Genomic DNA, 57,671 nt, shown 5'->3' on the forward strand with positions numbered 1-57,671 from the left:
CAACGCCTCGGCCAGCTCGATCTCCACCGATACTCGCGGGCCGCCGCCATCGTCGGGCTGCCACCACTGGCCGGCAACCAGCTTGTTGTCGTCCTGCAGAGTCTCCACCCAGGTGAGATTGGCTTCACGGTCCAGGAAATCGCGGCCGCGATCGCTCTTGATGTCGAGCTCGCCGGCGGCCGTGCCGCTGATCTTGATCAGGCGCGCGCGGATCATGGGCACCAGCTGCGGCGGCGTCACCGAATGTTCGGCGAAGAACTGGCGGATCTGTTCGGTCTGATCCGGACGAATGTTGATCATGAAGTAGTTCGGTGCATTCTCCGGCAGGCTGGCCCGCCACTCCTGCATGAGATCATTGCGAACCACCGCGAGCAGCAACAACACCATCAGGCCCAAGCCGAACGCCACGATCTGAATGACGCTGTCTCGGCCCCGACGCGCGATATTCGCCATGCCATAGCGCCAGGAAACGCCGACGCTGCCGCGCAGGCCGCTCAAAGCGCGCACCAATATCCATCCCGCGAGCATAAGCACTGCGAAAGTGGCAAACGTGCCGCCGAACACATACAGCAGCAGGTCCGCATCACGCACCAGCCAGCCAAGCAGCGCAATCAACGCGGCGAGGGCGGTTCCATAGACCGTGACATACCGCAGCGGTGGCGGTTCGAGATTCCGACGCAATACTCGCGCCGGAGGCACATAGCGCAGTTGTAACAGGGGAGGCAGTGCAAAGCCGATGAGAATGAGCACAGACGTGACGATGCCCAATCCGCCCGAGCTCAGCGATGGCCGTGGCAACTCGCCGCGCACCAGGTCCTTCAGCAGATAAGCAATGCCTTCCTGAGCCGCGTAGCCAATCATCGCGCCGATCACACCGGCCAGCAGACCGATCATCAGCAGCTCGAGCACGCTGATCGACAGCACCAATCGCTGTGGCGCGCCCATGCTCTTCATCAGCGCCACCGTGTCGAGATGCCGGGACACATAGCGGCGCGCCGAAATGGCTACCGCAATCGCGGCGAGCAGAATGGTCACCAGCGCCGCTAGATTCAGGAAGCGGCTGGCGCGATCGATGGCAGAGCGAATCTGCGGACTGGCATCGGCCAGATCCACGATGCGCTGTCCGGGCTTCTTGATTTCGGTGAGGCGCTGCTTGAATGCCGTGATGGCTTGCTGCTCGCCTGCGAACAGCGCGAAGTGAGAAATGCGGCTGCCTTGCTGAGCCAGACCGGTGGCGGCCACCTCATCGAGCCGCATCAACAAGGTCGGCGCGAGATCGACGAACTGCGAGCCCTGGTCGGGGCGATAGTCGAGCACGCGCGTCGCAATCAGTTCGGTCGATCCCACGCGAATCTTGTCGCCCACCTGGACGCCCAACTGCGCGAACAAGCGAGCTTCCAACCACGCTTCGCCGGGCCCGGGAATATCCTGTGTTTCCTGCGCTGGACCGAAAGGCACTTCGGCTACTTTGACGCGACCGCGCAGCGGATATCCTTCCGACACGGCGCGAATCGCGGTGAGCGCGCTGTCTTCACCGTTGAATACCACGCTTGGGAAGTTGGACAGCTCGGCGGTACGCAGGCCGGCAGCCTGGGCCATTTGGAAATATTCGCGATCCAACGGCGATCGCGATTGCAAGCGCAGATCGGCGGCCAGCACTTCACCCGCCTGTTGATCGACCGCAAGGCTGACGCGACTGGTGAAGAAGCCGACCGCAGTCAATGCGGACACGGCCACCAGCAGCGCGAGCATCAATACCCGCAACTCGCCGGATTTGCCGTCCCGTGCGAGCGCGAGCAGCGCGAGTCTCAACGCCTTCATGCAGCGATCCTGCCTGCGTCGATGCGAATGGTGCGTCCACATCGTTGCGCAATCGCATTGTCGTGCGTGACGACAACCAATGTGGTCTGAGCGGCGCCATTCAGCTCGAACAGCAATTCGATGATGCGCTCGCCGGTCACGGAATCGAGATTGCCGGTGGGTTCGTCCGCAAACAGCAGTGCCGGCCGTGTAACAAATGCGCGAGCTATTGCAACGCGCTGCTGCTCGCCGCCAGAAAGTTGTCGCGGGTAATGCTCGCGGCGCGACGTTAGCCCAACTCTCGCCAGCACTTCGGCCGCGGCTTCGCGCGCGCCGGATTTTCCCGCCAGCTCCAGCGGCAACATCACATTCTCGATGGCGGTGAGCGAAGGCACGAGATGAAAGCTCTGAAACACGAAGCCCACATGCTGGGCGCGCACCGCGGCGCGTCCGTCTTCATCCAGCGCGGTGAGCTCCGAGCCGTTCAGCCAGATGCGGCCATCGCTGGGTTCGTCCAATCCGGCCAGCAACGCCAGCAAGGTCGATTTGCCCGCGCCGGACGCACCGACGATGGCCACGGTTTCGCCGGCCTGAATACTCAGATCGACGGCGGCGAGGATGGTCAGCGTTCCCTCCGGGCTGCTAACCTGCTTGCTGATTCTTTCCGCTCTGAGGACCGGTTGCGCAATGCTCATGTCGAGGTCTGGATATGGATCGTTGGATAAGTCTGTGCGGACGTCGACGCTGTCAAAACTCGCGGCTGTGATACAGCGTGCAGTGCTGGCCGCCGCAGTTTGCCCCCGGACACTTACCGGAAACTTAGGCAGGACCGTAGTCCGCGGCCAGACATCTGCCCGAACACCTGACTTTCGCTCAAGCGTCCGCCGGGGTTTCAAGGTGGCGCGCGCCGGCCTGCTGGGGCTCGGACTGGCGCTGTCCGGTTTGGTTCACGCCGCGACCGCGCCCAACACCATATTGGTGCTCGGCGACAGCTTGAGCGCCGGCTTTGGCGTCAAAGTGGATGCGACCTGGGTGACCTTGCTGGAACAGCGGCTGGCCCGGCAAGGGTACGGTTACCGTGTAGTGAATGCCAGCATCAGCGGGGAAACTACCGGCGGCGCCCGCGGCAGGCTGCCTCGCGCACTGGAGTTACACAAGCCGGCTGTGGTGATACTCGAGCTCGGCGGCAACGATGGCTTGCGCGGCCTGCCCCTCAAGCAGGTGCGGAGCAATTTCGAGTACATGATCGAGACGGCGCGTGCAGCCAAGGCAGATGTGGTGCTGGTGGGCATGCGCATGCCGCCGAATTACGGCCCCGAATATGCCGACTCGTTCCACGCACTGTATGGCGAGCTGGCGGAAAAATACGATGTGCCATTGGTGGATTTCTTTCTGGACGGCGTGGCGCTCGACGACAATCTGATGCAGGCCGATGGCATTCACCCGAACGCCGCCGCGCAACCGAAGCTGCTGGACAATCTGTGGCCGGCTCTGAGCAAGGTACTGAAGAAATGAACGCTAGACCGCAGGGGGAGCCGATGACGGCCGAATCGATGAATCACGCCGGGGCGCCTGCCGCCAAACCGTGGTTGAAAAGCTATCCGGCCGGTGTGCCGGAGCTGATCAACCCCGACCGGTACCGCTCTGCCGTCGAGCTGCTCGATGGCGCGTGTCAAAAGTTCGCCGAGAATGCGGCGTTCACCAGCATGGGCCGCACCATCACTTACGCCGAGTACGAGCAACTGGCGCGAGACTTCGCCGCCTATCTGCAATGCATTGCGCATCTGAAGAAGGGCGATCGCATCGCCATCATGATGCCCAACGTGCTGCAGTATCCGATCACGCTGTACGCGGCCCTGCGCGCCGGCCTCACCGTCGTCAACACCAATCCGCTGTACACGGCGCGCGAGCTGGAACATCAGCTCACCGATTCGGGCGCCAAAGCCATCATCATTCTGGAGAACTTCGCGCACACGCTCGAGCAGGTCATTGACAAGACCCAGATCGAGCATGTGATCGTCACGGGCGTGGGCGATCAGTTGCACTGGCCGAAATCCGTGCTCGCCAACCTGGTGCTGCGTCATGTGCGCAAGCAGGTACCGCACTTCGACCTGCCGAACGCGGTGCGTTTCAACAAGGCATTGCAGCGCGGCCATTTCGAAACATTCACGCCAGTGCAGGTCGATCATCAGGACATCGCGTTCCTGCAATACACCGGCGGCACCACGGGTGTCGCCAAGGGCGCGATGCTCACGCATCGGAATATCATCGCCAACGTGTTGCAAGCCGAGTCGTGGATGGGTACGACGGCGCGCGTCGGGCAGGACACCATCATCACCGCCTTGCCGCTGTATCACATCTTCGCGCTCACCGGAAATTGGGTGGTGTTCGTCAAGCTCGGTGCGCACAACGTGCTCATCGTCAATCCGCGCGACTTCCCGGCGTTCGTCGCCGAGCTGAAGAAACATCGCTTCACTTACATCAGCGGCGTGAACACGCTGTTCAATGCGCTGCTGAACACACCAGGCTTTGCCGAGATCGATTTCAGCGCGCTGCGGATCACGCTTGGCGGCGGCATGGCGGTACAGCGTTCGGTGGCCGAACATTGGAAGAAGGTGACCGGCAACGTGCTGACCCAGGCGTGGGGGTTGACGGAAACCTCGCCGGCGGCTTGCATCAACCCCTTCGGCGAGGATTTCAACAATTCCATCGGGCTGCCGATTCCTTCGACCGAGATCAGCATCCGCGACGACGACGGCAACGATCTCGGCATCGACCAGGTGGGCGAGATCTGTGTGCGCGGCCCGCAGGTGATGGCCGGCTATTGGAATCGCCCGGAAGAAACCGCCAAAGTCATGTTGGGCGACTGGCTGCGCACCGGCGATATCGGCCGGATGGATGCCAAGGGCTATGTCTTCATCGAGGACCGCAAGAAGGACATGATCCTCGTGTCCGGCTTCAACGTGTATCCGAACGAGATCGAGAGCGTCGTGGCTGCGCACCCAGGCGTGCTCGAAGTGGCTGCCGTAGCGCAGCCGGACGAGCATTCCGGCGAGGTGGTGGCGCTATTCGTCGTGAAGAAAGATCCGGCGCTCACCGAACGGGCGCTGATCGACTTCGCGCGTCAGCAGCTCACGGGGTACAAAGTGCCGCGGCATGTGCACTTCAGGAACGAGCTGCCGAAGACCAACGTGGGCAAGATCCTGCGTCGCGCGTTGCGCGATGAGTTGAGGAAGGCCCGTTAGTCACTGCTTGTCAGTGATACTGCGGGCTCAGCTCGTGCACGGCGGCGATCATCGCGCCGGCGTGCTCGGGCGGAATGGCCGGGTGAATGCCGTGCCCCAGGTTGAATACGTGGCCATGCCCGGGGCCATAGCTCGCCAGCACTCGCGCCACTTCCTCTCGAATGCGCTCGGGTGCGGCGTACAGACAGTTCGGATCCAAGTTGCCTTGCAGGGCAACCTGATCATTCACCAGCCGGCGCGCATCGGCGAGATCAGTCGTCCAATCGACCCCCAGTGCGTCGCAGCCGGTCTGCGCCATGACCGCTAGCTGATTGCCAGCACCCTTTGTGAAGAGAATCACCGGCACGCGGCGGCCTTCCAACTCGCGGGTCAAGCCACCCACGATGGACTGCATGTAGTGCAGCGAGAACTCGCGATACTGCGCCGGCGTCAACACGCCGCCCCACGTATCGAAAATCATGACGGCTTGCGCTCCAGCCGCAATCTGCGCATTCAGATACACGCGAGTGGAATCGGCCAGCAGCTGTAACAACGCTCGCAATGTGGCGGGCTCGTTGTACATCATTGTTTTGATGCGCGAGAACTCTCGCGAGCTGCCGCCTTCAACCACGTAAGTTCCGACGGTCCAGGGACTTCCCGCGAAACCGATCAGCGGCACGCGCCCTTGCAACTCTCGACGAATCAAGCTCACCGCGTCGATCACATAGCGCAGCTCGACGTTCGGATCCGGAACACCCAGCTTCTCCACGTCCGCTCGCGACCTCACCGGCCGCTCGATGCGTGGCCCCTCACCTGTCTCGAACTGCAACCCGAGCCCCAGCGCATGCGGAATGGTCAGGATGTCCGAGAACAGGATCGCCGCATCGAGCGGATATCGTTGCAGCGGCTGCAAGGTCACTTCACACGCCAGCTCCGGCGTCATGCACAGCTTCAGAAAACTCCCTGCACGCTCTCGGGTCGCCCGGTACTCCGGCAGATACCGCCCCGCCTGCCGCATCATCCACACAGGCGTCCGCTCTACCGGCTGCCGCAGCAGCGCACGAAGGAGCAGGTCGTTGGTCAAGGTCGGTCGTGTCGAGGTCATGAGGGTGACTTTACCAGCTGTGCGTCGCGCTTTCGCGGGCCGTCCATCGCGGCAACGCTTCAGTCAGCTGCGCTTCGCGGGATCGAAGATGCGTTCGTGTTCGACGATGGCGTAGCGGTCGGTCATGCCGGCGATGTAGTCGGCGACGGCGCGGGCGCGGCCGGACTCGCCGGACTTGGCTTCCATCTGGGCGGCGATTTGCTGATGCTCGGGAGGCAGCAGCTCGGGGCGGGCGAAAAAGGCCTTGAACAGGCTGCTGATGACCGCATCCGCCTTGTTGGTCATGCGCAGCACGCGATAGTGGCGATAAACGTGCTCGAGCAGGTAACGCTTGAGTTCCTTGTGTTCGGCGAGGACGGGCTCGCTGAACTTCACCAAAGGCGCGGGCGCGCTGCGCACGGCTTCAACGTCCGCTGGAGCGGCTGCACGCAGTTGGGCGGCGCTGGTTTCGATGAGATCGGTGACGACATACGCAATCATGCGCCGGGCGATCTCGTGCACCAGTCGCCGGCCGCTCAGGGAGGGGTGGGCGGCAACCACGATGTCGTATTGCCGCTTGAACAATGGCACCTGTTTCAATTCATCCAGCGTGATCAGTCCGGCTCGGATGCCATCGTCGAGGTCATGGTTGTTGTAGGCGATCTCGTCGGCGAGATTGGCGATCTGAGCCTCGAGCGTGGGCTGGCGTCGACGGATGAAACGCTCGCCCAACTCGCCCAGCCTGCGCGCATTGTTCAAGGAGCAGTGCTTGAGAATGCCTTCGCGCGTCTCGAATGTGAGATTCAAACCCGAGAACGCCGCGTAATGTTCTTCCAGCTCGTCCACGACGCGCAGCGACTGCAAGTTGTGCTCGAATCCGCCATGGTCGCGCATGCATTCATTGAGCGCATCCTGACCGGCGTGGCCGAACGGGGTGTGCCCGAGATCATGCGCGAGGCAGATGGCCTCGCAGAGCGTCTCGTTGAGTTGCAGCGCCCGGGCGATGGTACGGGCGATCTGCGCGACTTCGATGGAATGGGTCAGTCGCGTGCGAAACAGATCCCCTTCGTGATTGACGAACACCTGCGTCTTGTAGACCAGGCGCCGGAACGCGGTCGAATGCACGATCCGATCGCGGTCCCGCTGATACTCGCTGCGATAGCGCGGCGCTTCTTCCGGATACTGACGTCCCTTCGAGCGCGTGTCGCAGGCAGCGTAGGGAGCGAGTATCGAATTCGCGGCGTTCATGCGGCTGCGTCGAAATGGGTACGCATCGTGGCAGCGAACGCGTCGCCCGAGTAGTCGCTCACTACGTCCGCCTTGCCCAAGCTGCGCAACAGCACCAGGCGCAACTTGCCATCGAGCACCTTCTTGTCGAGCCCCATCAGCTCGCGCGCGCGCTCGGCGCCAATGCGAGGCGGCTCGACGGGCAATTTGAACCGTTTGAGCAACGCGATCGCGCGCTCCTTGTCAGCCCGTGGCAACCAGCCCAGCCGCTCGGACAGATCCGCTGCCATCACCATGCCGGCCGCGACCGCCTCGCCATGCAGCCAATTGCCATACCCCGAAGCGGTTTCGATGGCATGACCAAACGTGTGACCGAGGTTGAGGATGGCGCGCAATCCTTGTTCGCGCTCATCTACCCCGACCACCTCGGCTTTGATTTCGCACGAACGGCGGACGGCGTGAATCACGGCGCTATCGACTCGTCCGAGCAACGCCTCCGCGTTCTCTTCCAGCCAGCTGAAGAACGCGGAGTCATAGATCAGACCGTATTTCACGATCTCCGCGATGCCTGCGCGATACTCGCGCTCGGGCAGGGTCTGCAGCGTGGCGGTATCGGCAATCACTGCGCGGGGCTGATGAAACGCGCCGATCATGTTCTTGGCCCGCGGATGATTGACGGCCGTCTTGCCGCCGACCGATGAATCCACTTGCGCCAGCAACGTCGTCGGCACCTGGATGTAATCGATGCCTCGCTGATAACAAGCGGCGGCGAAGCCCGCCATGTCGCCGATGACGCCCCCGCCCAGCGCGACGACGGCAGCGTCACGATTCATGCGCTCGGTCACCAGCGCGTCGATGATGCGCGACATGGTTTCCAGCGTTTTGTATTGCTCGCCGTCGGGCAACACGACCGCAGCGGTGCGATGCTGCTTCAACGCTGTCTGCAACGGCCGCAGATACAACGGCGCGACGGTCTCGTTGGTGACGATCAGCAGATTGCGGGCGGCGATGAATTCGCCGAGCAGCGCATCGTCCTCCAGCAGGTGCGGACCGATCAGGATGGGATAACTGCGCTCCGCCAGGGCGATGTCGACCCGTTGATGCGGTTGATGATGGCTCATGAAGCAGACAGCTCCTGCAAACGCTGCACGATCTCCTCCGCGACAGCGCGCACCTGCCGGCCATCGGTGCTCACCACCACGGCCGCGATGGATTCATAGAGCGGCGCACGGACGTTCATCAGCTCGCGCAGTTTGCGTTCGGGATCGTCGGTGTAGAGCAGAGGGCGCTGCCGGCCATGACGGGTGCGTTCCAACTGCTGCTCGATGCTGGTCTGCAGGTAGACGACGCGGCCGCGGCTACCCAGGTTCTCGCGGTTCTCGGGCAACAGGACCGCGCCGCCGCCGGTCGCGACGATCACATCCTTCATCCGCGTGAGGGAATCGATCACTTCGCGCTCGCGCTCGCGAAAGCCCGCCTCGCCTTCCTTCTCGAAAATATAGGGAATGTCCACGCCGGTGCGGTGCTCGATCTCGGCGTCGCTGTCGTAGAACTGCAAATGCAGCAGGCGCGCCAGCTGCTTGCCGACGGCGGTCTTGCCCGAGCCCATCGGGCCGATCAGGTACACATTGGGGCCGCGTGTCGGGCTGCTCGGTTCGGAGGTCATGCGACCACGGACTATAAACGAAAGCAGCCGCTCAGAGGGTGAGCGCGGATGCCTCCGAGGCGACTTAACGTCGCCTCGAACCGCGCGAACGGCAGCACACGGAGGTGCCGGCTGGCCGACGCTCCAGGGATGGCTGCTGGAGGCGAGGCTCCGGGACCGGGCCAGGAAAGGCCCGATCCCCGATTCCATTAGTACAAGCTCGAACCTTCGCGCAGGATGCGCGGGGTTACGAAGATCAGCAGCTCATCCTTGTTATCCGTGGTCGTGGTCTGCTTGAACAGGCGGCCGACCACCGGGATGTCGCCCAGGTACGGCACCTTGTTCTCGGCGTCGCGACGCTCGGTCTCCAGGATGCCGCCGAGCACGACGGTCTGGCCGTCGTTGACCAGCACCTGGGTCACGATCTCGCGGGTGTCGATCGAGGGCACGAAGCCGCCCGTGGCGCTCGCCACCAGCTGGCCGACGCTGTCCTTGGAGACGGTGAGGTCGAGGATCACGCGGTTGTCCGGAGTGATCTGCGGAGTCACCTTCAGGCTCAGCACCGCCTTCTTGAACTGCGTGGTGGTGGCGCCGCTGGACGAAGATTCCTGGTAGGGAATTTCCACGCCCTGCTCGATGGTCGCCTCGCGCTGGTTGGCGGTGATCAGGCGGGGCGAGGAGATGATCTCGCCTCGGCCTTCAGCCTGCGCGGCCGACAGCTCGAGGTCGACCAGGTAGTCGGAGTCGAGCAGGGCCAGCGCCAGTCGACCGGCCGGGTTGGCGGCCGGCAGGTTCACCAGGTAACGGTCGGCGGCATTTTCCGGAAGGATGAAGCCGCCGAGCTGACCGTCGGTGCCGGTGGTCGGCGTGCCGATCGGGCCATTGTCACCGGCCAGCACCGGGAACGGGCTGATGCCCACGCCGTCGTCGCCGTTGAGCGGGCCGCCGAGCAGGCCGAGGCCGTCACTGCCGCCCTGGCTGAACGCGGCGTTGGCGCCGAAGCGCACGCCGAGGTCGCGGCGGTAATCGTCGCTCACGATCACGATGCGCGCTTCGATCATGACCTGCTTGACCGGAATATCGAGCGTCGACACCAGTCGACGAATGTCGGCCAGGCGCTCGGAAGTATCCTGCAGCAGCAAGGTGTTGGTGCGCTCGTCGATGGCGACGCTGCCGCGGTCGGAAATCAGCGAGCCGGCTCCGGACTTGATCAGCGTGGCCAGGTCGGCGGCCTTCGCATAGTTCACCTGCAGATATTCGGTGCGCAGCGGCGCCAGTTCCTGGGCTTCCTTGCGGGCGCTCAGCAGTTCCTTCTCGCGTGCAGCGATTTCATTCGCCGGGGCGATGAAGATGACATTGCCTTCCTGACGCGAGTCTAGGCCCTTGGTGCGCATCACCACATCGAGCGCCTGATCCCAGGGAACGCTCTGCAGGCGCAGGGTCACGTTGCCGGCCACGGAGTCGCTGATGACCATGTTCTGGCCGCTGGTGTCCGCCAGCAGCTGCAACACGGCGCGCGTTTCGATGTCCTGGAAGTTCAGGGTCAGGCGCTCGCCGACGTATTCCTTCTTGTCGCGCAGCTCGGGCGGCAGCTTCACCACCGGCTTCACTTCGATGGTGTAGACGTTATCGGACTGATACGCGAGCTGCTCGTAATCGCCGGAGGCGGCGATCACCAGGCGCGCGCCGTCACCGACGCGCAGCGCGTCGATGCTGCTCACGGGCGTGGCGAAGTCGACCACGTCCAGACGCTGCAGCAGGTTTTCGGGAATCGCGGTCTTGGCGAAGTTCACTACGATCTTGCCGCCTTCCTGGCGCAGGTCGGCCGGCACCTTGGAGTCGGTCAGCTCGACGATGATGCGGGCCGAGCCGTCCCCGCCGCGGCGGAAGTCGATGTTGTTGACGCTGCGAACGCCGGAAATGCCCGGAGCCGCCGGACGCTGAGCGGCAGCGGCAAAGCCACCGGGCGCAGCGCTGGACTGCAGGGCGCGTCCCGTGCCCGGGGAGGCCAGCGACACGATGATGGTGTTGCCCTGGACGCGCGTTTCATACGGCACCAGGCTGTCGACGTTGAGCACGACGCGAGTGCGGCCATTCGCTTCGGCGACGTTGACGGTGTCGAGCACGCCCTGTTTCACGTCCACGCGGCGCGATGGCATCGCGACCGACGTGTCGGGCAGGTCGAGCGCGATACGCGCCGGATTGTCGACGGTAAAGGTCAGCGGCGTGGGCGCGGTGTCGCTCAGGCGCAAGGTCAATTCCACCTTGTCGCCTGCCGTGGCCTGCGCCTGGATGCTTTCCAGCCGGTTGGTGGACTGCGCCAATGCAACCTGGCCACCGAGCCCGGCCCATGCGGCCAGCGTCAGGAGTAGGCCTAAGGCACGAGACGATCGTGCGGGCGTGGCGGAGCTTGAGAACGACATTCTGTGTGTCTCCCTGAGAATCATTCAGTCAGCGCCAGCGCGGCTGGCCGCTCGATGTAGCCGCCGAGACCATCCGGAACGATCTCGATGATGGAAATGCGCGTGGGCGTGACGCTCACGACGCGGCCGTCGTTTTGTCCCATGAAATTGCCCGGCAACACGCGATGGACCAGGCCGTCCTTGCCCTGCACCAGGCCGTAGTTCCGGCCCTGCAGCTGCAAGGTGCCCACCATCTGCATGGTGTCGAGTGGGAATTGTTCTAGAAACTCTCGCGTGCGCTTCGAATCGGGGCGAACCGAGCTCGCCACTTCATTGCGCGCCGGCGCACCCGGCACGAAAGGCGAACGCAGGTTGGCTGCGTTGTACGCAAAACTCTGGTAAGCCTTGATCTGCGGCAGCGGCTCGATGCGCTCGCCGGGACGGGCTTTGATCTCGGCGACCTGCGCCTCCAGCTTGTCCATATCCGTGGAGCAGCCGCTCAGCCACACGAGGGCGAGCGCGCTGGTCGCGAGGGTTCGGAGATGAATGCTAGGTACCTTCATGGGTGACTGCTCGTGTTATCCGTGAGGCGCACGCGTTACCGGGCGCCTGGCGGCCGGCGGCCCGGCTGTTGCGGCTTCGGTTGCTGGGCAGCCTGCTCGTCGTCGTCCAGATAGCGATAGGTCTTGGCGGTGACGTTCAATTGCAGCTGATCGCCGCTACCCTCCTTGCCAGCGGGCACGATCTCCACGTCGTGCAGCGTCACGATGCGCGGCAGGGCCGCGATGCCGCTGACGAACGCGCCGATCGCATGGTAGCTGCCGGTGAGCCGCATCTTGATCGGCAGCTCGGCATAGAAATCCTTGTTGACCTGGGCTTCGGGCTGGAACAGCTTCTGGTCGAGCCCGGCGCCCGCGCCCTGCTGCGAAATGTCGGTCAGCAGGTTGGGCACTTCGGTCTTGTTGGGCAGCTTGCGCAACATGGCGCCGAACGACTGCTCCATTTCCGCCAGCTGCGCCTTGTAGGCGTCCAGGTTCGCCGCCTTGCGCGCCTTCTGTTCCAGCGTCTGCAACAGCTGGACTTCCTGGTCGCGCGCCGAGTCCAGCTCGGGCTTCTTGTCCTTCCATGCCAGCATGTACGACAGGAAACCCGCGGCTACTACGAAAATGAGCGCGATCGCGCCGAGGCGAAAGCCCAGCGGCCAGCGGCTCGGGTCGTTCGGGTCGAGGTCGCGAACTTGTTCGATGAAGCTCATGGCGCACCCCCAGCGGCGCCGCCCTTGTTCTGTTCGGCGGCGGCCAGTTGCGGATTCTCCTGGGACGCGGTCAGCGTGAACTGCGAACCTGCGTCAGTCGCGCCCTTGGTCTCGAGAATCTGCAGCGCGGGGTCGCGCAGCCATTCGGAGCTGTCGATATTGCGCATGTACGAGGCGACGCGCGTGCTTGATTGCGCGACGCCCTTCAATTCGATTCTGCGGCCGGTCTGTTTCACGGACGTGAGATAGATGCCATCGGGCGTCGTGCGCACCAGCTGATCGAACACATGCACGATCTCCGGCCGGCTCAGCTCGAGCTGCTCGATCACGGTGATGCGTGCCTGCAAACGTTTCTTCTGCTCTTCCAGGTCGAGAATCTCGGCGATCTGCTTGTCCAGCTCGCTGATCTGCTGCTTCAAATAATTGTTGCGCTCCTGCTGGGCCTCGATGGCCGACTGCATGCGCCAGTTGACCCCGAAGTACACCAAAAACGCCAACGCCAGCGCGCCAACCGCGCCGACCCCGAATTCTTGGCGCTTGCGTTTGCGTTCCGCCTCGCGCCAGGGGAGTAGGTTGATTCTTGGCATGTCAGTCGAAGCTCCGTAACGCGAGGCCGCATGCTGTCAATAATGCGGTCGCATCCTTCTTTACCGCCCTGGCCTTCTGACTTACCTTCATCTGACCCAGAGGGTCGCCTCGCTGTGATTCGATGCCGACGCGACTTTGGATCATTTCCGCCGCTCCGGCGATGTTGGCGCAGCCGCCACAGATCAAGATCTGTTCAGGCTGCTCGCGGCCGGCGCCGGAGGCGAGGAAGAACTGCAGCGAGCGGCTCACCTGCTGGCACATATCGTCGATGAAGGGACCGAGCACTTCCGTTTCATAATTGCCCGGCAGGCCACCTTCTTTCTTGGCACGCCCGGCCTCTTCCATGCTCAGCCCGTACGTGCGCATCACTTCTTCTGTCAGCTGCTGGCCACCGAACGCGAAGTCGCGGGTGTAGATGACCTTGAGATCGCGCAGCACGCTGAAGGTGGTGCTGCTGGCGCCGAAGTCGACCACCGCGATGACCCGGCCCAGGCCACCGTCGGGCATCTGGTGAGTCAACAGGCGGCAGGCATTCTCGAGCGCAAACGCTTCCACATCGACGATGCGTGCGGTGAGACCAGCGGCGGCGCACGCGGCGACCCGCTGTTCGACATTCTCGGAGCGAGTCGCGACGAGCAGCACATCGAGCATGTCCGGATCCTTCTCCGACGGCCCGATCACTTCGAAGTCGAAGCTCACTTCTTCCATGGGGAAGGGGATGTACTGGTCGGCCTGCATCTCCACCTGGCCTTCCAGCTCGTTCTCTCCCAGCGTGCGCGGCATCTGGATTACCTTGGTGATCGCGGCATCGCCACTGATCGCCACGGCTGCTTCCTTGGCGCGCGCACCGGAGCGCTTCACGGCACGTTTGATGGCTTCGCCGACGGCGTTGGCATCGACGATCGCTTTTTCATTGATCGAGTTCGGCGGAGTCGCTTCCGCTGCATAGGACTCCACGCGGTATTGACCGCCGCTCATGCTCAATTCGATGAGCTTGACCGAGGAGGTAGTGATGTCCAGGCCCAGCAGAGGTCTGGATTTGGCGGTTAAAAGCACGCTGGTTCCCTTTCTTGATCAGACACTTAGTGACGATCGGAGAGCGGACGCGAAGTACGGGCGGCAACTATATACAGCCGTGACTTAAGTTGAATGTGAGGAGCCTCACGAAATACCATCGCGGTATTCCCGCAGCAAAAGTGCTTCTTTTACAGTGGCAAGCACGTCACGGCGCGTTCATCCGCAGGAGCCAAGCAGATCAGAGCCTTATTGCCTGAACGCCGCGGCGGTCATGAGCCTCGTGTCGCCGCCGTGCCGTCATCGCTGAATCATCTTTACCCTGAATCGTCTTTATGTGATGCGAATCGACGCCTCGGTGTGAAACCTGAGCGGCGTGTGCAACGATCTTCCAGGTCTGACCTCAAAGCCTGTTCAGGGGCCGGTGATTACCATCGGCCGCCTCCCCGAAGCCCGCGCGACTTGTTGCATGCGGGCCCCGCGCACAGCCTGGAAGGCTTCGCCCGGGATTATGTATTACAGCTATATTGCCTAGCGGTATTTGATATAGCAACTGGCAAAGCAAGGACTTAGGATTTTTAGTTGCCATGCGACGTTACCTACAATCCCCCCTTCGACTGGCGCTCGCAGGCCTGGTCGGCGTGGCGGGCGCGGCAGTCCTCGGGCTGCTCGGCGCCTACCAATACCTCCGCCCCGGCCTGCCCGATGTCAGCGCCATCAAGGACATCCGGCTGCAGGTGCCGTTGCGGGTGTTCAGCCGCGATGGCCGGTTGATCGCCCAGTTTGGCGAGCAGCGGCGCATTCCGCTGTCGTTCGAAGCCATTCCCGGGCAGATGATCAATGCCGTGCTCGCGGCCGAGGACGACCGCTTCTTCCAGCACAATGGCGTGGACTATCCGGGCCTCGCACGCGCCGTGGTCCGGCATCTGCTCTCGGGCAACAAGGCCGAAGGCGGCAGCACGATCACCATGCAGCTGGCACGCGGCGTATTCCTCAGCCCGGAGAAGAGCTATCGCCGCAAGATGGTGGAGATCTTCACCACGCTGCGCATCGAGCAGGAGCTCACCAAGCAGGAGATCCTGGCGCTGTATCTGAACAAGATGTTCCTGGGTCAGCGCGCGTACGGCATCGGTGCCGCGGCGGAAGTCTATTTCGGCAAGACCGTCGATCAGCTGACGCTGCCAGAGATCGCATTGATTGCCGGCACGTTCCGTTTGCCGTCGCGTGACAATCCCGTTGCGAACGCGGAGCTCGCACGTCAGCGTCGTGCGTACGTCTTGCGCCGCATGCGCGAGAAGGAATACATCACGCAGGAAGAGTACGACGCTGCGTTGAACGCACCGGTGCAATCGAAGCTGCACGGTCCAGCGGTTGAAGTCGAAGCGCCGTATGTCGCCGAGATGGTGCGCGCCGAGATGTTCAATCGCCTCGGAGCCGAGGCTTATACAGCCGGCTATGAAGTCGTCACGACGGTGGACAGCCGCTTGCAACACGCCGCCGTGAAAGCATTGCGAGGCGCGTTGCTCGATTACGATCAACGTCACGGCTATCGCGGTCCGGCCGGCCGTGTCACATTGCCTTCCGGTGCGCGCGAGAAGGAATGGTCGCAAGCACTCGAGGACTACGCTCCGCGCGGCAACCTTGAACCCGCGGTGGTCATCGCGACGGAAGAAAAAAGTGCGATCGCCTACTCGCGCAATGTCGGCCGCATCAACCTGGGCTGGAGTGGCATCAGCTGGGCGCGCAGTCCGCTGCCGGATGGCAGCGTCGGACCGCAGCTGCAACGCGCGAGCGACGTGCTGGCAGTAGGCGACATCATCTACATCGCCCAGGAGGTTTCCGGAAACTGGCGCATGGTGCAGATACCGGAAGCTCAAGGAGCGTTCGTGGCACTCGACCCGCAAGATGGCGGCATCTCCGCGCTCATCGGCGGATTCGATTATTTCGCCAGCAACTACAATCGCGCCGTGCAAGCCAAGCGTCAGCCCGGCTCGTCTTTCAAACCGTTCTTGTACTCCGCCGCGCTGGATCAGGGATTCACGCCCGCGAGCATCGTGAACGACGCGCCGCTGGTGATCGAGGATGCAGCGCTCGAAGGTAGCTGGCGTCCGCAAAACAACAGCCGCGAATTCCGCGGTCCGATGCGGCTGCGAGAAGCACTGGTGCGCTCACGCAATCTCGTGTCGATCCGTGTGATGAACTCGTTGGGTCCGGCGTATGCCACGCAGTTCATCGAGCGCTTTGGCTTTCCGGGTAGCAGCCTGCCTCGCAATCTTTCTCTGGCACTCGGCACCGCGCAGGTGTCGCCGCTCGAGATGGCGAGCGCATACGCCGTGTTCGCCAACGGCGGTTTCCGTGTCGAGCCTTACTTCATCGAGCGCATCATCGCTGCCGACGGCACGGTCGAGTTCGAGGCGCAACCGAAGTTCGCCTGCGCCGATTGCGTCCAGCCGAGCAGCACTGAAACCGAAGGCGGCATCACCAATCTGCTCGACGCGCCGATCCGCACCGATGCCAGCGACGAGACGCGCTGGGGTGGCCGCACCTACCTGCAGCCGAAAAACCTGGCGCCCCAGGTGATCTCGCCGCAGAACGACTATTTGATGACCGACATGATGATGGACGTCGTCAAGCGCGGTACCGCGGTGCGCGCCCTACAGCTGAAGCGTGGCGATCTCGCCGGCAAGACCGGCACCACCAACGACCGCCGCGACGCGTGGTTCTGCGGTTACAACAGCTCGCTGGTCGGCACCGCCTGGGTGGGCTTCGACCAGGAACGTTCGCTTGGTCCGGGCGAGGAAGGCAGCCGCACGGCGCTGCCCATGTGGATCTACTTCATGGCCGAAGCGTTGAAAGGAGTGCCGGAGCAGCGGCGCACGCCGCCGCCGGGACTGGTGTCCATGCGCATCTCGGCGGATACCGGCCTGGCCGCGCGCCCGGGCGACCCCGACGCCATCTTCGAAACATTCATGGCGGGCCACCTGCCGCCGCAAGCTGAAATCGACACCGCGCTGCCGAGCGGCGAGGAGGAGCAAGAGAACAGGAGCGACGATTCTCTCTTCTGATGCTGGCGGTCTGATTACGGGAACGAAGATGAGTAAACGAAGCAATCCGCGCGCGGAACAACTCCGCATGGCACTGGCGCAGGAAGCGGCACGCATCATGTCCGAGCAAGGCATCGATGATTACGGGCTGGCAAAACGCAAGGCTGCCGAGCGGCTCGGCGCGACGGACATCGCCGTGTTGCCCAAGAACACCGAGATTGAAGCGGCACTGGCCGCGCATCATCGGTTGTTCGAAGGTCAGAAACATTCGACGGCGTTGAGCGCACTCCGGCGCACGGCGCTGCAGGCGATGAAGCTGCTGGATAGCTTTCAGCCGCGGCTGGTCGGTCCCGTGTTGAGCGGCACGGCCTCGGCGCATTCGGAAGTGAATCTGCACTTGTTCGCCGAAGGGCCCGAACCGGTCGCGTTGCATCTGATGGAGCGAGGCATTCCGCATCACATCGCCGAGCGGCGGCTGCGTTACGAGCCGAACCGGTTGGTCGCGTATCCGGTGGTGCAGTTCGTGGCGGGCGATCGCGAGATCGATGCCGTGGTGTTTCCCATCGACGGCATCCGGCAATCGCCGGCCAGTCCGGTGGATGGCAGGCCGATGCGCCGGGCGGACACGGCGGAGCTGGAATCGTTGCTTGAAGAGAGTGGTTAGCGGTTGGCGGTTAGGGGTTAGTCAAAGCAAAGGCCGATGCTCTTGCCAACTAACCACCCACCGCTATCCGCTAACCGCTTCTCTTAACGCTTTTCGATCTCGACGTATGCGCGCGTCGCCGGACCGGTGTACAACTGACGCGGCCGGCTGATCTTCATGGTCGGATCGGCGATCATTTCCTGCCAGTGCGCCACCCAACCCACGGTGCGCGCAATCGCGAACATCACCGTGAACATCGACTGCGGAATGCCGATCGCGCTGTAGATGATGCCGGAATAGAAATCCACGTTCGGATACAGCTTGCGCTCGACGAAGTACTCGTCCTTCAACGCGATCTCTTCCAGCTTCAGCGCCAGCTCGAACAGCGGATTGTCGGATTTGCCGAGCTTCGCCAGCACCTTGTGGCACATGGCGCGGATGATGGTGGCGCGCGGGTCGAAGTTCTTGTAGACGCGATGGCCGAAGCCCATCAGGCGGAAGTTGTCGTTCTTGTCCTTGGCCTTGGCCAGGAACTTCGGCACGTTGTCGACGCTGCCGATCTGCTCGAGCATCGCAAGCACCGCTTCGTTGGCGCCGCCGTGAGCCGGACCCCACAGCGCCGAAATACCCGAAGAAATGGCGGCGTAGGGATTCGTGCCGGTGCTGCCGGCGAGGCGCACGGTCGACGTGCTCGCGTTCTGCTCGTGATCCGCGTGCAGGATGAACAGCAGATCCAACGCCTGTGCCTGCACCGGGTCGACGGTGTACGACTCGCACGGCACGGCGAAGAACATGTGCAGCAGGTTGGAGCAGTAATCGAGGTCGTTGCGCGGGTACATGAAAGGCTGGCCCAGCGCGTGCTTGTAGGCGGCCGCCGCGATCGTCGGAATCTTGGCGATGATGCGGTGAGCGAAAATCTCGCGATGGCGCGGGTTATGGATGTCCATCGAGTCGTGATAGAACGCCGCCATCGACGCCACCACGCCCGAGAGCATCGCCATCGGATGCGCGTTGTACTGGAAGCCGTTGAAGAATCGCAGCAGCGATTCGTTGATCATCGTGTGGTACTGGATGGCCTGCGTGAACTCGGCCTGCTGCTCGCTGGTCGGCAGCTCGCCATTGATCAGCAGATAGGCCACTTCGAGGAAATTGCTCTTCTCGGCCAATTGCTCGATCGGGATGCCCCGGTGCAGCAGCACGCCGGCGTCGCCGTCGATGAATGTTATTTTACTTTCGCAGGACGCCGTGGCCATGAAGCCCGGGTCGAAAGTAAACATGCCGTGATCCTTGGCAAGGCTGCCGATGTTGAGCACATCGGGCCCGAGCGTGCCGCTCTTCACTTCGGCGAGCGACTTCTTGCCGGTCGCCAGATTGGTCAGTTCAAACTTCTTCTCGGCCATGGAACTAGTTTCCGCAGACAGATGCCACAGGGGAGCCTGACCGGGCGCATCGTAGGGAGCATCTGGCCAAGCCGTGGAATACGATCGTGCCTGTCCGTAGGCGACGTTCGCGGCGGTTTTTTGCAAGCGCAAAAATCGGAGGCGCAGACTTACACGTCATCGCCAGCGAATCAAGCATGCAAGGCGGCGCCAAGCCTCGGTTTATTGCGAGACTTTCGCGGTGATCCCAGCGTCGATCGAAGTCCGTCGCTGTCTATAAGGCCGGCTTATTCCTTGTTCGATGTTGTTAATCGCGTGAGCGCTGCCGGCCGGTCAGCTACTGCACGATCTTGATCAGCTGACCCGGCTTCGGCTCCTTGTTCGGATACAGATCGTTGAGCAGGCGCAGCTGCTGCTCGGCGTATTCCGGCAACGGCGAGGATTTCGCCAGGTCCGCGATGCGCGTGGTCTCGGTGGCGCGAATGGTCTTGATCTTGTGAGGCTCGGCCAGCGCGAACTCGTTCTGCTTCAGCCGGCGGAAGGTTTTGATGCTCGACATGAACAGCGCATCCGCCTTGGGCGTGCCGGTCGATGCCTTGCTGGCGCCGGCGAAGATGTACGCCAGGTTGTTGTGGTAGATGACCACATAACGAGCCGGCACCACGCCAAAGTCGGTGTTCGCGGATCGCACCACGGCCGTGTAGCCCTGCAGGCCGTTCACTTCGATGGGCTCGGCCGGTCCGGCGTTGGAGCGACTGAGCAGCCGCGAAAGGAATTCGCGCGGCCCGGTATTGGGCGGCGGCGCCTGAGTCTGCATCTGCAGGACACTGTCTTTCTGTGGTGAAACCGCGATCACTCGCCGCGCCTGGTTCTCCACGTTCCAGCCGCTGGGGAATGCCACCGTCAGACCCAGGTCGGCATGGTAGAAGCGATTGCCCTTGAGCACGCCTTGCGAGCGGCTCGGTCCCATGGGCAGACCTTCGATGATCTTGAGATATTTCTCGCGGCCCGGGTCGAGGTTGTCGGTGGGGCCGCCCTTGAGCTTGTCGGCCGCTTTCACGACTTCGTTGAGACGCTGATCGTTGTCCGGGTGCGTGGCGAACACGCCGTGATAGACGCGGGGATCGCGCTTTTCCTCACGCGCCCGCGCGATCTCGAACATTTCCTGGTTCTTCAGCAGGCGCACCACGTCGATCATGCTTTCGGGCGCGAAGCCGGTCTTGGTCAGGTACTCGGCACCGAGACGATCGGCCTCCAGCTCCTGGTCGCGACCATAACCGCTGACCAGCGCCGCGCCGGCGTAGTTGGCCAGCCCGGCAAGATCGGCGCTGCCCGTGAAAATGCCGAGCGCCGCTGCACCGAGGTTGGAAAGCGTGGATTTGCTCTGCTGCCTGACGGGATGCCGCGCGGTGACGTGGCCGATCTCGTGGCCCAGCACCGCTGCCAACTCGGCCTCCGAGTTGAGGTAATTCATGATGCCGCGAGTGATGTAGACGTAACCGCCGCCGGTGGTGAACGCGTTGATGTCCTCGCTATCGAGCACCATGAAGTGGTACTCCAGCTCGGGCCGATGGCTGGCCTTGGCGGCGCGCTGCCCCACCTCGTTGACATAGGCCTGCAGCTGCTGGTCCTCATAGGGACCGCCGAACTGCTGCACGATCAGCGGATGCACTTCCTTGGAACGCTTGATCTCGCCCGCTTCGCTCTGGAACACCAGGTCGGGACTGCCGGTCACCGGGTTGGAAGCACACCCCTGCAGCAACAACACCGGGCCGATGGCGAGGCCGGCGATGAGCCCGGCGAGCGTCGCCCTCGACCTGGACGGGGCTCGTTTCGACCCGAGATTACGTGCGGCGCGGAGCGGCTTGTTCGACGGCATGGCAACGTCCCAGCAATGGCCCGGCAACGACCTGGATAGCCATTGCACTCTATAGCTCTATGTCGATGCAAATCGTCGCGAGTTCCCACGCGGATTCCCGCGGCTGGCGACTCAATGACCGAGGGCGAACGACAAAAGGGCGCACCGGCAAACCGGAGCGCCCTTTTCGTGTAGAGCCCTGCTGCTGAACGCGTGCTTAACGCGGGGGAATCAGCTGACCGGAAGTGTGTCCGGAAGACTCGGTCCGGAAGTTTCGCCTTAGCGGGCGTACTTCTTGCGGAACTTGTCCACGCGACCGCCGGTGTCGACGATCTTCTGCTTGCCCGTGTAGAACGGGTGGCAGTTGGAACAGACTTCGATCTGCAGGTCGTGGCCCAGGGTCGAGCGGGTAACGAACGAGTTACCGCAGCCACAGACCACGTTGATCTCTTTGTACTCGGGATGAATGCCGTCTTTCATGGCGCTGTATCTGGGGGCGGGCCGGGACAGAAAAAGGGGGCGCAGTGTAGCCATGCGGGCCGGCGCTCGCAAGGAAAAAACTTTCGTCGGAATGGGGGCCAATGGATTCGTAGGTACTTGACGACGGTTATCCACAAAGTCTGTGGATAAGTGTGTGGATGACTGACCGGCGCGAGCCCCGCAAAGCTTGCAGAAATATGACGCTGTCAAATTGCTCAAATTTTCACCAGGCCATTTCCAGTTGCGCAATCAATGAGTTACAAGTGTGTCCTGATATATCGCATGTAATTTTGTCATCAACGTGGGGCCGGTGCGACAGCGTCGCCGGCGTGTGCATAACCCCTCTGGCGGACCACCTAAGGGATCGGTTTTGAAAGAAAATTTTGTGGGACAGATCACACTGCCAGGCACGGCCGGATGGGGTTATTCGGCAAGCGGTCATCGTCGGATTCGGCCTACTTACAACAACTCGCCCGGGAACTCGGCCCGGAGCTACCGACCCGCCGCCCCTGGCTCCGGCAAGAACAGCGCTTGCAGATCATTGAGGAAGCGCTGCCCCATCGAGGTCGCGCGCCAGTGATGAGGCGCGTCCTGGGTGAGCAGTCCCTTCCGCTGGGCCTCGGCCGTGGTCGCACCCAATACATCGAAAGTCAGCCCGGTGCGTGACTCGAACTCCCGGTCGTCGAATCCTTCGATGAGCCGCAAGCCATTCAGCATGTACTCGAACGGCACATCCTCGACCGGCACGCGGCGCCGCTCGCTTACTCGTTGATCCGCAGCGCGAGCCAGATACTCGCGGGGTTGTTTCACTCGGGTGGTCCGCTCGATGACAGCGTCGCCGTCGAGCCTGGTGAGCTTGCCGTGCGCACCAGCGCCGATGCCGATGTAATCGCCAAACTGCCAGTAGTTGAGATTGTGGCGGCTGCGGCGACCGGCGCGCGCATAAGCCGAAACCTCGTACTGCTCATAACCGCGCGCCGCCAGCAGCTCTTGAGACTCGATCTGCATCTGCCAGCAGTCGTCAGGATCGGGCAGGGCCGGCGGCCGGTGATAGAACACCGTTCCGGGCTCCAGGGTCAGCTGATAATGGGAGATGTGGGCCGGCCCCAAGGCAAGGGCTCGCTCCAGGTCGTGCAATGCCTGCGAGACGTTCTGCTCAGGCAGGCCATACATGAGATCCAGATTGAAGTTGTCGAGACGCGCTTGTCGCAGCTCCTCGACGGCACGCTCGATATCGTCCGCGCCGTGAATTCGGCCAAGCAAACGCAATTGCTCGTCGCTGAAGGTCTGCGCGCCCAGCGAAACGCGATTCACGCCAGCATCGCGATAGCCTGCGAAGCGGCCGTGCTCGATAGTGCCGGGATTGGCTTCGAGCGTGATCTCGATCTGCGAGTCGAACGGAATCTGTCGGCGCACCCCTTCGAGCAGTCGGCCGATCTGATCGGGCGCGAACAGGCTCGGCGTGCCTCCGCCAAAAAAGATCGACGTGAGCGCACGACCTTGGACCGCCGCCACATCGCTGTGCAGGTCCTTTAGGAGCGCGTCGATGTACTGGGCCTGTGGCACCAGCTCGGGCGCCGCGTGCGAGTTGAAATCACAGTACGGACACTTGCGCACGCACCAAGGCATGTGCACGTACAAGGAAAGCGGCGGGAGGGTTAGCGCCACGACTCGTTACGATCCGACGCGGTGGATCTCGCGCAATTGCGCGACCAGGCCGCGCAGGGCCTTGCCGCGATGGCTGAGCAGATTCTTCTCCGCGGCTGGCAGCTCCGCAACCGTCATGGCGCGATCGGTCAGCTCGAAGATCGGGTCGTAACCAAAGCCGCCCGTGCCGCGACGCTGGTCCGTAATCCAACCTTCCCAGCTGGCCTGACAGATCAACGGCGACGGATCGCGCGGCGAGCGCATGAACACCAGAGCGCATTGATAGCGAGCGGTACGCTCCGCACGCGATTTGCTTTTCAACGCGGCCAACAGCTTGAGCAGATTGTCCTCGTCGCTCGCACCTTCGCCTGCATAGCGCGCCGAGTAGATGCCAGGCGCACCGTCGAGCGCGTCCACTTCGAGCCCCGAATCATCCGCGATCGCCGGCAAGCCCGCAGCCTGCGACGCGTGTCGAGCCTTGAGAATCGCGTTCTCGACAAAGGTGAGCCCGGTCTCGGCGACGCTGTCGCTGGTGAACTGCGATTGCGGCAGGACTTCGAACGCCGGCGGTGGCAACAGCTCGCGCAGTTCCTTCAATTTCCCGGCATTGCCGGTAGCGATCACCAGTCGCATCGTCAGTCCGCGTTCAGTGCTTCTAGCTGCCGCGCGAGCAACTGGCCGCAGCCATTCGCCGCGAGATTCAACAAGTCGTCCAGCTCATTGCGCCGGAACGCGTGCCCCTCGGCCGTGCCTTGCACTTCGATGAAGCCGCCGCCGTTGTTCATGACGATGTTCATATCGGTTTCGGCTTCGGAATCCTCGGCGTAGTCCAGGTCCAGCACCGACTGGCCCGACCAGATACCGACCGAGACCGCGGCTACTTGCCCATGGATGGGACTGTCACGCAGCGTGCCCTTGCGGATGAGTGTGTTGACGGCATCGACCATGGCCACATAGCCGCCGGTGATCGAAGCCGTGCGCGTACCGCCGTCGGCCTGGAGCACGTCGCAGTCAACGGTGATGGTGCGCTCGCCCAGCGCCTTTAAATCGATGACCGCGCGCAGCGCACGGCCGATCAGCCGCTGGATCTCCAATGTTCTTCCGCCTTGTTTCCCCGACGCGGCTTCCCGCTTGTTGCGGGTATGTGTGGCGCGCGGAAGCATGCCGTACTCGCCCGTCACCCAGCCTTTGCCCTGGTTGCGCAGGAACGATGGCACCGTCTCTTCGACGCTGGCGGTGCAAAGCACACGGGTATCGCCGAACTCGATCAGGACCGAACCTTCGGCGTGGCGGGTAAAACCGCGCGTAATGCGGATCGGCCGCAGCTCGTCGGGAGCGCGGCCACTGGGTCTGGGTTTCATGGGGTTACCTTAATTGATACGACGGCAGCGTATCTCAAGCCGCCGTCGCTGGAACGACGGTCAACCGGCGACAAGCGCCAGCGGGCGTAGTTTCGAGAATCTGCCCTTAACCGAGATACCGCATCACCGCTGCGGTGGAATTATCGCTGAACGGCGACGACGCCTGAACCGCGCGGCGCCCGAGGGCTTCCAGCCAGGCACGCAGCTGCTGCGTGTCGTCCCGGAAAAACGCCGCGATATCGGCATCCCGCAGGTTGGCCCAGATGCCATCGGTGCACAGCAGGAGCACATCGCCCCCCTGCAGTACGTGCCGGCCGCTGATGGTCATCTCCGGAATGGCCGGATCGCCGCCCAGGCAGCACTCGACGAAATTGCGCATCGGGTGATTGGGCAGCTCTTCTTCGGTGATCTTGCCCTCGCGCAGCAGCAGCTCGACATGGCTATGGTCGCGGGTCCGGGCCACCATCTTGCCGTTGCGAATGTGATAGATGCGACTGTCGCCCACGTGCGCCCAGTAGGCGGCGCCTTCCTGGACCAGGCATACGGCGATCGTGGCGCGGGGGCGCGCATCGATGCTCTGGCCGTTGCCCAGGCGAGCCACGTCGTCGTGCGCGCGGCTCAGCGACAGGTGCAGGAAACCGATGGGATCGAACATCGGCAGGCTGGTTTGCTGGAACGAATCGAGCAGGCTTTTCAACGCAGTGTCCGCGGCGCGGCTGCCATCGGAATGGCCGCCCATGCCGTCGATGACCACCAGCAGCGCGGCGTGCTCGGCGGCTGCGACGGTCACTCGGTCCTGGTTGTCCTCACGATCACCGATCAGACTTAAATCTGCATGCTCGATCCGCAAGCGCGGGCTCCGGCCGGACGGCTCTTCAGCTGGTACACTTGCCCCTTTCAAGGCGACGCTTTATAGCACCGCATCAGGCACCCGCGTAAGGCAGCGTTTGCCTTAATCTCTCCTACGGCACGAAATAATGATCCGCAGCATGACAGGTTTCGCCCGGCGCGAACGCCAGGGACCATGGGGCACGCTGGTATGCGAGCTGCGCACCGTCAACCACCGCTACCTCGAAACCTCGCTGCGCCTGCCCGACGAGCTCAAGGCGTTGGACAACGACGTGCGCCAGGCCATCGCCGCCGCACTGCGCCGGGGCAAGGTGGACGCCAATCTGTACCTGAAGTCCGCGGCCGGTACGCAGCGCTCGCTGGAGCTCGACTCACAGTTGCTGGACGAGCTCGTGGCGCGCGTCGACCAGGTGCGCGGTCAGTTGAAATATCCCGCGCCGGTCAGCCCCATCGAGCTGTTGCGCTGGCCGGGCGTGGTGCGCGAGGCCGAGGTCGACATCAAGCCGGTGCTGGCCGCGGCGCTGGGATTGGTGCAGGAGGCTCTGGCCGAATTGAACGAAACCCGGCTGCGCGAGGGGCAACGCATTCAAGAGCTGTTGCTGGCGCGGTGTACCACGATGCGTACGCAAGTGCTGGCTGTGCGCGCGCGTTTACCTGAAGTCTCGCGACGCATGCGCGACCGCATCGTCGAGCGCATCAGCCAGCTGGGCACCACGCCGGACCCCGAGCGCCTCGAACAAGAGCTGGTCCTGTACGCTCACAAGATGGATGTGGAAGAGGAACTGGATCGACTCGGCGCGCACCTCGAGGAAGTGACCGCGGTGCTGGGCTCCAACGAGCCCGCCGGCCGCCGGCTGGACTTTCTGATGCAGGAGCTGAACCGCGAAGCCAACACCCTGTCCTCGAAATCGCAGGACAGCGAGACCACCCGGGCCGCGGTGGACATGAAAGTCGCGATCGAGCAGATGCGCGAACAAGTACAGAACGTCGAATAGTCGAACAGAAGGGACTGGTGACTAATGACTGGTGAATGGTCAGAGAAGCGATGACTGCTGCCCGGGGTAAGCTGTTTGTAATTGCCGCCCCGTCGGGCGCGGGCAAGACCACGCTGGTGCGTGCGCTGATGCAGCGCGTGCCCACGTTGCGCTTTTCGATTTCATACACGACTCGCAAGCCGCGGCCCAACGAACAACATGGCCGCGATTATTTCTTTGTCGACCATGCCGAGTTCGAACGCATGGTTGAAGCGGGGGAGTTTCTCGAACATGCGCGCGTGTTCGACAACTACTACGGTACGTCGAAAGCGCAAGTGGAAGACATGCTGCGCGAAGGCGACAACGTGCTGCTGGAAATCGACTGGCAGGGCGCGCAACAGATCCGCCAGGCCATGCCCGAATGTGAATCGATATTCATCCTGCCGCCCTCGCGCGAGGCGCTGGAGCAGCGCCTGCGCGGCCGGCAAACCGACAATGACGAAGTCATCGCGCGCCGCCTGCGCGATTCGATCGCCGACATGTCGCATTGGAACGAGTTTGACTACGTGGTCGTCAACGACGACTTCGAGCGTGCCACGAGCGATCTCGAAACCATCGTCGCCGGTCTCGGCTCGGCGCTGCGCAGTGACCGATCCGAGCTACAAACGTTGATTCGCCGCTTATTGGGTTGAGCGCGTCGATATTTTTTCGCGCACGCGGCAACGCTGAACTTGCCGTCGCGGTGACGGACAAAGCTTCTGAACTGCCGCAGATCGGCGGCGGCTATCACGGCCTTAGCAAGGATCATTCATATGAGATTCAGAACTCTACAGCTCGGCACCGCTACCGCTGCTCTGTGTGCCCTTCTGGCGACGGCCAATGTCGCTGCCGCCGAGGCCGAGCGTCCTCGCACCATCAGTGTCTCCGGCCAGGGTGAAATTCAGGCGGAGCCGGATCGCGCCTGGGTGACGCTGGGCGTCGAAGCGCGCAAGCCGAAGATGGAAGAGGCACGCGCCGAAGTTCAAAAGACCGTTGACGCCGTGTTGAAGCTCACGCGCGATTTGAAGATCGATCAAAAGTACGTGCGCACCACGCGAGTGAACATCCAGCCCGAGTACAACTGGGACAATAACGCGCGTGAACGCAACCTGATCGGCTACTTCGTGTCGCGCCAGATCGAAGTCGAGCTGCGCGATCTGGAGAAGCTCGGCCAGCTGCTGGAGAAGTCGTTCGATCAGGGCGTGAACCAGGTGGGCGATCCGCGCCTCGACTCGAGCAAGCGCCGTGATCTGGAGCGCGAAGCTCTGGCCAAGGCAGTGGCTGACGCGAAGCTGAATGCCGAAGCCGTGGCGAAGGCCGCCGGCGCCCGAGTTGGCGCGCCGCGGACCATTTCCGCCAGCTCCGGCTTCGTGCCGCCGCCGGTGCCCATGATGAAGGTTCAGGCGATGCGCGCCGAGGCAGCCGACAGTGCTGCCGGCTCGTACCAAAGCGGCCAGATGGGGTTCAATGCCACGGTTCAGGTCGAGTACGATTTGATTCCGACCACGCCGTAACTGCAGCCGGGAGGCGGCTATTCAGATGAATCGCGGCTCTCACGGAACCCTGAGCAGCGCCGTCTTGACGGCGCTGCTCTTCATGCAAGGCGCGACCTACGCGCTCGAAAAACCGAATCAGGCTGCCGCGCCGGAAGCGGCCCCCGAAACCCCGCCTGTCACCATCGTTCCCACGGATGAAACGCAGTTCCACCAGGTGCTGCAGCGGGTCACCGCGTTTCGCAATCTGCGGGGGCTGAATGTCAGCGATCAGATCATCGACCAGCTTTCGCGAGGTGAAGCGGATCAGGCCGTAGCAGCGTTGAGCGCACTTGCCGCTCAAGGCAATCGTCAGGCGGACATCGCGCTCGTGCGCATTCAGCACTGGTGCAATAGTGTTGCTTCGGCACGGCGACCGGATTGGCAGTCCCAGCTCCCACAAGTCGAGAAACAATTTCCGCCGGAGCGCGCGCAGCGCATCGCAGGATTGCTCAAGGCCGAAGCGGAGTACGGTCCACGCGCCACGGCCGCTTGTAGCAAAGCGCGCTTTGATTTTGGTGCCATCGAATCGCGGCTGCGTGCAGCGGCAGAGGCTGGCGATGCAGCGAGCGCGACCGAGTTGGCGCAGTTCGCGCGGGACCCCGCCAAGCGCGAAGCGCTGCTCGAGGGAGCCATCAGCAAGAATTACGCTCCGGCAATGTATGCCGCGGCCACGAATCTGCTGGTCGCGGTCCAGCGCGGCCAGACCACCGAGAACGTCAGCAAGATTCGTGAGTACCTCAAGACCGCGGGCCGTTCCATTCCCAAAGCCAAACTGGACCTCGCGAACTGCATGGCGTTGGGATGCGATGGTCACCCGGCCGACGCACGCACGGCCATGGCGTTCGGTGTGGATGCCGCGCGCGATGGTGAGCCGACGGCATTCCTGTCGATGGCGCGCATGCCCTGGGGGCGCCAGATGCAGCGCGCGCAACTCTTGGCGTGGCAGTACTTCGGCGATCGACTCAACGAAGCCGGCTGCATGGGCGATGCTTATATGGCTACATCGTTAGGCTTCGCGCAGACCATTCCGGCCCTGGAGAAGGGCGCCCCCCCGCAATTGCTGGAAGCGGCGAAAACGCAGGCCGAGACCCTGTGGAAGGATCACGGCGAGCGCGCGAAAAAGGAAAACGGCTGCCCCTGACGGCTGCCCTGATTGTCTCGCCGAAGGGCCAAAGCCCTCCCGGCTCAGGCGGCGACGCGGTCGACCAGCAGGACGGTACCGTCGACACCCGTGACCCGAGCCTTCGAGCCCGGCGGAAGGTTCGGCCCGCGAATCGGCCACTCGCGATTGCCGAGGCGGATGCGCCCCGAGCCGTTCTGCAGCCCCTGCTCGAGCACCACCACCTGGCCGATATGGCTATGGCCGGAGCGGTGGCTGGCCAGCGGACTGTTCAATTCGCGCTGCCTCTGGACGTACAGACGCCAGAAGTACAACCCGAACACAGTGGTGGCGAACAGAGCAAACCAGATCATGGACGTGCAGACATCGGTGGACTTGGAGGCAAGCCTAACAATATCCCTTCCCATAAACGACGAATGAGATCACAGGCCGCACTGTGAACCTCGTCATGGAATCATGCAGACTTTACGCAAGCGGATCGGTTAACGCCACGGGCATGCAGCAGGTTGTGAAGCAATGACGAATTCCGGGCAAGAGTCGCCAGATCAGCCGGCACGCTGTGAGGGAACCGCTGCCCGGCGCTTCAGATGAACCAGCAAAAGTGAAATTGCCGCCGGGGTGACGCCTGGCACCCGGGCCGCCCTGCCGACCGTGTCCGGCCGTGCTTCCTGCAGGCGCTGGCGAACTTCCATGGACAACCCTCGCACCTGGGCGTAATCGATGTTTTCCGGCAAGCGCGTGTCTTCGTGGCGCCGCTGCCGCTCGATTTCGTCCTGCTGGCGATCGATGTAGCCGGTGTACTTGGCCAGCACCTCCACTTGCAGCTGGACTTGTTCGGCAAGCCGTTCGTCGACGTCGTCGGCATTCATCCAGGCCGCCGGCCCGACCTGTTCGACGGACGCAAGCGCCGCGTACGACACTTCCGGCCGCCGCAACAGATCGAATGCATGCGCTTCGCGAGCCAGCGTCGTGCCCAGCAGCTCCATGGAACGCTGGTCGCAAAGGTGCTGGGGACGAACGATGGCACGGTCCAGGCGCTTGACCTCGCCATCGATGGCTTCGCGCTTGGCATTGAAGAACGCCCAGCGTTCGTCGTCCACCAAGCCGAGCTCGCGACCTTTTTCCGTAAGTCGCAGGTCGGCGTTGTCTTCCCGCAGCAGCAATCGATATTCGGCGCGGCTGGTGAACATGCGATAGGGCTCGCTGGTGCCGCGAGTGATCAGGTCATCGACCAGCACGCCGATATATGCCTGGTCGCGCCGAGGCGTCCACGGCTCGCGCTCCTGTATCAGCAGCGCGGCGTTCAGGCCAGCCAGCAACCCTTGCGCGGCGGCTTCTTCATAACCGGTCGTGCCATTGATCTGGCCAGCGAAGAACAGGCCGCCGATGAACTTCGTTTCCAGGCTGTAACGCAGGTCGCGCGGATCGAAATAGTCATATTCGATCGCATAGCCCGGCCGCGTGATGTGCGCGTTCTCGAACCCCTTGATGGAACGCACCAGCTCCAGCTGCACGTCGAAGGGCAGGCTGGTGGAAATCCCGTTGGGATAGATTTCGTGCGTGCTCAGTCCTTCGGGTTCGATGAAGATCTGATGCGAGGTCTTGTCGGCGAAGCGATGGATCTTGTCCTCCACCGACGGGCAGTAGCGCGGCCCCACGCCTTCGATGACGCCCGTGTACATGGGCGAACGATCGCAGCCGGCGCGGATGATGTCGTGCGTGCGCTCGTTGGTCGCGGTGATATGGCAATTCACCTGACGCGGATGATCGCTGCGGCGGCCGAGATATGAGAACACCGGTGCCGGCTCATCTCCCGGCTGCACCAGAAGTCCTTCGTAGTTGATGGTGCGGCCGTCGATGCGCGGCGGCGTGCCGGTCTTCAAGCGGCCAACGCGGAAGGGCAGCGCACGCAACCGTTCCGCAAGACGATTCGACGGCGGATCACCCGCGCGTCCGCCCTGATAGTTGGTGAGGCCAACGTGAATCTTGCCGGCCAGGAAGGTGCCTACCGTGAGCACCACGGCGCGCGCGCGAAACTCGATGCCGGTCTGGGTGATCACGCCATGAACGCGATCCTGCGCGACGAGGAGATCGGCGACTTCCTGCTGAAACAACGTCAGGTCGGGCTGGCACTCCAGCATGGAACGAATCGCCTGCTTGTACAGCACGCGATCGGCCTGCGCGCGAGTGGCACGCACTGCCGGCCCTTTACTCGCGTTGAGAGTGCGGAACTGAATGCCGCCGCGATCGGCGGCCTGCGCCATGGCGCCACCCAGCGCATCGATTTCCTTCACCAGGTGGCCCTTGCCGATACCGCCGATGGCGGGATTGCAGCTCATCTGGCCCAGCGTCTCGATGCTTTGCGTGAGCAAAAGCGTGCGCGCACCCATGCGGGCCGAGGCCAGAGCAGCCTCGGTGCCGGCATGACCGCCGCCCACCACGATGACATCGAAATCTTGCGGAAAACGCATGGGAATTAGGCCCACAGGGCCCGCGCCCGAAAAAAGGACGGTTATTCTATGCTGCGGCGACGGGGTACATCCATGTACCCGGGGCTCAGCGGCCCAGGTTAGGGGGATGCCGTACCCGCTTGAGCAGCGACAAGGCCATGCCGACCAGCCCAGCCACGCCCACCACCAGCACGGCCCACAAAACCACTACTTTGACCGGGGTCTTCTTGGGCGGAATCTTCAGGGCGTCGGCGCCGCCCAGGGAGACGAGCTGGCCGAGATAGCCCTGCTCGATCATGCGCTCGCGATCCGCCCCGCTGACATCGGCCAGCAATCCATCGCAAGCAGCCGGCTGGGCCAGCTCCGCTCGGCGGCTGCCGAAAGCGACGGTGAACGGCCCCGGGCCCTGCGCCAGGAAACGTAACCTGGCCGGGCGATAACCCAACTCGAGCGAGCTGTCCTGATAGAACCGGGCGTCCTGCAGGATCTGTACACGCCAGTAACGATCCGAGGTTGGCTGGAACCGCGCCGGCGGACTCTCCCGCCGCACCGTGTCCGAAACGATCACATAACTTTCGCCCCTCCAACGATCGCGCCACGGCGACTGCTCATCGGCCCGGCTCTGCAAGGCGATGCTGGCCATGCTGTTCTCCTGCTGCAACCGGACGCGAGCGTAGGTCACGGGCGCGACGTGCTCCGCGTCGAAAGCCAGCACATCCGCTTCAGCGGACTGGACGCGGGTCGCGTTGAACCATAGAGGTTCGATTTCTTCGGCCTCGCCCACCACCTCGGCCGTGACCGAGTTGATGATCAGCGGCGGTCCGTTGTCGATGCGTTGCACGCGCAGATAGCCGTATTCGCGCAATGGCAGCTGGATACGTTCGCGACGCAACTCCTGGCCATTCTGCCGTGCCAGCAACAAGGTGCTCGCCGGCACGACCGTTTGCCATCGATCCAGGTCATCGCTGGCTTCGATGCGCACCTTCACTTCCGAAACATCATCCGGACTGCGCCAGTCGAAACGAATCGCCCGCAATGGCCGGGCATCACGAGCGTCGATGATATGAATCCGGCCTGTTACGACCTCGGGTGCCGGTGGTGACGATTCCTGCACCTCCACTCGTGTTCCCGCCGAGGTTTCCACGTTGACCCGCGAGCTCCCCGTGTAAAGCTGATCGCGTCCGCGCAGCACGAATACTTGCAGCGATTGTTCGGTCACTGGGGGGAACAAGCTCTGAGGAGACGCGCAGAACGCGTGCGGTACCGGGATGCCATCGGCATTGAACACGCGCAGATCGGTGAGATCGGCTCGCGTGACGCCGCGATAAACCTCGTCGGGCAATAACGCCTCGATCATGGGCTGCGTATTGGCACTCTCCACGACGATACCCGAGGCGTAATCGTTCTTGCTGGGAGACGCGGCGACGCTGACCGCCGCGAGCAGGCAACCCACGCCAACAAACATCGAGCGTGCCGTCATGACAATGCGATTGTTTGAGCTCATCACTCCGTCACCTGCTCGGTCATCTTCCGCGGGGGCAGTGGGGCGAGATAACCCGTCACCAGCAGCAGCGCGCCGACCGTGAGGAAGGACATGATGCGTGCGATGGTACCGACATTGGACAAATCGACCAGGAACAGTTTCGCAACCACGACGATCATCAAGCCGGCGCCGACGATCCAGACGGAGCGCCAGCGCCGACGCGCAGCGAGGGTCATGGCTACAAAGCCCAGCACGCCCCAGAATATCGAGATCGAGGCTTGCACCAGCGTCGAATGCGCCATGCCATGGAGAGTAATCGGCGCACCGAAGTTGTGATGCAACGTGCGAATGAGCGCGGCGTTCAACCAGATGAATACCATGGCCGCCACGACTGCAATCAAGGCACGCATATCGAATTGCCAGCACGTCTCGCGTTGCCGATCGCTCAGCGAGCTCCACCACATCGCGAGCGATGCAAAACACAAGGCCACGCTGATATCGAGCGGATTGAGCAACGGCAGGTACGGCAGCCAGGTCGAATCGCCTGTGTTGGTGAGATTGATCAGCACCACCCAAAGGCTCATTGCCACAGCCACGGGAAGAGCCGCATGAATTCGGTACGCCTGCTCGCGCGCCGCCACAGGCCAACGCGGACTCAGCTGCTCGCGACCCAGCCACGCAATCGCCAAGGCGGGCACGACGCCCCAGGGCAATAGCGCCCACACGCCGGTCGTGAGATCGGCTATTTGATAACTTGCTTCCCATGCAACCAGCAGCGTAAGCAGCCAGACGGCGCCCGCATGGAATGCATCGAGCCATCCGATATCGCGTGTCTCGCCGAGACGCAGGATCCAGAAGTGAACGGCGATCAGCGCCACCCAACCCAGCGCACCCCATCGAGCGCATGGATGATCGAGGTCGGTCGCGGCGACCAGTCCGAGCATGGTGAACATCGTCGGCAGGAACAGCGCGATGAGCAACGGCAGCCGCCATTCGCGTTTCAAACTCAACACGGCCAGCAATGCTGCCGTCACGGCGACGAAGGTCAACCAGAGGCCATAGTCCACCGAGGGCAGGAATTTGTCGATCTCGCGCAGGCCGCCCAATAGCCACCACGCCACGCCCCAGATCGTGAACACGACATCGGCGCCCGTTTCGTACCGCGCCCGCTGCTCCCGATTACGGAACAACCAATAGCCACTGCAGATACCCGAGACACCCAGCATGACCGTGCCGAGATAGGCGCTATTGAGGATGGGCAGTTGATCGTAGCGGTCGTACAAGCCGATCAAACAGCCCAGGCCGGCGCCGAGCTGCAACAACGCACCGAATGCGCGTGCCAGCTTTCGCTCCTGCCTGATGCCGAGCCAAAGCAGGCCGGCACCCTCGACCGCCCACATCGCCGCCGTGGTGCGTGTATCGAACGCCAACGGAATCGCCAGGCTGGCGAAGATTACACCGAGCGCGGCGAATGCTTCGACCAGCAGGCGGAAGCTCTCGCGGCCGGTGCGATAGAGCGTCCATCCGAGCACCAGGTAGAACGCGCCCAACGCGAACGCACTCCACGCCATCGCATACTCGATTCTGGACACCATCGACGCATGCAGCGCAAACGCCACGACCGGCAACCCGAACACCAGCGAGCCCGACACGTAACCTTTCAGGTCCGGCGGCTGGCGCACGCAGTTCAGGATCGACACGCCGACATACATCAGGAAGAACAGGATGAGGAAAGCGTCGGCGGCGAACAGATCCTCGCTTTCATAGCCGCTGGCGCGCCACAGACCGGTGATCGTGAATGTGAACACGAAGCCGAGCACGTTCAGCACTTTCCAAGTGCGGAACCAGGCGACTGCGAACACGCCGAGATTGAGCACGGTGTAGTAGCTGAACAACGCAATGTAGTTGCCGCTGCCGGTGGACACCATGATGGGCGCAAGGAAGCCGCCGGCCGTGCCGATGACCGCGAGCGAAAGCGCGTTCTGCCCGACTGCGAGAATGGCGGCCGCAAGCGCGATCACCACGAGCAGTCCAAAGGCCAGTCCCGTAGGCAGCAGATCGAACTTGGTCGCGGCAAACACAGTTAGATACAACCCGGCAATACCGCCGCCCTGTAGCAGCTGCGCATAGACGGCCCGCTTGTCTCGCAAGCGCCAGCCGACGATCAACAAACCGAACGCGCCAAGCGCGATGGCGATGAAACGCAGCTCGATAGGAAACAAGCTGTTGTCTGCGGCGTACTTCGCAAGAAACGTTGCGCCGAAGAACAGGATCACGATGCCGATGCGCGCCAGCGGATTGCCGCGCTTGAGCCAGCCGATGAATTCGCCGATCAGGCGCTCGACAGGTGACGGTTCTGGCGGTGTTGCGGGCCGCCGCGGCGATATCGGAGCGGGTACTCCTTGTTCTTCAGGCTCCGTGGGTGACGGTGTGCTCGGCGCCTCGGCGGCGAGATCTCTCTGAGCGATCGGCTCGGATATCGTCGGTTCTGCTTCCGTCGCCACCGGCGGGACCGGGGCAGCGACTTCAGATGTCGGCGCGAGTTCGGCGGGAGCTTGTGACGGCGCGGCGCGCGCTTTGGTCTCACCAAGGCCAAATGACAGGCGCAGTGACTGCAGCTGCTCCTGTAGCGACTGGACGCGGCCACGCAGATGGAGCACCTGGGCCAATAGCGCGCCGAACATGGCGCCATACCAGAACCCTTCGATGCCGGACGCCAGGGACGCCCCGACCACGCCAAACAGCAACGCCAGACCGATCGTCGATCCTTTGGAGGATGCTTGTTTTTCCGGCTGCATGCGTGCACCGATGGACTGCCGGGCTATCTGCCGGCGGGCGCATCTTGCTGGAGCGGCGCACGAAGCGCAAACAGCTCACTTCACAGTTCGTTTCATGTTGGCTCTGAGCAGGGCCAGCGCCGCCAACTCCATCCGGCGGGGCGACATCGAGGTGTGCGGCACCCTTTGCTCGACGATCCCGGCCTTCCAGGCATCGAATACTACTGGATTGATATATGACTTCCGGCACACCGCTGGCGTGTTGCCCAGGGCTTCGGCGACATTGCGCGCCGTGGCGGTAACGCACGCATTGAACGCACGCTGGCTCATTGGCTCACTGCGCGCCTGACACGACAGGAAAGCGATCGCCCGGACCGTGCCGCCCCAGGTGCGAAAGTCCTTGGCCGTGAAATCGGTGTCACCGCCCATGGCCTCGCGCAGATACTCATTCACCATGCCGGAGTCGACCGGCTGTCGCTGACCGTCATCGTCCACATATTGAAACAGCGCCTGCCCGGGCAACTGTTGAATGTGCTTGATGAGACGCGCCAGCCGGCGGTCGTCGAGGACCACCTCGTGCTGTCGCCCGCTCTTGCCCCGAAAGCTGAAGGAGGCACGGCCGTCCCGTAGGAAAGTCACATGTTTGTTTCGCAGCGTCGTCAGTCCGTAGGAGCGGTTGGTGCGCGCATACTCTTCGTTGCCGACGCGAATCAACGTTTCGTCCAGCAATGTAGCGATGACGGCAAGCACCTTGTTCTTGGGCAGGCCGGGCAGCGCCAGATCCTGTTTCAGGCGCCGGCGCAGCTTGGGCAGCTGCGTGCCGAACTCGATCATCTTGGAGAACTTGCCGTGGTCGCGCGTGCTGCGCCAGTCGGGGTGATAGCGATACTGCTTGCGGCGGCGAGCATCCCTGCCGGTCGCCTGCAAATGGCCGCGTTCCTTGGTGCAGATCCAGACCTCGGTGTATGCCGGTGGAATTGCCAGCTTGCGGATGCGATCGAGAACGCGCGTCGCGGTGATCCGTTTGCGATCGGGGCCCAGATAGCAGAAGCCGTTGCCGCGTTTGAGACGTGCGATGCCTGGCTCGGCATCGGACACATAGATCAAGCCATTGGCCCGTGCGTGCTGATGTGCCTGCACCACCGACTCGGGAAGCTCTGGCGGCAGGTCACGCATCGCCGGGAATTTCCGCTCGCGCTACGACGGGTTATCCGCGTGCGCTCGATGCAGCAAGCCCCAGCCGATGAGGGCCACTCCGATCAACAGCAACGCGTGGACCGCGAACAGGGCAATCTTGATGCCCAGCCAGAGCACGGCCCAGGCCACGATCAATCCAATGCCCAACCACACCAATGGCTTCATGACTGAAGGGCCTCTCAGCGCCTATCCTGACTGCCGTGGAAAACGCCCCATGGCTGCCAGGGTTCCGGCCGCCTTTGCCGAATGTGCCAGGCCCTGATTTCGCGCCTGTAGGCCTGATTTCGCGCCTGTAGGATTGAGCGCCGCGAGCGACGCCTTTACTTCTTCTTGGCAGGCGCCCGCCGCCCCGTTGCCGACTTGGCCGACTTGGACTTGGGCTGGGGCGACTCGCGACGGCGCAGACCTTCGATGAGCGCATCACTGCGCGACGAACGCACGATTTGATCGCCCTGGACATCGTCTCTAATTCCCGCCGCTGCCGCCGCCGGCTGTCGAATCAGATACGCACCTCTGGGCTTGAACGGCGCGGATTCTGACTTCGTTGAAGCTGAGGGCTCGACCGGATCGTATGCCTTGTACCACCAGCGCGCTGCTTGCCAGATCGCTTCCGGGCAGCTCGATGCGGAAGGCAATCCCGGGCTGAGATCGATACCCGCCAGACCGTGCGCGCGCTCCACCAATGTTGCCGATGGAATGCCATGACCGTGCAACAACGGATTGCCGCTGTTGCCGACCGCCCAGCAGTAGCCCAGCCATGCAACCACCTGCGCCAGCAGGTCGACGATGTTGCGCTCCTGCCCGATGCGGGCGACATGCTCCCTGATCGCTGCATGGTCCTTGGTGAACTGCAGGATGGCCATGTTTGGATACAGCGTCGGATCGCCATAGTGCGAGTCGGCGTCCAGCGGGACCGCTTCCAGGCCATTGCGTTCCACGCGCGCGCTGCTGTTGCTGATCGCGTCGACGCGAGCCGTCATCAGCAGCTTGCCGTCGATCAGCAAACCGCACGTGGACCAGAAGCTGGGCAACAAGTCCTGCCGCAACTCCGACTGCGCGACGCGCATCCGAAAATCGACGATGGAGGTGCCGCCCAGCAACAGCACGCCATCGCGATAACCGGTCGCCTCCAGCCAGGCAAAGTTCGCCATTTCTCCCGAGGGAGCGGCGTCGGCCGATGTTTCCGTCAGCAGCGGATTGCCGTTGGTGACATCCGAGCGGCGCAGTCCGGAAAGATTCATGGTGCGATCCCTAGAAGGTATTCCTTGCGAAAGAACGGCCGCGCGGCGTCGAGGTCGCTCAACCGCCAGTGCGAGACCATACAGAAGACTCGTTGCCCGCGCCGATAGACCTCCAGCAGCATCGTGCCCTCAGCCAAAGAGCGCAGGCTATCGTCGGTGTGCATGGATGCACCATTGAACGGATGCCGTGCCGGCACGCTCGCCTTTTTCGGTGCCGCTGTCCAACCCCCGAACGATGACAACAAATCCCCGCCGGCAACCAGAGCCAATGGCGAGCTGATCAGTTCAGTAACGCGTCTCTCCACGCTGCCCGTGGTGGCGCTGGCTGGAAACATCGACCATGCGACGCGACTGAAATGCAAATCTCCTGTCAGCAACGTGGTGCTGCGGGTTGCACGGCCGAGCAATTCCATCAAGGCTGCGTATTCATACTCGTAGTCAGCCAATCGATAGTCGCTGAAGCTGCCGCGGCGTCGCGAAGTCGTTTCGAACGCCGGCTGACCCGTCACCAGCACACCAAGCCCCTGCGGCTCCGTCGCCCAGGCACGCAGTTGCTTCCATTGATCATCCGAGAACAACCGCTCGCAGCACTCGGATCGATGTACTCGCGCATCCAGCACGAGAAAATCCAGCGGTGGCACACGGAACCGTCGCACGGTGCCCGTATCACCTTGGAATGCACTCGCAAGCTCGCGAGCCATGGCCGACCATGCTTCCCGTGTCTTTCGTTTGCGAGTGTCTCGCGCCAGTCCGCTCGGTTCCGGCGCGTTGTTCCACCACTCGTGGTCGTCCGTGCAAAACACGTTCGCACCCTTTGACAGGATGGTGCCGAGACCCTGTTCGTCGAACCACGTGCGCGCGTATGTGGCGGAATGCAGCCGCTCGAGCTCCGCAGCGCTGTGAGCTTTGATCGCGAACTCGTACCAAGGCGCATCCAGATAGACCTGGTCCCCCGCCCAGATGCGCACGTGTGGCCGGATTCCATTGCGATCCAGCTGCGAAAACAGCGATGACGCGAGTCGCGACCGCTTGTTGCCGGTGAAATAACAGGAGGACAGCAGCACACGAAGCGGCCGGGTCTCATCGCCCAGTTGCTCGGGCAGAGTCAAGAAACTCGCCTGCGCTGCTCGATCGCCGTTGAGGTTCGCGCTCGCCTGGTGCGGACGATCCGGCATCAGGCCGTCCTTGTCGATGAATTGATAGTGCAGCGGCATGGCGCCGACAGGCTGCCATCCCGCGGCCTTTGCCGATGGGAAGCGCTGCCAGGCAGCGGCCGGCACCGGCACGTCGATGCCGTTGACTCGCAACGAGACTGAGTCGAGCTGTGCCTGATCGAGTCCTCGTGCGCACAGCCAAAGTCGCGCGCTGCGCTGAGTGACCAGATGAGGCACCAGGTAGAGCATGGCGCGAGATTCTGCCGGCAGGGCGCGGCCAGCAGCAAGCAAGGCTCTTTACAGCCCTCTGTCGTTATATACAGTTTTGCGCCATCATAGCCGCGATGCGTATCGCCGCCAGCACCTCCCTCGATCAGCCACCGGCCGCCGCTTTTGGCGAAGGCCTGAATGCCGCTCAGCGTCGCGCCGCTCTGTATGGCACGCATTCGGCGGAGGGCTTTACTGCCGGCCCATTGCTGATCATCGCCGGCGCCGGCACGGGTAAGACCAACACGCTTGCACATCGAGTCGCGCATCTGCTTCTCCAAGGAGTACCGCCCGAGCGCATCCTTTTGCTGACGTTCACCCGCCGCGCGGCGCAGGAGATGCTCCGAAGGGCGGAACGGATTGCCACTCAGGCACTACGCGACCCTCCGAAGGCCGGCGCCATACATATCAAACCAGCTCGCCTGCTTTGGTCGGGCACCTATCATTCCATCGGCAACCGTTTGATCCGCGAATATGCGCACGTCGTCGGGCTGGAACCCTCCTTTTCCGTGCTGGATCGTGGTGATGCGGCCGATCTGCTGGATGTCGTGCGACAGGAGCTGGGGTTCTCCAAAAAGGAGAAGCGCTTTCCTCGCAAGGACACCTGTCTTGCAATCTACTCGCACAAGGTGAACAGCCGTGCGCCGCTGGCGCAGACGCTGCAAGACGTTTTTCCCTGGTGTGCCGAGTGGGCCGACGATCTCACACGGCTGTTCCGGCGCTACGTCGAGATCAAGCATTCACAACAGCTGCTGGACTACGACGACTTGCTTCTCTATTGGCATCTGCTCGTTCAGGAACCGCGGCTTGCTCAGGAAATCGGCGCACGCTTTTCGCACGTCCTGATCGATGAATATCAGGACACCAACACGCTGCAGGCCGAGATCGTGATGGCGCTGAAGCCGCACGGCGCGGGTGTCTGCGTGGTCGGCGACGATGCCCAGGCGATCTACTCGTTTCGTGCTGCCACGATCGAAAACATCCTGGGATTTCCCGCGCGCTTCTCGCCAGCCGCCGAGATCATCAAGCTCGAACACAACTATCGCTCGGTGCAACCGATTCTCGACGCCGCCAACGCCCTGATGGGTGACAGCCCGCGGCAATACCAGAAAGCGTTGCGCTCGGGGCGCGCCTCATCGCGGCGGCCTGTCTACGTATCGGTGCAAGACGACAAAGCTCAAGCGCTGTACGTCGTGGAGCAAATCCTGGCCGCACGCGAGCAAGGCGTGGCGCTGCGCCGGCAGGCGGTGTTGATGCGTAATTCCCATCACGGCGACGTGCTCGAACTGGAGCTGATCCGGCGCAATATCCCCTACACCAAGTATGGCGGCCTGAAGTTTCTCGAAGCGGCGCACGTCAAGGACGTGCTGGCGCTGCTGCGCTGGGCGGACAATCCCAAGCACCGCATCGCCGGGTTTCGCGTGCTGCAGTTGTTGAGTGGCGTCGGGCCTGCCGTCGCCGAGCGGTGTCTGAAGGTTTTCGAAGCCAGCGGGTATGCCTGGCCGACCCTGGCTGCCTACCGCATGCCTGCCGCCGCGGAGCAGGATTGGGCCGGCTTGGTCGAGCTGGTGAATGATCTTTCGCAGGCACGCGAGTGGCTCGGTCAGCTCGGTCGCCTGCGCAAATGGTATGAGCCGCAGCTCGAACGAATCTACGATGCCGCGCGCGTGCGCATGGGCGATATCGAGCAGCTCGAACGGCTCGCGGGCCAGTATGCATCGCGCGAGCAGTTCATTACGGAGTTGACGCTGGACCCGCCGCAGGTCAGCAGCGATCTGGCCGGCGATCCGGCACGCGACGAGGACTATCTCATCCTGTCCACCATTCACTCGGCCAAAGGCCAGGAATGGGACTCGGTGTATGTATTGAACGTGGCCGACGGCAACTTTCCCAACGAGCACGCCACCGGCCGGCCCGATCTGATCGAGGAAGAACGCCGGCTGCTGTACGTTGCGATGACCCGCGCCAGGCACGATCTGCACCTGGTCGCGCCGCTGAAGTACTACATCACACAGCAGAGCCGCACCGGCGATGCGCATGTTTACGGTGCGCGCAGCCGCTTCATGACCGACCAGCTCATGCAATGTTTCGAACAACGCGCCTGGCCGGCCACGCCGCTCGCAACGCCCGGCAAAGCTTCTGACACCAAAGTACGAATTGACGCAGCGGCGGCGCTGCGCGCAATGTGGGACTGACCCGCTTTTCATAACAACTCGCCTGGTCAACACTCATGACGAAGCGCACGACTCGCGCCAAGGCCGGCAGCGGCCGTAAGAAACCCAAACAGAGAACATTCGACGTTCGTCGCGACACCCTGGATTTCCGGGACAAGATGTATGTCCCCACCCTGGTCGAAGTGCCGACCAAGCGCGAGTTGCAGCGCTATCGCGAGCATGGCATTCCCATCCTCGATCAAGGCTATGAAGGTGCGTGCACGGGATATGGCCTCGCCACTGTCGTGAACTACCTGCTGACGACGCGGCAGGTGGTAAGCGATTGCAATCCGGTCAGCCCGCGCATGTTGTACGAGCTGGCCAAGCGCTATGACGAGTGGCCAGGCGAGAACTATTCAGGTTCGAGCGCGCGTGGCGCCATGAAGGGCTGGCACAAGCATGGCGTGTGCTCCGAAGAGTATTGGCCCTCAGTGCCCAGCAAGAGCAACAAGGGTCTGTTGCTGACGGGCTTGAACGATGCCCGCACCGCCGACGCCCTGCGCCGTCCACTCGGCGCCTACTTTCGAGTGAATCACAAGGACCTGGTGGCCATGCATGCGGCCATCGCCGAAGTCGGCGTCTTGTTCGCGACCTCCAATGTGCACGAAGGTTGGACACAACCCGGCGATGACGGCTTGATCGAGTATTCGGACAAGCTGCTCGGCGCGCACGCTTTCGCCATCGTCGGCTATGACGAGCGCGGCCTGTGGATCCAGAACTCGTGGGGCGAGGAGTGGGGCTACGAAGGGTTCGCCTGCATCAGCTACGACGACTGGCTGCAGAATGGCACCGATGTGTGGGTGGCGCGCCTTGGCGTACCGATCGAGCTCAGAAAGAGTGGCTCGACTGCGGTCGCGCACTCGGCATCGGCTGGCCAATCGACAGCGTATTCGTATCCGGATCTGCGGCCGCACATCATCAGTCTCGGCAACAATGGCGAGTTCAGGGCCGGCGGCAACTACGGCACATCCGCCGACGAAGTCGAGCACTTGTTCAGAAACGAGCTTCCCAAGGCCATCGAGACAGGTGGCTACAAGCACATCCTGCTGTACGCGCATGGCGGATTGGTGAGCGAGAACGCTGCCGTGCAACGGCTTGCCGACTACCGCGCCCCCATGCTCGCGGCGGGCATCTACCCGTTCACCTTCATCTGGCATAGCGACTATTGGACCACGGTCAAAAACATCTTGAACGACGCTTTCCAGCGTCGCCGGCCGGAAGGTGCGCTCGATTCAGCCAAGGATTTCATGCTGGACCGGCTCGACGATGCGTTGGAGCCGCTGGCGCGACTGCTTTCCGGCAAGGCCGCATGGGACGAGATGAAGGAGAACGCGCTGCGGGCAACTCAGCGCGAACAGGGCGGTGCACGGGCCGTTGTCGGCCATCTGCAATGGCTGCTGAAGAATCTGCCGAAGTCGCAAGTGCCAAAGATTCACATCGTCGGCCACAGCGCCGGCAGCATCTTCCATGCGCCGTTGATTACCGCGCTCAACGAGGCTGGCATCGATGTGGAAACGTGCACGCTGTGGGCACCGGCTTGCACGATCGACTTGTTCAAGCAGCACTATCTGCCGGCCATCAAGAAGAAGCGCGTCAAACGCTTCGCTCTGTTCACCCTTTCCGACAAAGCGGAACAGGACGACCATTGCGCCAACGTCTATCACAAGTCGCTGCTGTATCTGGTCTCGAACTCGTTTGAAGACAAGCCGCGCATTCCACTGTTCCGCGACGGCGTGCCCATCCTCGGCATGGAGAAGTTCCTGCGCAAGGACGCCGAGCTGACGGCGTTGTTCAAGAGTGGCAACGCCGACCTCGTGATTTCGCCAAACAACAAGCCGGTGAACGCCATCGATGCGTCGACCGCCTTGCATCATGGCGCCTTCGATGACGACGGCGCGACCGTCAAAGCGACGCTGCGCCGTATTCTCGGCGATGGTGTGCCCAAGAGCGGCTCGATCAGCTTCCAACGCTCCGCTTCTTCGCTGCGCGAGAGCCGGGTGCGAGCCGACAAGGCGGCGGGGTTCTGACGAGTCTTTGCGCTGGCACCGCACCTGCTTTGACTGCATTGAGCCGGGCTGCACTGGGGTTTGATTGGGCCCGTGCAGCGCCGCTCGAAGGGCAGCCGCAGCGAGAATTGAATGGGCAAGCGTTCGCAGGCGGTACTTTGCACTCGCGGCAGCTTGATCGTCGGCCGCTCACTCGGATCGGCTGGCGCTGAATCGACAGTCAAATAGGTGCCTGTCGTCAATCGAGTCGCCGCAATCTTGCCGGCGGCAAGCTCCAATACACGAGCCGTGCCACGCGGTGCGACTACCAATCGCCATGGCGGCACTCGCTCCGCCAGCCCGAGCACGCGCATTTGTCTGCTGAGGAATACGACGTCGATGCTGAAACGCATGCCGAGCGTGTGAATGCTGCCGCCTGGCACTAGCAACAAGCCTCCCTGCTCGGAAATGCTTTCCTGGCGCAGCAAGCCTATGCAGCGCGAGCGAAACGAACAGGCCAGTTGCACCTGAGGAGCAACGCAACGACCATCCACAGTACGCAATTCCAGGGTCTTCATGGTGCCTCCTTGCACTCGCAGTCCCTACCTGTATTGACGAGCTAGAACAGGCCGAACACGCCGGCCTGTAGCAGTTGAATGACGATCGGAAAGCCGATGATGATGAAAGTGGTCGGGAATAACAGCGCGATCAACGGCAACAGCATTTTCACGGGTGCTTGATTCGCCAGCTTTTCGGCGCGCAGGAAGCGCTCTTGCCGTCGCTGCCGTGCTTGATCCGTCAGGACTTCACCCAGCGATCCGCCGGTCTGTTCGGCCTGCGCCACGGCAGCGACGAAGTTGATCACTGCAGGCAGCATGACTCTGGCCGCCAGTCGATCCATCGCGATCCGGCGAGTCAGCCCTGCCCTCGATTCACGCAAGAAACGGGAGAACTCTTGTTTCACCGGCCCAACGGCCAACGAGCTCACTGCTTGTTCCAGCGCGGCGGTGAAGTTCAAGCCGGCCTTCATTGCCAGCACGAGGACATCCAGGAAGAACGGAAACTCCTTGGCGAAACGCGACTGACGGCGCTTCGTGACTTCGCGCAGCCGAAGATCGGGATAGAGATAGGCCAGTGGCGTGATCGCGGCCGCTACTGCGATGTGAAGCGAATCCTCAAGGTTGAACAGCATGATGGCGGCGATGGAGACGAGCGCGCCCAGCACCGCAACGACCCGGCGGATGACGATGAGCTCTGCCGGGTTGATCAGGTACGCGGCTCCGGCAGCATCCAGCTGGGCCTGCAATACTTCGCGCCGCTGTGAGGTCAGTGATGCATCGACTGCCGAGCTATACCAGCGCATCGCCGGCCGCAGCGCTCGAAGGAACCAGGGCAAGTCGTCCCGCCACTGTTCGTCGCGACTCGGCAGCGGAAGCGTCGTCGTCCGCAATGCCAGAGGTAGCAGCACGATCAGAGAGCAACTCACGCTGGCCAGCAACATGGCGACGTACATGCGGGTGTCCTCACACATCGATGTGGATGATCTTGCGAATCATCCAGGCCGCCACCGCCATCATGGCCGCAACGATAGTTAGCACGACCCACCCATACCATTGCGTGAACAGCAGGCTCATGCGTTCCGGCTGCTGTGCGTACAACACCAACCCGATGAAGATGGGCAGGAGGCCGACCACCCAGCCTTGCGCGCGACCCATCGATGTCAGCGCATCAATTTTGCCTTCGACATGAGCTTTTTCCTGCAGCGTCCGCGCCAGAGATTCGAGTGTGTCCGCCAGATTGCCGCCGACGCGGCGCGAAACATTCATCGCGGTGTTCATGAGGTCGAGCTCGGGAGCACCGACGCGGCGGCGAAGATCGTCCAGCGACTCCGCGAGAGGTCGTCCGACTCGCTGTTCGGCAAGCACGATGCTGAATTCCTGGCTCAATGGCGCGGGCTGACGCGAGGCCATCAGTTCCAGTCCTCGCATCAGGTTGCAGCCGGCGCGTAAGGCGGAAGCCAGGGCCAGCAAGGCATCGGGAAGTTGATAGACGAACTGCATTCGTCGGCGAGCCGCCAGTCGCTTCGCCAACAACCAAGGACCGGCGAGACTTGCGATGGTTGCGGTGACGAACGCGACCGGGCCGGCCAGTGCAAGAGCCAGAGAGCCTGCGATGACGGTAAGTGCGCTGCTCATCAAGAACAACGAACGCGGGTTCGTCAGCAGAAAGTTCTGTTTTAGGCTGGTCCCGATTTCCGCGATGAACGATCGCCGATAACTACTCACCACTTTCATGATGAACATGGCCAGCAGTGTGGCGGCGAGGGTAGCGCAGATGAGGGGTGCGAGCAGCGTATCTCTCATTGTGTTTACACCTCAGCCGTTGTCGGGCGCGTCGGTGAAGATGCTTCGATCCAGGCGAATGCCCGCTTCGTCCAGGACTTCATAAAAGGCTGGCGGCTGACCACAGGCCTGAAAGCGGCCGTCGACGGTGCCTTGCACACCGATGCCCTTCTGTCGAAAGTTGAACAATGGCTGCGTGAGAATCACATCGCCTTCCAGGCCCTCGACGGCGACGATGGCGGTCACTCGCCGACGACCGTCGCTGAATCTGGAGAGCTGCACGATGATGTCGATGGCCGATGCGATCTGTTCACGGATGGCTCGCACAGGCAGCTCCATGCCGGCCATCAGTACCATCACCTCCACGCGTGACAACAAGTCTCGCGGTGAGTTGGCGTGACCTGTTGTGAGGGAGCCGTCGTGCCCGGTGTTCATGGCCTGAAGCATGTCGAGCGCCTCACCGCCGCGGCATTCGCCAACGATGATGCGGTCTGGCCGCATCCGAAGTGCATTGCGCACGAGATCGCGAATGGTGACTTCGCCACGACCTTCGACATTCGGTGGCCGCGCTTCCAGCGAGAGCACGTGTGGCTGCGCGAGTCGCAGTTCTGCGGCATCTTCGATCGTTACGATGCGTTCGGTGCTGGCGATAAATTCGGATAGCGCATTGAGGAATGTGGTCTTGCCGGTACCCGTGCCACCGGACACGATGATGTTCTTGCGATACTGCACGCAGATTTTGAGGAACTCGGCCATCGCCGCGGTCAGCGCACCGACGTCGACGAGGCGTGCCATCGAATAACGCTGACCTGCGAAGCGTCGAATGGTGAGAATCGGCCCGATCAGCGAGAGAGGCGGAATAATGGCGTTCACGCGCGAGCCGTCTGGCAACCGGCCATCGACCATCGGCACTCCTTCATCGATGCGGCGACCGAGGGGCGCGACGATGCGTTCGATCACGCGCATCAGCGAGTCGGCGCTGATGAAACGCGCGTGGACGGGTGCGAGCAGGCCGTTGCGCTCAACATAGATCTGACTCGGGCCATTCACCATGACTTCGCTGATGCTGTCGTCGTGCAGATAAGGCTCGATGGGCCCGTAGCCCATGATCTCGGCGGTCATCTCCTGCACGAACGTGGGCAGATCGATGCTTTCCGGCAGTCGCACGGCACCGGACGCGAGGATGGTCTCGATCGCCTGCTTGGCTTCGGCGCGCAGATCCGCCGTCGCCAGATCGTTCAATGCCGTGCGGCGAAACAGGTCGAGCTCGCGCAGGACCAGGGGCTGCAGTTGTTCCTTGAGTGCCGCTGACAGCTCGGCGTACGGGGTGCTCATCGTGCGTTCCTTCGCTCGTGGGCCTGCTCAATCGAGATAGCGCAAATGGGTCCATGAGCGACGGATGTGCTCGGACAGATGCGGCAGCCTGTCTCTCAAGGTGACGACTTGCATCACCACGGCGGGCTTGCCTTCGCGATGACCGCAGAACAGGTGCACGTCGATGGGCAGCCCGTCCGACTCGGCCTGGAAAGTCGCCTCATAGCCGGTCAGCTCGCCGTATTGACGCTGTCTGAGGTGTCTCGGCGGTTGGACGCCGTAGTTGATCGCCATCTGATGCAAGACTCCGCGCGTGGCGGCTTCCATCTGTTCTTGACGGAATCTGAGATGTGCCAGAGTGGTCCAGCTCATGTGCGCTGGCGGGTACGTCAGTGCCGGCGGTTCCGCCACGAACATGGCGGCACGTCCGTTTGTTTCTAAACGGGTTTCCCAAGCCGGGTCTTGCTCGGTCCAGATTTCCAGGTTCAGTGCGGGCAGGCGGTGGATGATCATGGGTCGACCGGTTCGTTGATTGGCGGTAGCGTTGGTTGATGCGATCGCGCATAGGCTGGCGATCAGGAGAGCGGCGTGTTTCATGGCGAGAGTCCATTCGGCTGTGCTGCTATCAGGCCGATGAGGAAAGTCGTGATGGAGGCGCTCAGGCCACTCCAATGATTCGTTCGCCTGAATGCTTCACGCCAGTTCAGTCGAGCCACGGTCAGGCACAGCAGTAGCCAGACGAGGGCATACGACAGAACCAGGCGACCTAAGAGATTGCCGAGGAGGTAGGCGCTCATTTGCTTGGCCTCGTCGTTCGGCTGGAGTGATGTCGTGCCTTCGCGGCGCAGCGCTGTGGTTTGATCTCGCGGGGAGAGTTGGATGCCATGCGCCTCGACTTCATGTCGTGGCTTGGCTTGGGTGACGTACGCCACAGCGGAGTGCGGGCATACGGTGTGCGTTGGATGTGATGCTGTTTCACTGGCCTTCCTTGCCTGTGTGGTTGGTGGTCCGATCCTCGATGGGGCGCTGTTGGTTAGCGTTGCATCCTCGTCAGCGCTTCTTCGAGGGGTGTGTAGATCACTCGTAGCTGATGCTCAGTGATGTTGGTGTAGTCGGCGAGCAGTTGACGTACCTGGTGTGCAGGTTCTTCGAGGCCGATGTGCCATTCGATCGGCACTCCGCCCGCTTTCGCTGCCGCCCGCACTTGCCGCTTCGCCTCATTCAACACCGGCCCATCCCAACCTCGGAGGCCCCACTCCTTGGGGTGTCTCTTCAGGCGGCGGAAAAGTTTTGCGTAGAGCAGCACTTTGCGGCTGGCGTCGTAGCCGTCGAAGTTTATGCAATGGACCATGTACTTGCGATCGGGCGGCGCGCCGCTGATGAATTGCTCGTAGAGCATTTCTTCCTGGTCGGGTGGCCAGCCTTCGATGGCATACGTCGCGTCGTTCACCAGCCCGAATTCGTCCAGCACGTCCCGCACGCGGAGGCCAGCGGCAATGTCGGCTGGATTGTTGACGTCGGGTATGTGAGGAGTTGTTTGTATGAGGATGCCGTTGGCGAAGGGCTCGTGGTGGATGTCGGGAGGGAGGCAGCGGGCGAGGGACGGGAAGGGGAGGTAGTAGAGCCATTGGCCGGCGTAGGAGGCGCGATTAGAGCCTCGTATGCGTTGCTGATAGTCTGCGACCGATACGCCGCCAAAGCTGCTAGGCCAGTTGGTGAGCAGATAACTTAACAGCTCCTTGAAACTGCAGCTATCAAGGCTATCTATGCATGACGCCGCCTCTGTGACCTCCAAAACTGCTGTCGAGTCTGGCTCAGGGCTCGCGGAACTCCCTTGTAGCATCAGGCGAGCGCCGCCTCTCTCGATTGGCATCATCGAGCCATCAGGGTCAAGCAATCCATAGGTCACAGAGAAGCCGATTTTAGATAGTGTGCTTGGACCGAGTCCTCCTTGCTCCGTAAGGTGCAGATAGTCCGCGGGGTGCAGGTCGTCATACACGAGCGCAGCAATATCATCCGCTAGCCCTGTCAGGTCCGGCGATATTGCGCGCGTTGTCCTGGAACTAACGCCTAGCAAATGTCTGAACTCTGGATGGCTACGCTGAAGCCCGGCAAGCAATACTTGCGTTTGCTCCTGATATTCCTTCAGCAACGTAGGGCGGCGGTGCAAAGCCAATGCCCAGATCACGATCGTGTTTACGGTACGGCTCATTTGAACATCCTATCCTTGAATGTCGGACGGCGGCGTGTAAATCACTGTTATTCGTTGCCGAGCGCTCCCGTTGTGTAGATTTGCATCGAGTATTGCGCCGATGCGCAGAGCCATCTCTTCGTCTACAACACGCCATTCGATCATTGTGCCAGTGGCTCGTGTCGCATCTAGTTGCCGGCGGGCCTCGGCAATAAGAGTGGCTGCCAACCTCTGCTTTAGCGGCTCCGACCGGCACTTGTCACCCAGCGGACATTCCTGTGTCCAATGCTTCGCATCAAGTAGTACGTCGCGTTGGGCGTCGTAGCCGTCGAAGTTCACGCCATTGACATTGTACTCGACGCCGCGAGGCGCACCGGTGATGCGTTCTTGATAGCGATAGGCGTCGTTATCAGGCCGGCCGATGGTCGACCAAATGCCCGGGCCGCCATCGCTAGCGCCGACGGCGAAGTTGCTCGGGCTGCGCGGAACATAGTAAGGAACGCGAACGGTGCAAGTCGCGTTGTGCGCCCATACACGTTCATCGCCGACGAAATAACTGGAGTCATCGGCAACCGTGACATTGAAAACCTGTAGCGCCGTATCGACGCGCCGGTTATCGAGCACCAACGTGTCGCCGCCGGCAGTGGCGATCGGGGCGCCGACTTCGATGTCACGAACCGCGGTCCAGCCGCGACCCTGCACCCAGAACGGGTGCTCCTCCGTAACGACAAGCCGCGACGCTTCAGTCCTAACAACGTGATGTGCCGACGCGTGCCGCTCGAAAGCGTGAGTAACTTGTCGGGAGCGATCGAGATAGGTGCGATCGCTACGCGCATCCACCCACTCGCCCGGCTCGAGCGACTGAATGGGTACGCCACGCTCGCCAGACCACACCAACGTGTCGGCGGCGAAACTCGCGCAGCCAAGCTCACGCTTGGTTGCATCAGCAGCAGCACGAAGACCCGCACGACCAAAGCGCGCGAGCTTGGTCGCGAGCTTGAGCATGAATGCCGGGCTGACATAGCTGCCCAGCACGCGACCGCGATCGAACGCGCTGCATTCGACGAGCTGGCTGAGGTCATGGCCCAAAGCGGCGCCGATGGTCCGCGCCGTGCCGGCGGGGTCTTCCATGAACGCCATCGCCAACTCGTAGATGCCCCGAGCCGTCTCGATCGGATCCGTGATGGCGGCAATCAGATCGCCGATCTGATCTCGCAGTCCCTCCCAGAAGCCGCGAACGAACTCATACGCGTCGGCCGCGAGACCGCGCAGTTCGTCCCAGACGCGTCCGAGGGTGCTTCGATCTTCCGCAGCAGGTTGCGGGTCAGCAGCTTCGACAGAACAGAGCGGTGGGTTGTTGGAAGAATCGGCTTCCCCGCCGCTGCCATCTTCAGCATCGTCGGCCGACTCGTCGCCGGACGCATCCGCGGGCGATGCTTCACCCGAACCGAAGCCAAAGAATCCTTCGCCGAGATGACTGCCCTCGTCGCTCGCTGATCCGGTCGAGCTTGTGGTATCGCCCGCAGCAGCTTCGTCAGCGTTGTGGCTTGTGCCGCTGCCAGGCGACCCCGCGCCCGCCATGTACCGCTCAACTTCCGGCAGGTCGGCGCGAGAGACCAGAAGCTCGCTGAAGTGCAGCGGGCTCTGCATGCGCACGGTCGCCGTGGCCGTGATTGGCAACCGGCTTCGGCGCAGCAGTTGCTGGTGAAACGCATCGCTCTCGCGCGGCGATGACAACAGACGTGCGAGAACACCGCCTACCAGCGGGACCTTTAGCTCATATCCATACGTGACCTCGACGCGCAGGAGATTCGCGTCTTGAATGTTGAGTCCGCCGGTGGGTCCTGGCTGCGTATTCCGAGCGTGCAGACGATCGTTCGGCAGCTCGCGAACACCATCGACATCGACGGCGAAATCTTCGAATGCCTCACGCGTCGGATTGAGGATGCGAATGCGCGCGTCGGTCAGCAGCTCGGCTTCGATGCTTGCGACAGCTCCGGCGACGCCTTCCAGAGAAGCATCCGGAGAAACAAGCGGCGCCAACCCGCGCGCAAGGCCGCGTCGAATAGCGTTGGGCGCTGCATTGGAAACAGAGCCGGCACGGGCAGCTTGCAGTGCTGCGTGATTCAGCGTGGCCTTCGCCTGATAGACAAAGGCGAACTGAACCGCCGCCAGGATCACTACGATCAGCAGCGGCAGCGCAATCGTCGCTTCGACGATTGCGGCTCCCGACTGCCGCCGTGTGCGGCTTTTTGCTCCAGTCACATCCATGTGACGCTCGCTTCCTTGCTATCTCCAGGGTCAGTCGTTGCGCCGCGGCTTCAACGTCTCTTTCGCTTCACGCTCGAGCCGGTCTAAGCGCTGAACACCTTCGCGAACCGCGCTCGAATCAGCGTCGATGATCTGTGGTGTAACCAGCACCACGAGCTCGGTCTCGCCACGGCGAAACTGCCGTGACTTGAACAGCTCGCCGAGGATCGGCAACGAACCCAATCCAGGGACTTTCGAGACCGTCTTGGCATCGTCGGCACTGAACAAACCCGCCACCACCATCGGTTCGCCCGACTGCACATTCATCTCGGTGTTGGTCTTGCGAGTGGCGAAGCCGGGAATGCCCAGCACCGTGTTGGCCTTGTCGACGCTGCTGACCTCCACGCCAACCTTGGTGCGAATCAACCCCTCGGCATTCGCCTGCGGCTCGACGTTCAGCAGGATGCCGAACTGCTTGAACACCACATTGAGTGCGCCATCCTGGTTCTGGACGGGAATCGGCACCTCGCCACCCACGACGAAATCCGCCTGCCCGCCGTTTATACAAGTCAGCGTCGGCTCGGCGAGCAAGCGCGCATCGCCGCGATTCATCAGCAGATGAATCATCGAGTCCACGGTCGTGGTCAGCGCCACGCCGTCGTCCGTACTGAGTACCGGTCCGGCGGCAATATCGGCCCAATCAACACCGATCTCGCGCAGCGCGGACTTGCGAACTTCGATGAGCTTTGCCTTGATGAGAATGGTGGACTCGGCCTGCAACGACGCTGCAGGTGTCGCGATCGGATCGACGATGCCAAGCACCTGCACCAGATACGCAGTGCTTGACCCATCGCGAGACCAGATGCGCAGGTCGGTCGTGCCCGCCTTGCGCCCGAGCACCAGGATCTCCTGCGTGTCGTCGAGCACTTTGATATCGATGGTGGCGCCATCGCCGGCCGACACTCGCCGCACGCTGGGCGCGCGGATCAGCAGACTCTGCCCTTCGGGCACCGAGAGTACGGCAACCGGCGCTTGGCCCAGCGCTTCGGTGGTCGAAGTATTGAGCAGCAGCGCGGCGACCAGCCATGCTCCCACAGACATGAAGGCGCTCATGGCTCAAACTCCACCGAGAATTACTTGGACGCGAGGCCGCGGCGAGCCAGGTTGCGCATCGCCTCTCAGCAAGCTGCTCTTGGTGACGCGAGCGATGCGAGCGTCGCTATGATCATTGCGCTGACGAAGCGCCACTGAGATTCTGCCGGCCTCCTGGGCAAGAGTGATCTTTGCGGCGTCGCCGGGTGTGACAGCCACCGTGATGGTGCGAAAGGGGCCGGTCTGCAGCCTGTCGGGCAATGCATTCTCGTTCGTCTGCGTTCGCGCGCCTGTCGCGATCACTGGCACAGCGAACAACAATGGGATGGTGACGCTGTCATTCGCTGCAGCCGTCGTGAATAGCAGGTCGATGCGGTCGCCGGGCGCAAGCATGCCTGCAATTGAAGCCTCTTCATCGACAGGAAAGGTCAGCGCACGCGTGCCGTCCGGTAGTTGCGCGGAGAATCCTGCTCCGAGACCTTGAGCGAGATGAGCATTGAGGATCGCTTCGCCGCTGCGTACGCCACGCGACAGGACTCGCCCTGCTATAGCACTCCACTGTTCCGAGCGAACGGCATCGGTATGCAGGAAAGTCCTCGGGACCTCGCGAACTGCAACTGTCTGGCTGGAGAGGATCGCGCCCGGCGCCAGGTCGGTTTTGGCGACCACGACATTCACCAATTGATACTGACTGTGAAGCTGCTCGCGCTCGGCGCGCATCTGGCGACTGATGTAGCCCTTGGCGAAATACGCAGCGCCACCACCGGCGGCAAGTGCGCCGCCGATCATGAGTGCCGTGATCCATATGCCTTTCATTGCTCGTTCCTCGAGCGAAGCTGTAACTAAAAGGGAATCATCAATGCCCAGGAGAACTCGTCGTGATGCTCGGCAAGATGCTCCAGCACCAGTTGCGAGCTCCGCCACAACACCACCAGGCCAGTGAGAATCGCGAGATACTCGGTAGTGCTCCAGCCCTGTTGTCCCGCACGTTTCATGACTTCTTCCACGTAACAACGATGGCTGTGCTCGCCGGGCGTGCCATATCGGGAATGATGACCAGCAATGCGTGCTCGGCCTCGCGCTGCGCTTCCAGTACAAAACCTCGATGCGTCTCGTGTGTCGGTCGCGTGGAGATCAGCGTCCAACCGTCACGGGTCAGGAGCTGTGAGAATGCCTGAGCTTCGACGAAGGGCGTCCGACCGCTCGACAGGCTGATGTGCTCCGATTGCATGCCGGCATCGTCGTACTGTTGCAAGTTGACGATGCGCGCCGTCGATGGTCGCGGAAAGTCGGTACGAACATGGAGCGCAGCGGGATCGAGCGCCGGACTGACGAGAATCGTTCCCTCGCTTCCGCCGATCGTGGCTCGTGCATGAACCGTGATGAAGTGAGCGTGCGATCTGAACATCAGCACTTGCCACGGAGACTTCATCATCCGCCGCGTCTCGTGACTGCTCGACGTTTTCAGCTGCGACTCGTAGTAGGCCAGCACTCCCGCGGGCGACAGGCGAGAGTTGAAGGCTTTGAGCGTCATTGGCAATCCATTCATTCGCATGTTTCGCGCAATCCACTGCGTCGATCCTTGCGGTGGAGCATTGAGGTCGGGAAGTGAGCGTGGCGTCGGCATGCGCTCGCTCGACGCGGGCAAAGACCAGAGCGCAAGCGCCGTCACTAGCAAACGAAATGAACGGGTGATCATGGCTCACCCACCTCTCGGTCGGTCACGTAGGCTGCGGGCAGGGCATTGGAGCGCGGCCGAAGTTGAACCTCCGATGCATATTGACCTTCGCCGTACAGCGGACCACCTTTGCCGAGCGACTGCAGCGCTATGGGCCGGCCCGGGAGCTCGAGGGTTTCGATGAGCTCGTTGGCAGTAATTCGATCGACTCTGCGACCGAAATCGTCCTCATCGCGCGGCGACCAGGTGTCACTGAGAATCGCGCCATCGGCGCGCTGCAATAGAGGCGGCGCGCTTACCCCGTGAAGCAGCGGCTGAATGTTTGTTTCCACGCTGACGCGGGTGTAAGCGCGGCGAGTCAGGCCAAGATGGTCCATTTGTAATGCGGTGGCTGCGACGCCGACCGGTCCGGAGCCGTAAGCCAGCCCCGGCATCAAGACGTGGCCTGCTTCGACGGGCGACGCGCCTTCGCTGAGTTGGGATGAGATGGCGCTGCTCGCCGATGCCGCTAACAGTGAACGTCCGCGATGTGTCCAGAACGAATTGCGCGATACCCCTGTGGAGTGCAGCACGTCCACAGGCAAGACGCCTGTGGCCGGATCGCCAAAGGAGCGATCCAGCGTTTCGGTCGCGATATCGGCTTCTGATTTGGCGTTGGCGCCGCTGCCGCTCCACACCGTGCGCTCCCACACTGAATACCGAAGCGCATCCAGAGTCTTGTGCTTCAGATCCAACTGCTTTCCCAACAGCACGACGCCACCGAGGAATGGCAGCAGCGCCACCAGAGCCACCATCGTCTCGACCAGCGCATTACCGCGAATGTTTCTGATCAGCACGGTCAAAGACTCCACATGGCCGGTGCGAGCTTGGCTTCCCAGAAGGGATTGAAGAGATTCGCGTACTCGTGCCTGCGCTCGCCGATGGACGCGAACGCTGAACCGCTCGGGCGCCGAAACTCGACTCGCGCGACTGCGGCCACGGCTAGAGGATGATGTGTCGCAGTCATTGCCAGGAGATCGGCCGTCGCAACACGCGACTGGGCTTTCGTGGCGACGGCGGCGATGCGAAGTGACGTATCTCCAGGCTGGCCAGCCACGTTGTAATAGGCCGGTACACCCGCATAGTTCGAATCGAACTCGCGAGCACTGGCGCTGCTCACGCGATCACCGATGCGTCGCCAGCTACGCCACCCGAACACACCCCGAGTGCGAAACTGAAGCTGATCTTCCGCCCGCCAGTCCGAAGCATTTCCGGTCTGGCTGACTGATGTAGCTCCGCGCTTACGAATCTGGGCGACGAGCAGGTTTTCACGCCAACCGCGCTCGCCGACGATCCAACGTTGCAGGTCGCCATTGCCGCGCAGACTCGTGTTCACCAGCTGTTGCATCAAGTTGCTGTCATCCCCGGCGGTATAGCGTCGAATGAACGTGGGTACCGCCGCGGACTGAGTCATCAGTTGCGTGTCGAGTACCGCTCGCAGCTCCTCGGGCATCTGGGACAGCGCGTTCCCGTCATTGATGAGAATGTGCGGGTCGTAGGACCGAGCCGTCTGGCTCATCAAGCTTTGGAGATTGTGAAACGCTAGCGAAGCATGCGCCTCGACTTGAGCGGCACGGATGTTGGCGTTCCAGGCGTCGAGCGCGGGGATCGCGATCTGCGCGGACTGTTCGGTTACATCCCGAACCTGAGCCGAGATCTGCTGGGCCAGGTCGACGTACTGGCCGACGTACGGAATCCACTGCGTGACCCGATCGATCGCCTGCAGCGAGTCGTTGATATAGCGCACCCAACTGACGTATGAGACGAAGTGTCCGACGGCGACGTGATTGGCAATCATGGCTCGGTTGGAATAGGCGATGAAGTTGAGATGTCTTGCCGTCCATACGGCGCCGCTATACGCCGCGGCATCAGCGGCGTTGGCAACGAGTGATCGCTCCGTGACTTTCTGTCCGGTGTTGAACATCACGACCAGCGCCGCGCTGCTGACGAGCACGCCGAACAGCGCGACCGGAGCGATCTGCCCCTGCTGCAAATGACGCTTACTGAGCAGCATTGGTTTGCTGGTTGTAGTTGGACAGGCTGTCAGCTTGCGCGGCGCGGTTCTGTGCCGTGGTCGCGGATGCCTGCGCATCGGTGATGTCTTGCGTGGCCGATTGGCCAGCCATCTCGCGACTCATACCCGCCATCTGGTTTTGCAGCACATCGCCGAAAGCGGCGAACAGCCCGATGCCGGCCACCGCCACCAGCGCGGTGATGATGATGTACTCGCTCATGCCCTGGCCGCGCTGGGCGTTGCGCGCCGGTGTTTTAGATCTCACGTCCTTGATGCTCATCGCAGTCTCCATTGGGGTCGACGGCGACAAGTTACCGGCGCGAGGCTGGCAAAAGTCGACGAATAATTGCGCTTTCGTCGAGATATTCGTGCCCCGTTTGCCTTTCAACCGTGAACGAGTATCGTGCCGCACCACCACATCGGAGGGTCGTGAATGCGATTAGCAATGAAGTTGGCGTTGGGATTGGCCGCGATCATCGGCTCGGCGCAGGCGGCAGAAACACCTCGGCCCATCGTGCTGAAGGCGGCCTATCTGTTCGACGCCAGGTCGGGGCAACTCACCAATGGCGGCGCCATCGTGGTCGAGGGAGACAAGATCAAGGCGCTCGGAACGCAGGCGGCTCCGGCCGATGCCCAGGTGATCGACCTCGGCGACGCGACGCTGCTGCCGGGCTTCATCGACGCGCATACGCACATCACCAGCGAGATCCAGGAGGATTTCTACAAGGGCTTTCACACGGATATGTACCGGTTCCCCGCCGAGCAATCGCATTACGCCGCGGTGTATGCCAGGCGGACTCTCGAAGCGGGCTTTAC

51 protein-coding genes and 1 pseudogene (2 of these 52 cut by a window edge) are annotated in these 57,671 nt (G+C 62.4%); 11 read left to right on the forward strand and 41 right to left on the reverse strand.

The window, feature by feature from the left end; all coding sequences use genetic code 11:
* Both VGE08_RS20080 and VGE08_RS20085 read right to left on the reverse strand, forming a co-directional pair.
* A protein-coding gene (locus VGE08_RS20080; protein WP_331069703.1) for an ABC transporter permease crosses the window boundary here: on the reverse strand, nucleotides 1–1,821 show its 5' portion. The gene continues 669 nt to the left of window position 1, outside the view; only the first 1,821 of its 2,490 coding nucleotides appear in the window; it begins with the start codon at nucleotides 1,819–1,821; its stop codon lies beyond the left edge, outside the window.
* Nucleotides 1,818–2,495, reverse strand: coding sequence for an ABC transporter ATP-binding protein (locus tag VGE08_RS20085; RefSeq protein ID WP_349258751.1), 678 nt, complete (start codon nucleotides 2,493–2,495; stop codon nucleotides 1,818–1,820). Before VGE08_RS20085 ends, VGE08_RS20080 begins: the two co-directional genes overlap by 4 nt.
* Before the next feature lie 202 nt (nucleotides 2,496–2,697).
* On the opposite strand from VGE08_RS20085, the gene VGE08_RS20090 reads away from it, so the two are divergent.
* On the forward strand, nucleotides 2,698–3,315 hold the full coding sequence (locus VGE08_RS20090) for an arylesterase (protein ID WP_331069704.1): 618 nt from the start codon (nucleotides 2,698–2,700) through the stop codon (nucleotides 3,313–3,315).
* Between the two features lie 23 nt (nucleotides 3,316–3,338).
* Nucleotides 3,339–5,045 (forward strand): AMP-binding protein, encoded by a 1,707-nt coding sequence (locus VGE08_RS20095; RefSeq protein ID WP_331069705.1) that lies wholly within the window; start codon nucleotides 3,339–3,341, stop codon nucleotides 5,043–5,045.
* Nucleotides 5,046–5,055: 10 nt separating this feature from the next.
* Here VGE08_RS20095 and hemE read toward each other — a convergent pair whose 3' ends face one another.
* The 9 genes from hemE to VGE08_RS20140 all read right to left on the reverse strand — a co-directional run bounded on the left by hemE (nucleotide 5,056) and on the right by VGE08_RS20140 (nucleotide 14,281).
* Nucleotides 5,056–6,129: a uroporphyrinogen decarboxylase gene (hemE, locus tag VGE08_RS20100; protein ID WP_331069706.1), complete on the reverse strand. Its 1,074-nt coding sequence runs from the start codon at nucleotides 6,127–6,129 to the stop codon at nucleotides 5,056–5,058.
* 63 nt (nucleotides 6,130–6,192) lie between these two features.
* A complete protein-coding gene (locus VGE08_RS20105) occupies nucleotides 6,193–7,356 on the reverse strand; it encodes a deoxyguanosinetriphosphate triphosphohydrolase (protein ID WP_331069707.1) in 1,164 nt (387 codons plus the stop codon).
* Entirely contained in the window at nucleotides 7,353–8,456 is a 1,104-nt protein-coding gene (aroB, locus tag VGE08_RS20110; RefSeq protein WP_331069708.1) for a 3-dehydroquinate synthase, read from the reverse strand. Before aroB ends, VGE08_RS20105 begins: the two co-directional genes overlap by 4 nt.
* Nucleotides 8,453–9,001: a shikimate kinase AroK gene (aroK, locus tag VGE08_RS20115; protein WP_331069709.1), complete on the reverse strand. Its 549-nt coding sequence runs from the start codon at nucleotides 8,999–9,001 to the stop codon at nucleotides 8,453–8,455. Before aroK ends, aroB begins: the two co-directional genes overlap by 4 nt.
* A gap of 188 nt (nucleotides 9,002–9,189) precedes the next feature.
* Complete coding sequence (gene pilQ, locus VGE08_RS20120) at nucleotides 9,190–11,403, reverse strand: type IV pilus secretin PilQ (protein WP_331069710.1); 2,214 nt, start codon at nucleotides 11,401–11,403, stop codon at nucleotides 9,190–9,192.
* A gap of 20 nt (nucleotides 11,404–11,423) precedes the next feature.
* A complete protein-coding gene (locus tag VGE08_RS20125; protein WP_331069711.1) occupies nucleotides 11,424–11,945 on the reverse strand; it encodes a pilus assembly protein PilP in 522 nt (173 codons plus the stop codon).
* A gap of 35 nt (nucleotides 11,946–11,980) precedes the next feature.
* The gene (locus VGE08_RS20130) at nucleotides 11,981–12,637 is read right to left on the reverse strand and encodes a type 4a pilus biogenesis protein PilO (protein WP_331069712.1); all 657 of its coding nucleotides are present in this window, start codon (nucleotides 12,635–12,637) and stop codon (nucleotides 11,981–11,983) included.
* On the reverse strand, nucleotides 12,634–13,224 hold the full coding sequence (locus VGE08_RS20135) for a PilN domain-containing protein (protein WP_331069713.1): 591 nt from the start codon (nucleotides 13,222–13,224) through the stop codon (nucleotides 12,634–12,636). Before VGE08_RS20135 ends, VGE08_RS20130 begins: the two co-directional genes overlap by 4 nt.
* Nucleotide 13,225: 1 nt before the next feature.
* On the reverse strand, nucleotides 13,226–14,281 hold the full coding sequence (locus VGE08_RS20140; RefSeq protein ID WP_331069714.1) for a pilus assembly protein PilM: 1,056 nt from the start codon (nucleotides 14,279–14,281) through the stop codon (nucleotides 13,226–13,228).
* A 545-nt stretch (nucleotides 14,282–14,826) separates the two neighbouring features.
* Between VGE08_RS20140 and VGE08_RS20145 the strand changes: the two genes are divergently transcribed.
* Entirely contained in the window at nucleotides 14,827–17,304 is a 2,478-nt protein-coding gene (locus VGE08_RS20145; RefSeq protein WP_331069715.1) for a penicillin-binding protein 1A, read from the forward strand.
* Nucleotides 17,305–17,332: 28 nt separating this feature from the next.
* Nucleotides 17,333–17,947 (forward strand): hypothetical protein, encoded by a 615-nt coding sequence (locus tag VGE08_RS20150; protein ID WP_331069716.1) that lies wholly within the window; start codon nucleotides 17,333–17,335, stop codon nucleotides 17,945–17,947.
* Nucleotides 17,948–18,030: 83 nt separating this feature from the next.
* On the opposite strand, the gene VGE08_RS20155 is transcribed toward VGE08_RS20150, so the two are convergent.
* The 7 genes from VGE08_RS20155 to VGE08_RS20185 form a co-directional block, all read right to left on the reverse strand.
* Nucleotides 18,031–19,326, reverse strand: coding sequence for a citrate synthase (locus tag VGE08_RS20155; RefSeq protein ID WP_331069717.1), 1,296 nt, complete (start codon nucleotides 19,324–19,326; stop codon nucleotides 18,031–18,033).
* 316 nt (nucleotides 19,327–19,642) lie between these two features.
* The gene (locus VGE08_RS20160) at nucleotides 19,643–21,184 is read right to left on the reverse strand and encodes a M48 family metalloprotease (RefSeq protein WP_331069718.1); all 1,542 of its coding nucleotides are present in this window, start codon (nucleotides 21,182–21,184) and stop codon (nucleotides 19,643–19,645) included.
* Nucleotides 21,185–21,442: 258 nt separating this feature from the next.
* The gene (gene rpmE, locus VGE08_RS20165) at nucleotides 21,443–21,643 is read right to left on the reverse strand and encodes a 50S ribosomal protein L31 (protein ID WP_331069719.1); all 201 of its coding nucleotides are present in this window, start codon (nucleotides 21,641–21,643) and stop codon (nucleotides 21,443–21,445) included.
* 492 nt (nucleotides 21,644–22,135) lie between these two features.
* Nucleotides 22,136–23,311: a radical SAM family heme chaperone HemW gene (gene hemW / locus VGE08_RS20170; protein ID WP_331069720.1), complete on the reverse strand. Its 1,176-nt coding sequence runs from the start codon at nucleotides 23,309–23,311 to the stop codon at nucleotides 22,136–22,138.
* A gap of 6 nt (nucleotides 23,312–23,317) precedes the next feature.
* The gene (gene rdgB / locus VGE08_RS20175; protein WP_331069721.1) at nucleotides 23,318–23,923 is read right to left on the reverse strand and encodes an RdgB/HAM1 family non-canonical purine NTP pyrophosphatase; all 606 of its coding nucleotides are present in this window, start codon (nucleotides 23,921–23,923) and stop codon (nucleotides 23,318–23,320) included.
* Nucleotides 23,924–23,925: 2 nt separating this feature from the next.
* Entirely contained in the window at nucleotides 23,926–24,651 is a 726-nt protein-coding gene (gene rph / locus VGE08_RS20180) for a ribonuclease PH (protein WP_331069722.1), read from the reverse strand.
* 106 nt (nucleotides 24,652–24,757) lie between these two features.
* Nucleotides 24,758–25,501, reverse strand: coding sequence for a PP2C family serine/threonine-protein phosphatase (locus VGE08_RS20185; RefSeq protein WP_331069723.1), 744 nt, complete (start codon nucleotides 25,499–25,501; stop codon nucleotides 24,758–24,760).
* A 139-nt stretch (nucleotides 25,502–25,640) separates the two neighbouring features.
* Here VGE08_RS20185 and VGE08_RS20190 point away from each other — a divergent pair, with 139 nt between their 5' ends.
* The 4 genes from VGE08_RS20190 (at nucleotide 25,641) to VGE08_RS20205 (ending at nucleotide 29,189) form a co-directional block, all read left to right on the forward strand.
* On the forward strand, nucleotides 25,641–26,495 hold the full coding sequence (locus VGE08_RS20190; RefSeq protein WP_331069724.1) for a YicC/YloC family endoribonuclease: 855 nt from the start codon (nucleotides 25,641–25,643) through the stop codon (nucleotides 26,493–26,495).
* Nucleotides 26,496–26,545: 50 nt separating this feature from the next.
* The gene (gene gmk, locus VGE08_RS20195; protein WP_331069725.1) at nucleotides 26,546–27,166 is read left to right on the forward strand and encodes a guanylate kinase; all 621 of its coding nucleotides are present in this window, start codon (nucleotides 26,546–26,548) and stop codon (nucleotides 27,164–27,166) included.
* 120 nt (nucleotides 27,167–27,286) lie between these two features.
* Complete coding sequence (locus VGE08_RS20200; protein ID WP_331069726.1) at nucleotides 27,287–28,027, forward strand: SIMPL domain-containing protein; 741 nt, start codon at nucleotides 27,287–27,289, stop codon at nucleotides 28,025–28,027.
* Nucleotides 28,028–28,091: 64 nt separating this feature from the next.
* Nucleotides 28,092–29,189, forward strand: a complete 1,098-nt coding sequence (locus tag VGE08_RS20205) for a hypothetical protein (protein ID WP_331069727.1) — start codon at nucleotides 28,092–28,094, stop codon at nucleotides 29,187–29,189.
* Nucleotides 29,190–29,233: 44 nt separating this feature from the next.
* On the opposite strand, the gene VGE08_RS20210 is transcribed toward VGE08_RS20205, so the two are convergent.
* The 8 genes from VGE08_RS20210 to VGE08_RS20245 all read right to left on the reverse strand — a co-directional run bounded on the left by VGE08_RS20210 (nucleotide 29,234) and on the right by VGE08_RS20245 (nucleotide 39,719).
* Nucleotides 29,234–29,521, reverse strand: a complete 288-nt coding sequence (locus VGE08_RS20210; protein ID WP_331069728.1) for an NfeD family protein — start codon at nucleotides 29,519–29,521, stop codon at nucleotides 29,234–29,236.
* A gap of 192 nt (nucleotides 29,522–29,713) precedes the next feature.
* Nucleotides 29,714–31,639, reverse strand: coding sequence for a tRNA uridine-5-carboxymethylaminomethyl(34) synthesis enzyme MnmG (mnmG, locus tag VGE08_RS20215; protein ID WP_331069729.1), 1,926 nt, complete (start codon nucleotides 31,637–31,639; stop codon nucleotides 29,714–29,716).
* Nucleotides 31,640–31,724: 85 nt separating this feature from the next.
* Nucleotides 31,725–33,122, reverse strand: coding sequence for a DUF3999 family protein (locus VGE08_RS20220; RefSeq protein ID WP_331069730.1), 1,398 nt, complete (start codon nucleotides 33,120–33,122; stop codon nucleotides 31,725–31,727).
* Nucleotides 33,122–35,899, reverse strand: coding sequence for a DUF2339 domain-containing protein (locus VGE08_RS20225; RefSeq protein WP_331069731.1), 2,778 nt, complete (start codon nucleotides 35,897–35,899; stop codon nucleotides 33,122–33,124). Before VGE08_RS20225 ends, VGE08_RS20220 begins: the two co-directional genes overlap by 1 nt.
* Nucleotides 35,900–35,974: 75 nt before the next feature.
* On the reverse strand, nucleotides 35,975–37,054 hold the full coding sequence (locus VGE08_RS20230; protein ID WP_331069732.1) for a hypothetical protein: 1,080 nt from the start codon (nucleotides 37,052–37,054) through the stop codon (nucleotides 35,975–35,977).
* Between the two features lie 21 nt (nucleotides 37,055–37,075).
* Nucleotides 37,076–37,240: a hypothetical protein gene (locus VGE08_RS20235; protein ID WP_331069733.1), complete on the reverse strand. Its 165-nt coding sequence runs from the start codon at nucleotides 37,238–37,240 to the stop codon at nucleotides 37,076–37,078.
* Nucleotides 37,241–37,395: 155 nt separating this feature from the next.
* On the reverse strand, nucleotides 37,396–38,316 hold the full coding sequence (locus VGE08_RS20240; RefSeq protein ID WP_331069734.1) for a hypothetical protein: 921 nt from the start codon (nucleotides 38,314–38,316) through the stop codon (nucleotides 37,396–37,398).
* Nucleotides 38,313–39,719: a hypothetical protein gene (locus tag VGE08_RS20245; RefSeq protein ID WP_331069735.1), complete on the reverse strand. Its 1,407-nt coding sequence runs from the start codon at nucleotides 39,717–39,719 to the stop codon at nucleotides 38,313–38,315. The genes VGE08_RS20240 and VGE08_RS20245 overlap by 4 nt, the downstream gene beginning before the upstream one ends.
* A 95-nt stretch (nucleotides 39,720–39,814) precedes the next feature.
* Here VGE08_RS20245 and VGE08_RS20250 point away from each other — a divergent pair, with 95 nt between their 5' ends.
* The gene (locus VGE08_RS20250) at nucleotides 39,815–41,932 is read left to right on the forward strand and encodes an ATP-dependent helicase (protein ID WP_331069736.1); all 2,118 of its coding nucleotides are present in this window, start codon (nucleotides 39,815–39,817) and stop codon (nucleotides 41,930–41,932) included.
* A gap of 35 nt (nucleotides 41,933–41,967) precedes the next feature.
* Nucleotides 41,968–43,977, forward strand: a complete 2,010-nt coding sequence (locus VGE08_RS20255) for a C1 family peptidase (protein WP_331069737.1) — start codon at nucleotides 41,968–41,970, stop codon at nucleotides 43,975–43,977.
* Between the two features lie 209 nt (nucleotides 43,978–44,186).
* On the opposite strand, the pseudogene VGE08_RS26620 reads toward VGE08_RS20255, so the two are convergent.
* The 15 genes and pseudogenes from VGE08_RS26620 to VGE08_RS20325 all read right to left on the reverse strand — a co-directional run.
* Nucleotides 44,187–44,513 (reverse strand): annotated as a pseudogene (locus VGE08_RS26620) (DUF192 domain-containing protein); the annotation flags it as partial.
* A 41-nt stretch (nucleotides 44,514–44,554) separates the two neighbouring features.
* On the reverse strand, nucleotides 44,555–45,448 hold the full coding sequence (locus tag VGE08_RS20260; protein WP_331069738.1) for a type II secretion system F family protein: 894 nt from the start codon (nucleotides 45,446–45,448) through the stop codon (nucleotides 44,555–44,557).
* A 10-nt stretch (nucleotides 45,449–45,458) separates the two neighbouring features.
* Entirely contained in the window at nucleotides 45,459–46,298 is an 840-nt protein-coding gene (locus VGE08_RS20265) for a type II secretion system F family protein (protein WP_331069739.1), read from the reverse strand.
* Nucleotides 46,299–46,310: 12 nt separating this feature from the next.
* Nucleotides 46,311–47,612 carry a CpaF family protein gene (locus tag VGE08_RS20270; protein WP_331069740.1) on the reverse strand — a complete coding sequence of 434 codons (1,302 nt, stop codon included), beginning with the start codon at nucleotides 47,610–47,612 and terminating at the stop codon, nucleotides 46,311–46,313.
* A 27-nt stretch (nucleotides 47,613–47,639) separates the two neighbouring features.
* Entirely contained in the window at nucleotides 47,640–48,104 is a 465-nt protein-coding gene (locus VGE08_RS20275) for a hypothetical protein (RefSeq protein WP_331069741.1), read from the reverse strand.
* An 80-nt stretch (nucleotides 48,105–48,184) separates the two neighbouring features.
* Nucleotides 48,185–48,388, reverse strand: a complete 204-nt coding sequence (locus VGE08_RS20280; protein ID WP_331069742.1) for a hypothetical protein — start codon at nucleotides 48,386–48,388, stop codon at nucleotides 48,185–48,187.
* A 236-nt stretch (nucleotides 48,389–48,624) separates the two neighbouring features.
* Nucleotides 48,625–49,803 carry a hypothetical protein gene (locus VGE08_RS20285; protein ID WP_331069743.1) on the reverse strand — a complete coding sequence of 393 codons (1,179 nt, stop codon included), beginning with the start codon at nucleotides 49,801–49,803 and terminating at the stop codon, nucleotides 48,625–48,627.
* A 9-nt stretch (nucleotides 49,804–49,812) separates the two neighbouring features.
* Complete coding sequence (locus VGE08_RS20290; protein WP_331069744.1) at nucleotides 49,813–52,053, reverse strand: Tox-REase-5 domain-containing protein; 2,241 nt, start codon at nucleotides 52,051–52,053, stop codon at nucleotides 49,813–49,815.
* 30 nt (nucleotides 52,054–52,083) lie between these two features.
* Entirely contained in the window at nucleotides 52,084–53,145 is a 1,062-nt protein-coding gene (locus tag VGE08_RS20295; protein WP_331069745.1) for a type II and III secretion system protein family protein, read from the reverse strand.
* 3 nt (nucleotides 53,146–53,148) lie between these two features.
* On the reverse strand, nucleotides 53,149–53,940 hold the full coding sequence (gene cpaB / locus VGE08_RS20300) for a Flp pilus assembly protein CpaB (protein ID WP_331069746.1): 792 nt from the start codon (nucleotides 53,938–53,940) through the stop codon (nucleotides 53,149–53,151).
* A 26-nt stretch (nucleotides 53,941–53,966) separates the two neighbouring features.
* Nucleotides 53,967–54,119 (reverse strand): hypothetical protein, encoded by a 153-nt coding sequence (locus VGE08_RS20305; protein WP_331069747.1) that lies wholly within the window; start codon nucleotides 54,117–54,119, stop codon nucleotides 53,967–53,969.
* Nucleotides 54,116–54,823: a hypothetical protein gene (locus tag VGE08_RS20310; RefSeq protein ID WP_331069748.1), complete on the reverse strand. Its 708-nt coding sequence runs from the start codon at nucleotides 54,821–54,823 to the stop codon at nucleotides 54,116–54,118. The genes VGE08_RS20305 and VGE08_RS20310 overlap by 4 nt, the downstream gene beginning before the upstream one ends.
* On the reverse strand, nucleotides 54,820–55,638 hold the full coding sequence (locus VGE08_RS20315; RefSeq protein WP_331069749.1) for a hypothetical protein: 819 nt from the start codon (nucleotides 55,636–55,638) through the stop codon (nucleotides 54,820–54,822). The genes VGE08_RS20310 and VGE08_RS20315 overlap by 4 nt, the downstream gene beginning before the upstream one ends.
* Nucleotides 55,639–55,640: 2 nt before the next feature.
* Entirely contained in the window at nucleotides 55,641–56,855 is a 1,215-nt protein-coding gene (locus VGE08_RS20320) for a pilus assembly protein TadG-related protein (protein WP_331069750.1), read from the reverse strand.
* A complete protein-coding gene (locus tag VGE08_RS20325) occupies nucleotides 56,842–57,135 on the reverse strand; it encodes a hypothetical protein (protein ID WP_331069751.1) in 294 nt (97 codons plus the stop codon). Before VGE08_RS20325 ends, VGE08_RS20320 begins: the two co-directional genes overlap by 14 nt.
* A 153-nt stretch (nucleotides 57,136–57,288) precedes the next feature.
* Between VGE08_RS20325 and VGE08_RS20330 the strand changes: the two genes are divergently transcribed.
* On the forward strand, nucleotides 57,289–57,671 hold the 5' portion of the coding sequence (locus tag VGE08_RS20330) for a metal-dependent hydrolase family protein (RefSeq protein ID WP_331069752.1). 907 nt of this gene lie beyond the right edge of the window; 383 of the gene's 1,290 nt are visible here — the first part of the coding sequence; it begins with the start codon at nucleotides 57,289–57,291; its stop codon lies beyond the right edge, outside the window.

This window comes from Steroidobacter sp. (assembly GCF_036406195.1).
Lineage (GTDB): Bacteria > Pseudomonadota > Gammaproteobacteria > Steroidobacterales > Steroidobacteraceae > Steroidobacter.

Coding starts and splice junctions, on each gene's coding strand:
- aroB (WP_331069708.1), bottom strand. CDS start 8,456: ATGAGCCATCATCAACCGCATCAACGGGTCGACATCGCCCTGGCGGAG.
- VGE08_RS20225 (WP_331069731.1), bottom strand. CDS start 35,899: ATGCAGCCGGAAAAACAAGCATCCTCCAAAGGATCGACGATCGGTCTG.
- VGE08_RS20085 (WP_349258751.1), bottom strand. CDS start 2,495: ATGAGCATTGCGCAACCGGTCCTCAGAGCGGAAAGAATCAGCAAGCAG.
- VGE08_RS20245 (WP_331069735.1), bottom strand. CDS start 39,719: ATGCTCTACCTGGTGCCTCATCTGGTCACTCAGCGCAGCGCGCGACTT.
- VGE08_RS20235 (WP_331069733.1), bottom strand. CDS start 37,240: ATGAAGCCATTGGTGTGGTTGGGCATTGGATTGATCGTGGCCTGGGCC.
- VGE08_RS20255 (WP_331069737.1), top strand. CDS start 41,968: ATGACGAAGCGCACGACTCGCGCCAAGGCCGGCAGCGGCCGTAAGAAA.
- VGE08_RS20150 (WP_331069716.1), top strand. CDS start 17,333: ATGAGTAAACGAAGCAATCCGCGCGCGGAACAACTCCGCATGGCACTG.
- VGE08_RS20230 (WP_331069732.1), bottom strand. CDS start 37,054: ATGCGTGACCTGCCGCCAGAGCTTCCCGAGTCGGTGGTGCAGGCACAT.
- VGE08_RS20135 (WP_331069713.1), bottom strand. CDS start 13,224: ATGCCAAGAATCAACCTACTCCCCTGGCGCGAGGCGGAACGCAAACGC.
- VGE08_RS20265 (WP_331069739.1), bottom strand. CDS start 46,298: ATGAGAGATACGCTGCTCGCACCCCTCATCTGCGCTACCCTCGCCGCC.
- VGE08_RS20160 (WP_331069718.1), bottom strand. CDS start 21,184: ATGCCGTCGAACAAGCCGCTCCGCGCCGCACGTAATCTCGGGTCGAAA.
- gmk (WP_331069725.1), top strand. CDS start 26,546: ATGACTGCTGCCCGGGGTAAGCTGTTTGTAATTGCCGCCCCGTCGGGC.
- pilQ (WP_331069710.1), bottom strand. CDS start 11,403: ATGTCGTTCTCAAGCTCCGCCACGCCCGCACGATCGTCTCGTGCCTTA.
- VGE08_RS20285 (WP_331069743.1), bottom strand. CDS start 49,803: ATGAGCCGTACCGTAAACACGATCGTGATCTGGGCATTGGCTTTGCAC.
- VGE08_RS20320 (WP_331069750.1), bottom strand. CDS start 56,855: ATGCTGCTCAGTAAGCGTCATTTGCAGCAGGGGCAGATCGCTCCGGTC.
- hemE (WP_331069706.1), bottom strand. CDS start 6,129: ATGACCTCGACACGACCGACCTTGACCAACGACCTGCTCCTTCGTGCG.
- aroK (WP_331069709.1), bottom strand. CDS start 9,001: ATGACCTCCGAACCGAGCAGCCCGACACGCGGCCCCAATGTGTACCTG.
- VGE08_RS20240 (WP_331069734.1), bottom strand. CDS start 38,316: ATGAATCTTTCCGGACTGCGCCGCTCGGATGTCACCAACGGCAATCCG.
- VGE08_RS20145 (WP_331069715.1), top strand. CDS start 14,827: ATGCGACGTTACCTACAATCCCCCCTTCGACTGGCGCTCGCAGGCCTG.
- VGE08_RS20105 (WP_331069707.1), bottom strand. CDS start 7,356: ATGAACGCCGCGAATTCGATACTCGCTCCCTACGCTGCCTGCGACACG.
- VGE08_RS20305 (WP_331069747.1), bottom strand. CDS start 54,119: ATGAAACGTGCGGGACAACAGGGCTGGAGCACTACCGAGTATCTCGCG.
- VGE08_RS20220 (WP_331069730.1), bottom strand. CDS start 33,122: ATGAGCTCAAACAATCGCATTGTCATGACGGCACGCTCGATGTTTGTT.
- VGE08_RS20125 (WP_331069711.1), bottom strand. CDS start 11,945: ATGAAGGTACCTAGCATTCATCTCCGAACCCTCGCGACCAGCGCGCTC.
- VGE08_RS20280 (WP_331069742.1), bottom strand. CDS start 48,388: ATGAGCGCCTACCTCCTCGGCAATCTCTTAGGTCGCCTGGTTCTGTCG.
- VGE08_RS20190 (WP_331069724.1), top strand. CDS start 25,641: ATGACAGGTTTCGCCCGGCGCGAACGCCAGGGACCATGGGGCACGCTG.
- VGE08_RS20310 (WP_331069748.1), bottom strand. CDS start 54,823: ATGATCACCCGTTCATTTCGTTTGCTAGTGACGGCGCTTGCGCTCTGG.
- rph (WP_331069722.1), bottom strand. CDS start 24,651: ATGAAACCCAGACCCAGTGGCCGCGCTCCCGACGAGCTGCGGCCGATC.
- VGE08_RS20275 (WP_331069741.1), bottom strand. CDS start 48,104: ATGATCATCCACCGCCTGCCCGCACTGAACCTGGAAATCTGGACCGAG.
- rdgB (WP_331069721.1), bottom strand. CDS start 23,923: ATGCGACTGGTGATCGCTACCGGCAATGCCGGGAAATTGAAGGAACTG.
- VGE08_RS20200 (WP_331069726.1), top strand. CDS start 27,287: ATGAGATTCAGAACTCTACAGCTCGGCACCGCTACCGCTGCTCTGTGT.
- VGE08_RS20290 (WP_331069744.1), bottom strand. CDS start 52,053: ATGGATGTGACTGGAGCAAAAAGCCGCACACGGCGGCAGTCGGGAGCC.
- VGE08_RS20270 (WP_331069740.1), bottom strand. CDS start 47,612: ATGAGCACCCCGTACGCCGAGCTGTCAGCGGCACTCAAGGAACAACTG.
- VGE08_RS20155 (WP_331069717.1), bottom strand. CDS start 19,326: ATGGCCGAGAAGAAGTTTGAACTGACCAATCTGGCGACCGGCAAGAAG.
- VGE08_RS20210 (WP_331069728.1), bottom strand. CDS start 29,521: ATGATCTGGTTTGCTCTGTTCGCCACCACTGTGTTCGGGTTGTACTTC.
- VGE08_RS20260 (WP_331069738.1), bottom strand. CDS start 45,448: ATGTACGTCGCCATGTTGCTGGCCAGCGTGAGTTGCTCTCTGATCGTG.
- VGE08_RS20295 (WP_331069745.1), bottom strand. CDS start 53,145: ATGAGCGCCTTCATGTCTGTGGGAGCATGGCTGGTCGCCGCGCTGCTG.
- cpaB (WP_331069746.1), bottom strand. CDS start 53,940: ATGAAAGGCATATGGATCACGGCACTCATGATCGGCGGCGCACTTGCC.
- mnmG (WP_331069729.1), bottom strand. CDS start 31,639: ATGCGTTTTCCGCAAGATTTCGATGTCATCGTGGTGGGCGGCGGTCAT.
- VGE08_RS20130 (WP_331069712.1), bottom strand. CDS start 12,637: ATGAGCTTCATCGAACAAGTTCGCGACCTCGACCCGAACGACCCGAGC.
- VGE08_RS20325 (WP_331069751.1), bottom strand. CDS start 57,135: ATGAGCATCAAGGACGTGAGATCTAAAACACCGGCGCGCAACGCCCAG.
- VGE08_RS20250 (WP_331069736.1), top strand. CDS start 39,815: ATGCGTATCGCCGCCAGCACCTCCCTCGATCAGCCACCGGCCGCCGCT.
- rpmE (WP_331069719.1), bottom strand. CDS start 21,643: ATGAAAGACGGCATTCATCCCGAGTACAAAGAGATCAACGTGGTCTGT.
- VGE08_RS20095 (WP_331069705.1), top strand. CDS start 3,339: ATGACGGCCGAATCGATGAATCACGCCGGGGCGCCTGCCGCCAAACCG.